Annotated in this window: 62 protein-coding genes and 1 pseudogene (2 of these 63 cut by a window edge); 23 read left to right on the forward strand and 40 right to left on the reverse strand. The window is 61.0% G+C overall.

Annotated elements, in window-relative coordinates; genetic code table 11:
* Positions 1 to 185, reverse strand: partial view of a redox-sensitive transcriptional activator SoxR gene (gene soxR, locus AC0V6T_RS09140; protein ID WP_486126224.1) — the 5' end (the start) only. Its footprint begins 271 nt before the window's first position; 185 of the gene's 456 nt are visible here — the first part of the coding sequence; it begins with the start codon at positions 183 to 185; its stop codon lies off the left edge, out of view.
* Between the two features lie 130 nt (positions 186 to 315).
* Between soxR and AC0V6T_RS09145 the strand changes: the two genes are divergently transcribed.
* On the forward strand, positions 316 to 732 hold the full coding sequence (locus tag AC0V6T_RS09145; RefSeq protein WP_486126226.1) for a VOC family protein: 417 nt from the start codon (positions 316 to 318) through the stop codon (positions 730 to 732).
* Between the two features lie 49 nt (positions 733 to 781).
* On the opposite strand, the gene AC0V6T_RS09150 is transcribed toward AC0V6T_RS09145, so the two are convergent.
* From AC0V6T_RS09150 to AC0V6T_RS09160, 3 genes are read right to left on the reverse strand one after another with little or no spacing between them, the layout of a single operon-like run.
* Positions 782 to 1,411: an SOS response-associated peptidase gene (locus AC0V6T_RS09150; protein ID WP_486126228.1), complete on the reverse strand. Its 630-nt coding sequence runs from the start codon at positions 1,409 to 1,411 to the stop codon at positions 782 to 784.
* Positions 1,411 to 2,322: a 4-hydroxybenzoate octaprenyltransferase gene (ubiA, locus tag AC0V6T_RS09155; RefSeq protein ID WP_486126230.1), complete on the reverse strand. Its 912-nt coding sequence runs from the start codon at positions 2,320 to 2,322 to the stop codon at positions 1,411 to 1,413. Before ubiA ends, AC0V6T_RS09150 begins: the two co-directional genes overlap by 1 nt.
* On the reverse strand, positions 2,319 to 2,765 hold the full coding sequence (locus AC0V6T_RS09160) for a hypothetical protein (RefSeq protein WP_486126232.1): 447 nt from the start codon (positions 2,763 to 2,765) through the stop codon (positions 2,319 to 2,321). The genes ubiA and AC0V6T_RS09160 overlap by 4 nt, the downstream gene beginning before the upstream one ends.
* On the opposite strand from AC0V6T_RS09160, the gene AC0V6T_RS09165 reads away from it, so the two are divergent.
* The 5 genes from AC0V6T_RS09165 to AC0V6T_RS09185 all read left to right on the forward strand — a co-directional run bounded on the left by AC0V6T_RS09165 (position 2,764) and on the right by AC0V6T_RS09185 (position 7,192).
* Positions 2,764 to 3,525, forward strand: a complete 762-nt coding sequence (locus tag AC0V6T_RS09165; protein WP_486126234.1) for a 16S rRNA (uracil(1498)-N(3))-methyltransferase — start codon at positions 2,764 to 2,766, stop codon at positions 3,523 to 3,525. The genes AC0V6T_RS09160 and AC0V6T_RS09165 overlap by 2 nt on opposite strands.
* Positions 3,526 to 3,607: 82 nt before the next feature.
* On the forward strand, positions 3,608 to 4,978 hold the full coding sequence (locus tag AC0V6T_RS09170; protein ID WP_486126236.1) for a glutamate--cysteine ligase: 1,371 nt from the start codon (positions 3,608 to 3,610) through the stop codon (positions 4,976 to 4,978).
* 39 nt (positions 4,979 to 5,017) lie between these two features.
* On the forward strand, positions 5,018 to 5,320 hold the full coding sequence (locus tag AC0V6T_RS09175) for a putative quinol monooxygenase (RefSeq protein WP_486126238.1): 303 nt from the start codon (positions 5,018 to 5,020) through the stop codon (positions 5,318 to 5,320).
* A gap of 172 nt (positions 5,321 to 5,492) precedes the next feature.
* Complete coding sequence (locus AC0V6T_RS09180) at positions 5,493 to 6,803, forward strand: hemopexin repeat-containing protein (protein ID WP_486126240.1); 1,311 nt, start codon at positions 5,493 to 5,495, stop codon at positions 6,801 to 6,803.
* An 89-nt stretch (positions 6,804 to 6,892) separates the two neighbouring features.
* Positions 6,893 to 7,192, forward strand: coding sequence for a putative quinol monooxygenase (locus AC0V6T_RS09185; RefSeq protein ID WP_486126242.1), 300 nt, complete (start codon positions 6,893 to 6,895; stop codon positions 7,190 to 7,192).
* Positions 7,193 to 7,198: 6 nt separating this feature from the next.
* Here AC0V6T_RS09185 and AC0V6T_RS09190 read toward each other — a convergent pair whose 3' ends face one another.
* From AC0V6T_RS09190 to AC0V6T_RS09210, 5 genes are all read right to left on the reverse strand, one after another.
* On the reverse strand, positions 7,199 to 8,605 hold the full coding sequence (locus tag AC0V6T_RS09190) for a methyltransferase family protein (protein ID WP_486126244.1): 1,407 nt from the start codon (positions 8,603 to 8,605) through the stop codon (positions 7,199 to 7,201).
* A 131-nt stretch (positions 8,606 to 8,736) separates the two neighbouring features.
* Positions 8,737 to 10,065 carry an outer membrane protein assembly factor BamB family protein gene (locus AC0V6T_RS09195; protein WP_486126246.1) on the reverse strand — a complete coding sequence of 443 codons (1,329 nt, stop codon included), beginning with the start codon at positions 10,063 to 10,065 and terminating at the stop codon, positions 8,737 to 8,739.
* 60 nt (positions 10,066 to 10,125) lie between these two features.
* Positions 10,126 to 10,896, reverse strand: a complete 771-nt coding sequence (locus tag AC0V6T_RS09200) for a tetratricopeptide repeat protein (protein WP_486126248.1) — start codon at positions 10,894 to 10,896, stop codon at positions 10,126 to 10,128.
* Positions 10,897 to 11,011: 115 nt separating this feature from the next.
* Positions 11,012 to 12,151: a glycosyltransferase family 4 protein gene (locus AC0V6T_RS09205; RefSeq protein ID WP_486126250.1), complete on the reverse strand. Its 1,140-nt coding sequence runs from the start codon at positions 12,149 to 12,151 to the stop codon at positions 11,012 to 11,014.
* Positions 12,152 to 12,158: 7 nt separating this feature from the next.
* Positions 12,159 to 13,022 (reverse strand): alpha/beta fold hydrolase, encoded by an 864-nt coding sequence (locus AC0V6T_RS09210; RefSeq protein ID WP_486126252.1) that lies wholly within the window; start codon positions 13,020 to 13,022, stop codon positions 12,159 to 12,161.
* 80 nt (positions 13,023 to 13,102) lie between these two features.
* Between AC0V6T_RS09210 and AC0V6T_RS09215 the strand changes: the two genes are divergently transcribed.
* Positions 13,103 to 14,500: a protein adenylyltransferase SelO family protein gene (locus tag AC0V6T_RS09215; RefSeq protein WP_486126254.1), complete on the forward strand. Its 1,398-nt coding sequence runs from the start codon at positions 13,103 to 13,105 to the stop codon at positions 14,498 to 14,500.
* Positions 14,501 to 14,509: 9 nt separating this feature from the next.
* Here the strand turns inward: AC0V6T_RS09215 and AC0V6T_RS09220 are convergent, their stop codons facing one another.
* From AC0V6T_RS09220 to AC0V6T_RS09230, 3 genes and pseudogenes are all read right to left on the reverse strand, one after another.
* Positions 14,510 to 15,058 carry a hypothetical protein gene (locus AC0V6T_RS09220; protein WP_486126256.1) on the reverse strand — a complete coding sequence of 183 codons (549 nt, stop codon included), beginning with the start codon at positions 15,056 to 15,058 and terminating at the stop codon, positions 14,510 to 14,512.
* Positions 15,059 to 15,085: 27 nt separating this feature from the next.
* The gene (locus AC0V6T_RS09225; RefSeq protein WP_486128550.1) at positions 15,086 to 18,562 is read right to left on the reverse strand and encodes a beta strand repeat-containing protein; all 3,477 of its coding nucleotides are present in this window, start codon (positions 18,560 to 18,562) and stop codon (positions 15,086 to 15,088) included.
* Positions 18,563 to 18,622: 60 nt separating this feature from the next.
* A pseudogene (locus AC0V6T_RS09230) lies at positions 18,623 to 18,967 on the reverse strand (hypothetical protein); the annotation flags it as partial.
* Between the two features lie 303 nt (positions 18,968 to 19,270).
* On the opposite strand from AC0V6T_RS09230, the gene astD reads away from it, so the two are divergent.
* Positions 19,271 to 20,695 carry a succinylglutamate-semialdehyde dehydrogenase gene (astD, locus tag AC0V6T_RS09235; RefSeq protein WP_486126258.1) on the forward strand — a complete coding sequence of 475 codons (1,425 nt, stop codon included), beginning with the start codon at positions 19,271 to 19,273 and terminating at the stop codon, positions 20,693 to 20,695.
* A gap of 12 nt (positions 20,696 to 20,707) precedes the next feature.
* On the opposite strand, the gene AC0V6T_RS09240 is transcribed toward astD, so the two are convergent.
* Positions 20,708 to 21,430 carry a hypothetical protein gene (locus AC0V6T_RS09240; protein ID WP_486126260.1) on the reverse strand — a complete coding sequence of 241 codons (723 nt, stop codon included), beginning with the start codon at positions 21,428 to 21,430 and terminating at the stop codon, positions 20,708 to 20,710.
* Between the two features lie 366 nt (positions 21,431 to 21,796).
* Between AC0V6T_RS09240 and rarD the strand changes: the two genes are divergently transcribed.
* On the forward strand, positions 21,797 to 22,717 hold the full coding sequence (rarD, locus tag AC0V6T_RS09245) for an EamA family transporter RarD (RefSeq protein ID WP_486126261.1): 921 nt from the start codon (positions 21,797 to 21,799) through the stop codon (positions 22,715 to 22,717).
* Here the strand turns inward: rarD and pyrC are convergent.
* A complete protein-coding gene (pyrC, locus tag AC0V6T_RS09250) occupies positions 22,714 to 23,751 on the reverse strand; it encodes a dihydroorotase (protein ID WP_486126263.1) in 1,038 nt (345 codons plus the stop codon). The two genes, rarD and pyrC, sit on opposite strands and share 4 nt — an antisense overlap.
* Positions 23,752 to 23,833: 82 nt before the next feature.
* Between pyrC and AC0V6T_RS09255 the strand changes: the two genes are divergently transcribed.
* On the forward strand, positions 23,834 to 24,721 hold the full coding sequence (locus tag AC0V6T_RS09255; protein WP_486126265.1) for an ATP-grasp domain-containing protein: 888 nt from the start codon (positions 23,834 to 23,836) through the stop codon (positions 24,719 to 24,721).
* Positions 24,718 to 25,449, forward strand: coding sequence for a CAF17-like 4Fe-4S cluster assembly/insertion protein YgfZ (ygfZ, locus tag AC0V6T_RS09260; protein ID WP_486126267.1), 732 nt, complete (start codon positions 24,718 to 24,720; stop codon positions 25,447 to 25,449). Before AC0V6T_RS09255 ends, ygfZ begins: the two co-directional genes overlap by 4 nt.
* 1 nt (position 25,450) lies before the next feature.
* On the opposite strand, the gene AC0V6T_RS09265 is transcribed toward ygfZ, so the two are convergent.
* The 4 genes from AC0V6T_RS09265 to rplU all read right to left on the reverse strand — a co-directional run bounded on the left by AC0V6T_RS09265 (position 25,451) and on the right by rplU (position 27,647).
* The gene (locus AC0V6T_RS09265; RefSeq protein WP_007163562.1) at positions 25,451 to 26,047 is read right to left on the reverse strand and encodes a TetR/AcrR family transcriptional regulator; all 597 of its coding nucleotides are present in this window, start codon (positions 26,045 to 26,047) and stop codon (positions 25,451 to 25,453) included.
* A gap of 68 nt (positions 26,048 to 26,115) precedes the next feature.
* Positions 26,116 to 26,658: a GNAT family N-acetyltransferase gene (locus AC0V6T_RS09270; protein WP_486126270.1), complete on the reverse strand. Its 543-nt coding sequence runs from the start codon at positions 26,656 to 26,658 to the stop codon at positions 26,116 to 26,118.
* A 198-nt stretch (positions 26,659 to 26,856) separates the two neighbouring features.
* A complete protein-coding gene (gene rpmA / locus AC0V6T_RS09275) occupies positions 26,857 to 27,126 on the reverse strand; it encodes a 50S ribosomal protein L27 (RefSeq protein ID WP_486126272.1) in 270 nt (89 codons plus the stop codon).
* Positions 27,127 to 27,140: 14 nt separating this feature from the next.
* A complete protein-coding gene (rplU, locus tag AC0V6T_RS09280; protein ID WP_486126274.1) occupies positions 27,141 to 27,647 on the reverse strand; it encodes a 50S ribosomal protein L21 in 507 nt (168 codons plus the stop codon).
* Positions 27,648 to 27,869: 222 nt separating this feature from the next.
* Between rplU and AC0V6T_RS09285 the strand changes: the two genes are divergently transcribed.
* Positions 27,870 to 28,373 carry a hypothetical protein gene (locus AC0V6T_RS09285; RefSeq protein WP_486126276.1) on the forward strand — a complete coding sequence of 168 codons (504 nt, stop codon included), beginning with the start codon at positions 27,870 to 27,872 and terminating at the stop codon, positions 28,371 to 28,373.
* Positions 28,373 to 29,062, forward strand: a complete 690-nt coding sequence (locus AC0V6T_RS09290) for a Crp/Fnr family transcriptional regulator (protein WP_486126278.1) — start codon at positions 28,373 to 28,375, stop codon at positions 29,060 to 29,062. Before AC0V6T_RS09285 ends, AC0V6T_RS09290 begins: the two co-directional genes overlap by 1 nt.
* A 51-nt stretch (positions 29,063 to 29,113) precedes the next feature.
* On the opposite strand, the gene AC0V6T_RS09295 is transcribed toward AC0V6T_RS09290, so the two are convergent.
* From AC0V6T_RS09295 to coxB, 16 genes are all read right to left on the reverse strand, one after another.
* Complete coding sequence (locus tag AC0V6T_RS09295; protein ID WP_486126279.1) at positions 29,114 to 29,545, reverse strand: hypothetical protein; 432 nt, start codon at positions 29,543 to 29,545, stop codon at positions 29,114 to 29,116.
* Positions 29,546 to 29,626: 81 nt separating this feature from the next.
* Positions 29,627 to 30,082: a molybdenum cofactor biosynthesis protein MoaE gene (locus tag AC0V6T_RS09300; RefSeq protein WP_486126281.1), complete on the reverse strand. Its 456-nt coding sequence runs from the start codon at positions 30,080 to 30,082 to the stop codon at positions 29,627 to 29,629.
* A 4-nt stretch (positions 30,083 to 30,086) separates the two neighbouring features.
* Entirely contained in the window at positions 30,087 to 30,329 is a 243-nt protein-coding gene (locus AC0V6T_RS09305) for a MoaD/ThiS family protein (protein ID WP_486126283.1), read from the reverse strand.
* 6 nt (positions 30,330 to 30,335) lie between these two features.
* Positions 30,336 to 31,346 carry a GTP 3',8-cyclase MoaA gene (gene moaA / locus AC0V6T_RS09310; protein ID WP_486128552.1) on the reverse strand — a complete coding sequence of 337 codons (1,011 nt, stop codon included), beginning with the start codon at positions 31,344 to 31,346 and terminating at the stop codon, positions 30,336 to 30,338.
* A 34-nt stretch (positions 31,347 to 31,380) separates the two neighbouring features.
* Positions 31,381 to 31,713, reverse strand: a complete 333-nt coding sequence (locus AC0V6T_RS09315) for a Rossmann fold domain-containing protein (protein WP_486126285.1) — start codon at positions 31,711 to 31,713, stop codon at positions 31,381 to 31,383.
* The gene (locus AC0V6T_RS09320) at positions 31,713 to 32,096 is read right to left on the reverse strand and encodes a dihydroneopterin aldolase (RefSeq protein ID WP_007163551.1); all 384 of its coding nucleotides are present in this window, start codon (positions 32,094 to 32,096) and stop codon (positions 31,713 to 31,715) included. The genes AC0V6T_RS09315 and AC0V6T_RS09320 overlap by 1 nt, the downstream gene beginning before the upstream one ends.
* Before the next feature lie 11 nt (positions 32,097 to 32,107).
* Positions 32,108 to 32,995, reverse strand: a complete 888-nt coding sequence (locus AC0V6T_RS09325; protein WP_486126287.1) for a class I SAM-dependent methyltransferase — start codon at positions 32,993 to 32,995, stop codon at positions 32,108 to 32,110.
* Positions 32,995 to 34,401 (reverse strand): threonine synthase, encoded by a 1,407-nt coding sequence (gene thrC, locus AC0V6T_RS09330; RefSeq protein ID WP_486126289.1) that lies wholly within the window; start codon positions 34,399 to 34,401, stop codon positions 32,995 to 32,997. The genes AC0V6T_RS09325 and thrC overlap by 1 nt, the downstream gene beginning before the upstream one ends.
* Positions 34,402 to 34,474: 73 nt before the next feature.
* Positions 34,475 to 35,047 (reverse strand): SURF1 family cytochrome oxidase biogenesis protein, encoded by a 573-nt coding sequence (locus AC0V6T_RS09335; protein WP_486126291.1) that lies wholly within the window; start codon positions 35,045 to 35,047, stop codon positions 34,475 to 34,477.
* Entirely contained in the window at positions 35,044 to 35,424 is a 381-nt protein-coding gene (locus AC0V6T_RS09340) for a DUF983 domain-containing protein (RefSeq protein ID WP_486126293.1), read from the reverse strand. Before AC0V6T_RS09340 ends, AC0V6T_RS09335 begins: the two co-directional genes overlap by 4 nt.
* Positions 35,424 to 36,293: a cytochrome c oxidase subunit 3 gene (locus AC0V6T_RS09345; RefSeq protein ID WP_486126295.1), complete on the reverse strand. Its 870-nt coding sequence runs from the start codon at positions 36,291 to 36,293 to the stop codon at positions 35,424 to 35,426. The genes AC0V6T_RS09340 and AC0V6T_RS09345 overlap by 1 nt, the downstream gene beginning before the upstream one ends.
* A gap of 33 nt (positions 36,294 to 36,326) precedes the next feature.
* Complete coding sequence (locus tag AC0V6T_RS09350; RefSeq protein ID WP_486126297.1) at positions 36,327 to 36,923, reverse strand: cytochrome c oxidase assembly protein; 597 nt, start codon at positions 36,921 to 36,923, stop codon at positions 36,327 to 36,329.
* 3 nt (positions 36,924 to 36,926) lie between these two features.
* A complete protein-coding gene (locus AC0V6T_RS09355) occupies positions 36,927 to 37,052 on the reverse strand; it encodes a hypothetical protein (RefSeq protein WP_007163544.1) in 126 nt (41 codons plus the stop codon).
* Positions 37,049 to 38,017: a heme o synthase gene (locus tag AC0V6T_RS09360; RefSeq protein WP_486126299.1), complete on the reverse strand. Its 969-nt coding sequence runs from the start codon at positions 38,015 to 38,017 to the stop codon at positions 37,049 to 37,051. Before AC0V6T_RS09360 ends, AC0V6T_RS09355 begins: the two co-directional genes overlap by 4 nt.
* A gap of 87 nt (positions 38,018 to 38,104) precedes the next feature.
* Positions 38,105 to 39,832 carry a cytochrome c oxidase subunit I gene (gene ctaD, locus AC0V6T_RS09365; RefSeq protein ID WP_486126301.1) on the reverse strand — a complete coding sequence of 576 codons (1,728 nt, stop codon included), beginning with the start codon at positions 39,830 to 39,832 and terminating at the stop codon, positions 38,105 to 38,107.
* Between the two features lie 60 nt (positions 39,833 to 39,892).
* A complete protein-coding gene (coxB, locus tag AC0V6T_RS09370; protein ID WP_486126303.1) occupies positions 39,893 to 40,996 on the reverse strand; it encodes a cytochrome c oxidase subunit II in 1,104 nt (367 codons plus the stop codon).
* Positions 40,997 to 41,235: 239 nt separating this feature from the next.
* Between coxB and pyrE the strand changes: the two genes are divergently transcribed.
* The 7 genes from pyrE to ruvX all read left to right on the forward strand — a co-directional run bounded on the left by pyrE (position 41,236) and on the right by ruvX (position 45,978).
* Complete coding sequence (pyrE, locus tag AC0V6T_RS09375) at positions 41,236 to 41,841, forward strand: orotate phosphoribosyltransferase (RefSeq protein ID WP_486126305.1); 606 nt, start codon at positions 41,236 to 41,238, stop codon at positions 41,839 to 41,841.
* A 9-nt stretch (positions 41,842 to 41,850) separates the two neighbouring features.
* Positions 41,851 to 42,594 carry a pyridoxine 5'-phosphate synthase gene (locus AC0V6T_RS09380; protein WP_486126307.1) on the forward strand — a complete coding sequence of 248 codons (744 nt, stop codon included), beginning with the start codon at positions 41,851 to 41,853 and terminating at the stop codon, positions 42,592 to 42,594.
* Positions 42,591 to 42,872 carry a pyridoxal phosphate biosynthetic protein gene (locus AC0V6T_RS09385; protein ID WP_486126309.1) on the forward strand — a complete coding sequence of 94 codons (282 nt, stop codon included), beginning with the start codon at positions 42,591 to 42,593 and terminating at the stop codon, positions 42,870 to 42,872. The genes AC0V6T_RS09380 and AC0V6T_RS09385 overlap by 4 nt, the downstream gene beginning before the upstream one ends.
* Positions 42,873 to 42,875: 3 nt before the next feature.
* Positions 42,876 to 43,280 (forward strand): holo-ACP synthase, encoded by a 405-nt coding sequence (acpS, locus tag AC0V6T_RS09390; RefSeq protein WP_007163537.1) that lies wholly within the window; start codon positions 42,876 to 42,878, stop codon positions 43,278 to 43,280.
* Positions 43,281 to 43,352: 72 nt separating this feature from the next.
* Positions 43,353 to 44,282 carry a signal peptidase I gene (lepB, locus tag AC0V6T_RS09395; RefSeq protein WP_486128554.1) on the forward strand — a complete coding sequence of 310 codons (930 nt, stop codon included), beginning with the start codon at positions 43,353 to 43,355 and terminating at the stop codon, positions 44,280 to 44,282.
* Positions 44,283 to 44,302: 20 nt separating this feature from the next.
* Entirely contained in the window at positions 44,303 to 45,511 is a 1,209-nt protein-coding gene (locus tag AC0V6T_RS09400; protein WP_486126311.1) for a DUF3089 domain-containing protein, read from the forward strand.
* On the forward strand, positions 45,508 to 45,978 hold the full coding sequence (gene ruvX / locus AC0V6T_RS09405) for a Holliday junction resolvase RuvX (protein WP_486128556.1): 471 nt from the start codon (positions 45,508 to 45,510) through the stop codon (positions 45,976 to 45,978). The genes AC0V6T_RS09400 and ruvX overlap by 4 nt, the downstream gene beginning before the upstream one ends.
* On the opposite strand, the gene AC0V6T_RS09410 is transcribed toward ruvX, so the two are convergent.
* The 3 genes from AC0V6T_RS09410 to AC0V6T_RS09420 form a co-directional block, all read right to left on the reverse strand.
* Positions 45,975 to 46,862: a transposase gene (locus AC0V6T_RS09410; protein ID WP_486126313.1), complete on the reverse strand. Its 888-nt coding sequence runs from the start codon at positions 46,860 to 46,862 to the stop codon at positions 45,975 to 45,977. The genes ruvX and AC0V6T_RS09410 overlap by 4 nt on opposite strands.
* Positions 46,862 to 47,749: a hypothetical protein gene (locus AC0V6T_RS09415; RefSeq protein WP_486126315.1), complete on the reverse strand. Its 888-nt coding sequence runs from the start codon at positions 47,747 to 47,749 to the stop codon at positions 46,862 to 46,864. Before AC0V6T_RS09415 ends, AC0V6T_RS09410 begins: the two co-directional genes overlap by 1 nt.
* A gap of 90 nt (positions 47,750 to 47,839) precedes the next feature.
* Complete coding sequence (locus tag AC0V6T_RS09420) at positions 47,840 to 48,004, reverse strand: hypothetical protein (protein ID WP_486126317.1); 165 nt, start codon at positions 48,002 to 48,004, stop codon at positions 47,840 to 47,842.
* A gap of 131 nt (positions 48,005 to 48,135) precedes the next feature.
* Here AC0V6T_RS09420 and AC0V6T_RS09425 point away from each other — a divergent pair, with 131 nt between their 5' ends.
* Together AC0V6T_RS09425 and AC0V6T_RS09430 are read left to right on the forward strand one after the other, a co-directional pair.
* On the forward strand, positions 48,136 to 48,648 hold the full coding sequence (locus tag AC0V6T_RS09425) for a PaaI family thioesterase (protein ID WP_486126319.1): 513 nt from the start codon (positions 48,136 to 48,138) through the stop codon (positions 48,646 to 48,648).
* The gene (locus AC0V6T_RS09430; protein ID WP_486126321.1) at positions 48,641 to 49,039 is read left to right on the forward strand and encodes a PaaI family thioesterase; all 399 of its coding nucleotides are present in this window, start codon (positions 48,641 to 48,643) and stop codon (positions 49,037 to 49,039) included. Before AC0V6T_RS09425 ends, AC0V6T_RS09430 begins: the two co-directional genes overlap by 8 nt.
* Before the next feature lie 2 nt (positions 49,040 to 49,041).
* On the opposite strand, the gene AC0V6T_RS09435 is transcribed toward AC0V6T_RS09430, so the two are convergent.
* The 3 genes from AC0V6T_RS09435 to AC0V6T_RS09445 all read right to left on the reverse strand — a co-directional run bounded on the left by AC0V6T_RS09435 (position 49,042) and on the right by AC0V6T_RS09445 (position 52,966).
* Positions 49,042 to 51,177, reverse strand: coding sequence for a transglycosylase domain-containing protein (locus AC0V6T_RS09435; RefSeq protein ID WP_486126323.1), 2,136 nt, complete (start codon positions 51,175 to 51,177; stop codon positions 49,042 to 49,044).
* 45 nt (positions 51,178 to 51,222) lie between these two features.
* Positions 51,223 to 52,212: a cobaltochelatase subunit CobS gene (gene cobS, locus AC0V6T_RS09440; RefSeq protein WP_486126325.1), complete on the reverse strand. Its 990-nt coding sequence runs from the start codon at positions 52,210 to 52,212 to the stop codon at positions 51,223 to 51,225.
* Positions 52,213 to 52,285: 73 nt separating this feature from the next.
* Entirely contained in the window at positions 52,286 to 52,966 is a 681-nt protein-coding gene (locus tag AC0V6T_RS09445) for a cupin domain-containing protein (protein WP_486128558.1), read from the reverse strand.
* A gap of 82 nt (positions 52,967 to 53,048) precedes the next feature.
* Between AC0V6T_RS09445 and AC0V6T_RS09450 the strand changes: the two genes are divergently transcribed.
* A protein-coding gene (locus tag AC0V6T_RS09450; protein ID WP_486126327.1) for an oxygenase MpaB family protein crosses the window boundary here: on the forward strand, positions 53,049 to 53,105 show its beginning. It continues 795 nt past the right edge of the window; the window shows 57 of its 852 coding nt (coding positions 1-57); the start codon lies at positions 53,049 to 53,051; the stop codon falls past the right edge of the window.

Below are 53,105 nucleotides of genomic sequence, written 5' to 3' on the forward strand. Positions count from 1 at the left end.
GCGATGAGGATGAAGCTCAACCGGCGGATATCGGAGCGCAGGAAGCGGCGTTGATTGCCACCGGTGCGCACGGGTTCGACCAACCCCTTGTCCTCATAAAAGCGGATCGCGGAGACCGACAACCCGGTTCGCCGCGCCATCTCGCCGATGGGGATGAGGTCCTTGGAGGAGAGGGTTTTCACCATGACCCGCCTGATAGCGCAGAAATAGCTTGATCTCAAGTTAGGTTGAGGTTGCAGAGTAAATGGCGACGATGATTCGCTGCGTCCTTCCGAGGCGCCCGGATCGACCGAACCGCACGAAAGGAGCCTTGTTATGCCGACAGGAACAATCGAACACGCCAACCTGACCGTCACCAACCCTGCCCGCAGCGCCGAGCTTTTCAAGCAGATGCTTGGCTGGGAGGAACGCTGGAGCGGCCATTCGCAGATGGGCGGCGACACGATCCATGTCGGCCAACCCGGCAACGGCGCGACTTATATGGCGCTCTACACCAATGACGATGTGCGCGCAGGCCCAATTGCCAAGGGTGACCGCCGCTATTCCAAGGGCCAGCCTCTGAACCATGTCGGCCTGCTGGTCGACGACCTCGACGCGGCGGAGAAAGTGCTAATTACCGCCGGCCTCGAACCGTTCGGGCATGACGATTACGACCCGGGCAAAAGGTTCTACTTCTTCGACTGGGACGGCATCGAATTCGAAGTCGTAAGCTATGCAGGAGAAGCGTCATGAACGAACCGATCCTGCGCGAACCGATGTTCAAAGCCCCTTCCAAGCCCGATCAGAGCAAGGACTTCTGGCTGGCCGCTCCCCGCGTCCAGGCCTGGTCCGTCCGATCGATATTGAGATCGCCGGTCCAAGCTGTGCAGAGAGCTTTTGCTTCATCGGGTGATCCCGACACCCAGCCCTCGTAGTTTTCCGGCGAAAGCAGCACCGGCATTCGGCTATGCACCTCTTCGCTGGCCGATCCGGCGCTGTCGGTCATCACCATCGAATAGCACAGCCCAAACTCGTCGCTGTCGCGCCACACGCCTGCAACGGCAAACAGGTCGGCATCGGGCAGCGACATCCATGTACGCGTCTTGGCCCCCTTCGCCCCCTGCGCTTCGGCCCATGCGCTGACCGGGATGAGGCAGCGGCGCTCCTCGAAGGAATAACGCCAGAAGAAACTGTCGAGTTTGTCGGTGCGGGCGTTGTTGACCGGTTTGGGTTTAAGCGGCTGGCCGCTCTTGCCCTTCATCACCAGCGGGAACCCCCAGCTCATTTTGGTAACTTCAACGCCCGCAACCACGAGGCCGGGATAGCCCGGATAAACCTCTTCGCCGAAATTCGCCCCGCCCTGCGCGGCGATGGCGTCAAACCACTTGGCGACCTCGTCCACGTTCTTGGTCATGCGGTAGAGGTTGCACATTAGGTCGCTCCTGCATTGCCGATGATGAAGCAAGCAATCGCCATCAGCGCGCCCGCCCACCGGTTCGAGCGAAAACGCGCTAGCGGGTTGGCAGGGTCGTCAGGATCGAGCGTCGCAACCTGCCACATGAGGTGAAACGCCACCGGCAAAAGTGCGAGCAACGCGAACATGTCCGGGCGGTAAAGCCATACCCCCAGCCCCCACAGCCCGATGGTTGCGGTGTAGAATGCGGCGATGCCTCCTCGAAAGCTCTCGCCCATGCGAAGCGCGCTCGACTTGATGCCGACCAGCGCATCGTCTTCGCGGTCCTGCAGCGCGTAGATCGTGTCGTATCCGATCACCCAGCAGATGCAGCCCGCATAAATTGCGGCAAGCGCGTCCCAATTGTCGAAGCGCATTTGCGTCCACCCGACCAGCAGCCCCCAATTGAACACCATGCCGAGCCAAGCCTGCGGCCACCATGTGATCCGCTTCATGAAGGGATAGGCGGCAACTAGAGCAAGACTGGTGAGAGCAACAATCTGCGCCTCCAGCCGCAATTGCAGCAGCACGACGAGGCCGATGAGACACAGTACAATAAGCCAGCCCCAGGCGACCTTCCTGCTCACCCGCCCGCTTGCCACCGGGCGCGCAGCCGTGCGCGCGACGCTCGCATCGAGCTTTGCATCGACGATATCGTTGTAGACGCACCCTGCTCCGCGCATCGCGATGGCGCCGAGCAGGAACCAGCCGATGAGCGCAAGTTGCGGCCCTGCGCCCGCAAGCCACACTCCGAAGACGCACGGCCATAGCAATAACCACCAACCAATCGGTCGGTCGAAACGCGCAAGCTGCGCCAGATTACGCGGCAATTGCGGCAGACGCTCGATCAGCCCGCGATGCTCTGTGTCTGGAACGATGTCGGCTGTCACAGGCTTCTAATTCCCTGGCTGTCTTGCTCATCGAGCTTCGCTGCGCGCCAGCCGATGACGCAGGCGACGAACATGGTCAAGTTGCCTGCGAAATCGAGCATCCCGATCGAGGTCAAGACTGGCATTTCGTAATGAAAGTACCAGTTGAAGACGAAGAACGGCAGCAGCACCACGGCGAAGGTCGCGAACGCGCGCGAGCCCCATTTCACCACCAGCGCCATAATCCCGAACATCACCGCCTGCGCTCCGAAACAGGCCATCATGAAGCGGGTTACGAAGGTGTTTTCGCGGTAGGGTTCGGTCAGGGCGAGCTCGATCACGCTCGACGGGGCAAGCAGCGCCCAGCCGCCCAATCCCAGAAACACGATGGCAATGAGAAATTGGCAGATCCGCGCGGTCATGGCTTGCACCCTAGCCACGACCGCGCCTAGGGGCAAAGCCATGCCCGCTACTCCCGCCTGGCCCCCGAAATCCGCGCCGCGCCTGTTCGTCGAGGACGAGCTTGGCGCCGGACGCATTCTCGCACTCGAAGGCAATCAGGCGCATTATCTCGGCAAAGTCATGCGCGTGTCGCCGGGCGATACGGTGATCCTTTGCGACAACATCACCGGCGAATGGGCGGCGCGGGTTGGGCAGGTTGAAAAGCGCCGTGTCGGCCTGACCGTCACCGACCATCTACGCCCCCGCGAAGAAGTACCCGACCTGTGGCTGTGCCCTGCCCTGCTCAAAAAGGACCGCTTCGACCTCGTTCTCGAAAAGGCAACCGAGTTGGGCGCAGCGCGCATCCAACCGATGATCACCCGCCGCTGTGTCGCGGACAAGCTCAACATGGAACGCGCGCGCACCATCGCGACCGAAGCCGCCGAGCAATGCGCGCGCACCGCGCTGCCGGACATCGCCGAACCGGTGAAGCTCGACGCTCTCCTTGCCGACTGGCCAAGTGAGCGCGCGATTTTCTTTGCAGACGAGGAAGGCGGCGAACACGCTGCCGATGCGTTCTGCTTTCACGAAGGTCCGGCCGCTATCCTGATCGGCCCGGAAGGCGGCTTCGACGATACAGAGCGCGCCGCGATCCGCGCTCACCCGCTGGCGCGCGCCATTTCGCTTGGCCCGCGTATCTTGCGCGGCGAAACCGCTGCGATTGCTGCGCTTTCTGTATGGATGGCCGAAGCGGGCGACTGGCCCGATGTGGGCGAACCATAGATTGGCTTTGTCCGCTCAAACGCAGATTACACTTCCCACCATCAATTCCGTTTTATAGGGCAACCTTCGAAAGAGAGCCTGAATGAGCACACGCGAAGCATCCTCTGCCGACGAGCCTATCCTCGAAGGGATGGACGACCTTACCGCCCCGATGCGGGCCGGTGAAAAGCCGAAGGCGGACTGGCGCATCGGGACCGAGCACGAGAAGTTCGTCTATCATACAGGTGATAAGCACGCCCCGTCCTATGACGAAGACGCAGGCATCCGCGACATCCTGATGAGCCTTCGCGAATTCGGGTGGGAGCCGATTGAGGAGAACGGGCACGTCATCGCCATGAAAGGCGCGGACGGCACGGTCAGCCTTGAACCTGCGGGCCAGCTCGAACTGTCAGGCGCACCGCTCGAAACCCTGCACGAAACCTGCAACGAAACCGGGCGGCATCTGGCGCAGGTGAAGGAAATCGGTGAGCGTTGCGGCGTGGGCTATCTTGGCCTTGGCATGTGGCCCGACAAGACGCGCGAAGAGCTGCCGGTCATGCCCAAGGGCCGCTACAAAATCATGATGAACCACATGCCCAAGGTGGGCAATCTGGGTCTCGACATGATGCTGCGGACCTGCACGATCCAGGTCAATCTCGACTATTCTTCCGAAGCCGACATGGCGAAGAAGTTCCGCGTCGGCCTCGCGCTGCAACCGCTTGCGACCGCTCTGTTCGCGAACTCGCCCTTCACCGAGGGCAAGCCTAACGGATACCTTTCCTACCGCAGCCACATCTGGTCAGACACCGACCCGCATCGCACCGGCATGCTGCCCTTCGTATTCGAGGATGGCTTCGGCTACGAACGCTGGGCCGAGTATATGCTCGACGTGCCGATGTATTTCGTGTTCCGCAACGGGAAGTATATCGACGCAGCCGGCCTCTCCTTCCGCGACTTCATGGACGGCAAGCTGTCCGTCCTTCCCGGTGAGCGTCCGACGGCGAGCGACTGGTGGGACCACCTTTCGACCGCCTTCCCCGAGGTGCGCCTGAAAAGCTTCCTCGAGATGCGCGGAGCCGATGGCGGGCCGTGGAGCCGGATCTGCGCGCTGCCTGCCTTGTGGGTTGGCCTTCTCTACGATCAGGGCGCGCTCGATGCTGCATGGGACCTGGTCAAGGACTGGACGATGGAAGAGCGCGAGAAGCTGCGCACCGACGCACCGAAACTCGGGCTGCAGGCTCCGATCCCCGGAGGCGGGACGATGCAGGACCTTGGCCGCGAAGCTCTGAAGATCGCGCATAAGGGCCTCGCCGCACGCGGCAAACTCAATGCGAGCGGCGACAACGAGACCGGATATCTCGAGACCCTCGACGAAATCGTATCGACAGGTAAAGTGCCTGCACAACGGCTGCTCGACGCCTATCACGGCGAATGGAACGAGGACGTCTCGCGCGTCTATAAATACTCGTTCTGAGCGGCGGTTCCCCCTTGAGGGCGGAGAGGGAGAGAGAACATGCTGATAGTTCTGGCCGAGGCGAACCTTGGCGAAGGCGCGCTGGATGCAGGCCGCGACGCATTCCGCGCCATGGTCGAGGCGTCGCGCGCTGAGGAAGGGTGCCTTGGATACTCCTATGCAGTCGATATCCTCGATCCTTCGAAATTCGTGATCGTCGAAAAGTGGGTCGATGATGCTGCGCTCGCAATTCACTTCCAGACACCGCACATGGCCAAGTTCCAGCAAGCCCTCCAAGGCCTTGACATCGAGATCACCGAACTCGCCAAGTACCAGGCCGATGACGGTTCGCCCCTGATGTGATTGGTCGCATTTAGTCTCATCAGCCAATATTTCGAAGAAGCCCCCCCTGAAAAGGTAAGTTTCGACTAACTAAAATGACTGACTAATTTATATAATTTTGCCGTTTGAATACAATTATTTAGATTGAGTAGCTGACAATTGTGCACCTCCTTAAAGCAAATGGGGGAATACAATGTCCGATCACAATATTACTTTCATCCGACAAGCCGAAGCGCATATTGATACCAATTCACCGCGCCCTGTGGTGGAAAAAGCCATCAAAATCTGCCGCGATATGGCGAAGGATGCCAGCAACGAATTGAGCAAGATCAGGCTCGCGGGCGGCGGCGTTGGCGAAGGGATGGACCGGGTTAAGCGCGCCTATTACGAAAGCTTCGGGCGCAGTTTTCCAATCTGGTTCGGCTGGGATGACGATAATCCCGAACAGATGCTGCAGCGGCTCGAATTGCGCTTCAACGAGATATTTCAGCGCATCGACAAGGGCCTTAACATCCGCTGCCGTCCCGCAACAGGCCGGCGCGCGCGAGGGTGTGCGGATGGATACACCGCGTTCCAGACATTAGGCGGCGTGCGCCCACGCAGATTTCATCTTTGCCCGAAATGGTTCAACGCCGAACGTGAGAAAAACAGCCCGCTGCAGGTGTCTCAGGATCACTACCGCGCCAGCATTATCGCCCATGAACTTTGCCACGCGATTGGCGGAGTGGGGACGAGGGACCAGAAAGATTCCGCCGGGAATACGATCTACGGCGAAAACCTCGCACTCGCCTTTGCAGGTGCAGAACCCGATCGCGCTTACAAGAGCGCTGAGAACGTCGAACAATTCCTGGTCTATCGTGAGCGGGTGCGGACCAAGACCGCTGCTATGATCCCCCTTCCCAAAGGCAATGCCACGGGTCGTTACAAAGGTGTGCCCGCCTTCCCGGACGCGGCTGTCAATCATCCCAACGGCAAGATCTATTTCTTCAAGGGCGACCGTTATTGGCGCTATGACCCGGCAAAGAATGCAGTCGACCACACCAATGTGCGCAAGATCGGCAAAGATGGTTGGCAGGGGGTGCCCACAAATGTCGATGCCGCCCTGCTCCACCCGAAAAACGGGAAGATCTATTTCTTCAAAGGCAACCGCTACTGGCGCTTTGACCCCAGCGCCGGGATTGACCGTGTCGATCATGGCGACGTTCGCACGATCGGTTCGTCTGGTTGGGGCGGAGTCAGAGGAGATATCGACGCAGCTGTCGTGCACCCCAACGGTACGCATGCCCTGTTTTTCTACGGACCGTACTATCGCACATACCGTTTCGGCGGCAGTGCCGGCGCGCTCATGAACCTGCGCGATCCGCGCGATGGCACCCAGTTTCCGCATCTCTACGGCAACTTCAACGCCGTCGTCATCGACCCGGCCAGCAAGAACGGGCACTTCTTCACGGCCGAGCATTGGCAGGCCGACAATCTGGCCGGACACAACACTCACTTCGGTTAGTCGCGCGTCAAAAGTGATAGCATTTCAGGCGCTTCGCTCTTAAGCTTCCTGCAGCCCGCGTCCTGGCGGGCTGCAGGGGGGAGAGTTTTGTGATCGTCGTTATCGGGAGTTTCCGCATCCCGCCCAGCATGGTCGAGGTCGTGCGTCCGGTGATGGAAGAGATGATCACCGCCAGCCGCCGCGAGGAAGGCTGTATTGAATACGCCTATGCGCTCGACGTGATCGACGAGGGGCTGGTGCGGGTGTGCGAAAAATGGCGCGACCGCGCCGCGCTCGAAGCGCATTTTCGCACGGCCCACATCGCCGAATGGCGCGCACAGGTTTCCGCGCTTGCGGTGTCTGAACGAGACCTTGTTGCACATGAAACCGACGAGGGTTTCTACCTCTGATCCCGACTACTCGGCTGGCTCCTGAAGGCCCGCTTCGGGCTTGCCAGAGGCACGCTTACCGCCGCTGATCCGACCGACCAGCTTGCGCTTCAACCGGGCGAGCGGCGCGGTGACAAGGCCGTTCACTTCCATCCAATCGTAGTATTCGCGGTACTTGGGGTCCTCGGCCAACAAGTGTGCTTCCTCGGTCCGGGCGCGCCAATAATAGATCGCGTTCACCACAGCCAAGAAGAAGGTGTTGCGGATTGCATCGACTGCCGATCCGTTTGTGACAAGGAACGGCATGACCGAGCACCACCAGAAAAGGTTCTTCGACAAGTAAGCCGGGTGACGGGTGAAGCGATACGGCCCGTTGGTGAGCACGCCGCGATAGGTGAGGTTGGAAAAGCGGATGCCGAACACAACCGTCGCCCAGGCATAAATCGCTGTCAGAAATACGAGCCACGCAGCCCATAACCACAGCAAAGCCGGTTGCCCTGCCATCCAGTGTCCCCAGCCTGCAGTCGCGCCCTCATAACTCAGGATCTGACCGCTATTGCCGATGATCCCCCACACGAACGGCGGATAGCAGAGAAGCGCTGCAAGCCAGCCTGCTACGAAGGGATTGCCCGAGCGAATATGAGCATCGAGCGGGCGCAGCGTGAAAAGATAGCCGACCGTCCCGATCTGCACATCGACGACGAATAGCAGCGTGATCAGCAGCATTCCGAAATCGAATGGATTGGCGATAATCGCTGCCGGATCGGCCTCTACGATGAAAGCGAAACCCGGCGGCAGGATCGAGATCATGAACGCACCGAAAAACGCCTTGATGATCCACGCGCGCCAGTGCTTTTTGACTTGATCGAGATCGACTCCTTCACGGCCCAACAAGGCTGCCCCGAAATGCCAGGTGCTGTCGCGCTGGTCGGTCATGAACCGATCGAGCCAGATGATGTAGGGCACCGAGAGCACCACCATTGGCACGATCAGGAAACCGAGCACCTCCATCGCGAAGAGGTAGTTTCCGTCCCAGTACCAGCGGCACAGGCAATACAGCGCAGCGATGATCGCCCAAGTGGCCCAAAGGCCAACGATCTTGACGGTCGAGACAGGCAGCACATCCTCGACACTGCGCCGGATGCTCCAGTCGAGCCCGGTCGACACGCGCAGATGCACCGTGTCGACGAGCAGCGACCAGATCGCCATCGGTCCCGCAGTGAATGCCATCGCTGTTAGCGCCGCGTATGGTCCTGAAAGAACGCCATAGCCGCTTCCCAGGCCCAGTGTTTCGGCAATTACGGGAAAGGTGCGGCAGAACAGGATCCACAGCATCAGGCCCAGCAGACCCGCAAGCCCCACACCCGAAGAGACATCGCTCTTGGGCAGGTTCAGCGGCGTTGACGCCGATGCGGGATGAGATTCTGCGCTCATTGCCCTCAGGCGCTTAACGCCAAAGGGTTAATTCTCCGCCCACCAAGACGCCCGCGTGCCGCAAGGAGACGGCACCGGCACAAAGGTTAACGTCCAGTCTTTGGACTGCGAAAGGCCGAGCGGCAAAGCCGTCAGCGCCAGGCGTGGATGGTACCCGAATCGTCGAGGATATAGAGCATGTTGTCGGCAACGACCGGCGGCAGGCTGATCGCTTCCTTGACGTCGGCAAACAGCTGCGCCGAACCTTCGCCCGCGCTCACCTTCCAAACCTCGCCTTCGGAGCTTGCAACCCACAGATTGCCGCCAGCGAGAACAGGACCGGTCCAGAAGATCGGGTCCTTCTTTTTCTCGACATTGCGGAACGGGGCAAGCTGAGTGATCCAGCGCACGCGGCCCGTCGAACGAGCAATCGCCAAAAGGCGCGCATCGTCGGTCAGAGTGAAGATCCACTCACCCGCAATCGCCGGGGTGGAAATGCCCGCAAGGTTGAGCTCCCAGATACGCTGCCCGGTGACGAGCTCGTAAGCGGCCATACGACCGCCCTGCCCCAGTGCATAGACACGGCCCGAATCGATGATCGGGTCAGCATCGATGTCGGTGAGCGAGCTCACAACGGTCGAGATGTTCGTGCGCGCCAGAGCGTCCGCCCAAAGAGTGCGGCCATTCTCATAGCGATAGGCCGACAGTTCGCCCGAGGAATACCCCGCGATCACCGTGCCCTGTCCCGCTGCCGGAGCAGCGACGCCGAAGACGCCGGACTGTGCCGATGAACCCGACTCGTTCCAGAGCAGCTCGCCATTCTCGGTGTTGAGCGCGATGATTTGGTTGTCCTGCGTCATCACGTAGACCTGCCCAAAGGCGATGGTCGGTGAACCGCGCAGCGGGCCGGAAGGCGTCGTCTTCCAGATCATCGTACCGGACTGGGCATCCAGAGCCTTGGCATCGCCTGCGCCGTTGGTCGCGTAGACCCGGCCACTGTCATAGCTGACGCCGCCGCCAAAGGCGGATGGCCGCATATCATCGTCCATCTCGTCGTCGTCGAATTCCCACATGCGCGAACCCGACTTCTTGTCGAATGCGTGGATGACGCCGTCAGAACCCACCGCAAACAACATATTGCTGCCGATCACCGGAGCGGCCGCAAGGCGCTCCTTGTCGCTCGAACCCGCGATGCGAGCGGTCCAAGCCTTTGTCGGGTTTTCAGGCAGTGCCAGATGGCCGTACGACTTGCTCGCCGAACCTCCGACCTGTGCCCATTCGGAATTCACCTGTTCCGGCGGCAATACCACAGTCACGCTGGCAAGCGCAGGATCGACAGTCGCGCCGGTTTCAATCCGCGACAGGATTGGCATACGCTCACCAATCGTCGGCGTGGTCTTGTTGTCCCCTCCGCAGCCGGTCAGCACCATAGCCAGCGCGCCAGCCACGATAGCGCCGCTTAAACGCTTGTTATACTTCATAATTCGCACCGTCCGTCCAAACTTGTATTCTTATGTTTTGGGCACCTACCGGCTCCTCGCTTATTCAGCGGGCCCTTCAGCCGGAGTAACGCCTTCATCTTCGAGCAATTGCTCGACATCTTCAATTGCATCGACCCCTAATAGCCCAGCCATCTGGCGCGCACGTGAACGAAGCGTCTCTGGCAACGCCTCGTCATTCGCCATCTCGGCAAACAGGGCGCCTGCTTCGTCGCGGTTACCCGCCTCAAGGTGGGCGATCGCGGTAAGTTCGCCTGCGCTGCCGAAATAGGGGTTGCCGGGCACAGCGAGGTCGCTGAGCTTGGCGATTACGTCAGCCGGATCGCGCTCGTCGAAATTGGTCGAAACTTCGCGGATGACTGCCAGGTTGCGCAGTGGCCCCGGGGTTTCGGGGTCAGCCGCAATGCTGGCGTAAAGCTCGACGGCCTTGGCCTGATTGCCCTCTTCCAGGGCGGCTGCCGCCTGGAGGAACTTGGCCGAGGTGCGGGCGCCAATAGACCCCTCATCGACCAGCCCATCGACCTTCTCCGATGCGCCTTCGAAGTCGTTCACGTCGACAGAATCGAGCGCGCTGATGATCTGCTCGGACTGGCGCTCAAGCGCAGCCTCGTTGCGGCCATCCCAGAAGTAGAATCCGAACATGCCAGCCAGCAGCAGCGAGATCGCGAGGCCGAGGGGCACGCCGTATTTCTGGAAGAATTCCTTGGTGTCGTCCTGCCGCACCGCCTCGTCGATCTCGCGCATGAGGATTTCGTCCTCGCGCGATGGGCTGCCTGGCTGGTTTTTGTTCTTGTCAGTCGGAGTGCGCGCCACTTGGCGATGATCCTTGTTAGTCGTTTTCAATCTTTGGGCGGGCTTTTAGGGAGCGCGAGGGGCTTGCGCAATGGCTCAAACCTGCCTCTCACCGGTTGGCAGGTCGCCCCGCTACTTAGGTATCGCGGCCTAAAGCCCCCCAATAGAGCGAGCGATAGGCCTCAATCATCTGCGCTTCGTCATATTGCTCGCGCGCCTTGGCCTTGTTGGCAGCGCCAATATCAGCGCGCAGAGCCTCGTTTGCGACTAGTTCGCTAAGCATCGCGGCCAGCGCATCGGTGCTGCCCGGAGCGGCGATGAATGGGCGATTAGCCTCGGCGACGATGGACTTTACATCGCCCACATCGGGAGCGGCCACCGGCAGCCCTGCCGCCATCGCTTCGACCACTGAGATCGGGAATTGCTCGCTCTTGGAAGACAGGGCGAAGATATCGAACATCCCGATCAGCTTGGCCGGGTCTTCAACAGCGCCGGGCAGGTGAACGCGGTGGCTGATCTCGTGCGCATCGGCAGCGGCGCGGATCGCGTCTTTTTCGGGACCATCCCCGAGGATCACGAGATGCCAGTTTTCCGGCAGATCGGCGCAGGCTTTCACCAGCTTGTCGAGCTGCTTCACCGGACGAAGCCCCGCAAGCGTCCCGATCCAGCGCTCTCCCTCGCGCTTCACTACGCGAAAGCCGCCGGGCTTGGGGCGCTTGCCGAAGGCCTTGGTGTCGATGCCGTTGGGAATACGCTGCACCCGCGCAGGCGGTTGCTTCCACGTCTCGACGGCGATTTTCTCGAGCGTGCGGCTGGGCACAACCATCGCATGTGTGCGCCCCGTGGCAATCCGGCGATACCAGTTGCGGCGCGTTTTGAGCTCGCTTGCTTCGTCCTCGTTGAAGCCATCCTCATGATGGATGAGCGGCGGCAGACCGAGCGCCTCACCAAAGACGGTGTGCGCCATCACCACGTCCATCGCACCGAAATTGTAGGTGAGCACAAGGTCATAGTCGCTGATCGCCTTGGCAATCGCGACCAGCCTTCCCGGCGTCGGCCAGCCCTTGAGCGAGGGGAAGCGTGTCGGAAAATGCGCCGGGACGGTGCGATTGATGAGCGCCCTTGCGCCCTTCTCATCCGGCTCTCCCGATATGATCGTGTGATCGAGCGACTTGCCGAACGCGTTTATCAACTTGACCGCGCGCAACTCCTTGCCGCCGGCAGCAAACGTCGAATGGCAATGCAGGATGCGCGGCGCGCTTTTCTTGTTTGGCATTGTCGAATTAGACCTTCGCCAACAGCGCGTCGATCGCCTCACGCGCCTCGGGTTCGTCGAGCGTGGGTGCATGGCCCACACGCGGCACGGTCACGCTGGTCATGGCCGGATTGCGCGCTGCCATCTGCCTGACCGTTTCGGGGGTCAGCAGATCGGAAAGCTCACCGCGCACCAGTAACATGGGCACTCCGCGCAGGGCCTCGAAGGCGAGCCACAGATTGGGCGGCGTTGCGTTGTCTGCCTTCTTGAAAGGCTCCGCGATCGCCATGTCATAGTCGTAACTGATCCGCCCGTTCTGGCTGACCACCAGAGTGCGCTTGGCCATTTCGAGCCACTGGTCGAGCCCGAAATCGGGGAACGCCTCGCCATGTACTTCACACATTGAGCGCGCGGCGTGGACCCAGGTGGGATAGCTGCGCCCCTGCCCGACATAGCCGTTGATCCGCTCGATACCGGCAGGATTTATCTCAGGGCCGATGTCGTTCATAACCACAGCAGCAAGCCGCCCCGGATTGGCGGCGGCGAAGATCATGGTGATGAGCCCGCCCATCGACGTGCCGACAGAGATGAATTTGTCGATGCCGAGTTCGTCGAGCAATGCCTTCACATCCTGCGCATACTGGCCGCCGTGATAAGTCGAGGAATCGGGAGCATAATCGCTCTGACCGCGCCCGCGCATTTCCGGCACGATGACGCGGCGCGTCGCGCTGATATGCTCAGCCAGTCGGGCAAAATCGCGCGCATTACGAGTGAGGCCGTGGAGGCAAACGACCGGCAGGCCGTCATAGCCATCTGGCCCCGCATAATCGCGATAATGGAGCGACAGGCCGTCCGAACTCGTCCAGCTCTTGTCTTCGTATGGATTGGCCATGATGTGGCGAGAATCTCCGGTGAATCTATGTGAGCGTCAGAGCGCTTGCGCCCTCGCTCGCTTGTCCCCACTATCGCTACATGAGCGATGAACCGCAAGCAGCCATCTACCGCCCTGACCCTGCAATTCAATCCCTGTCCGACTGGCTCGCTTCGCCGGTCAAGGCTGCCGATTTCCCGCAAACGCAGGTTCGGTTTCGCAATGATCGTGCGGCCCAAAGTGTCGGCCTCGCGGGCCTAAGCGACGATCAGTGGGCGCAGCATTTCGGACGCTTCGAGCCGCTGGAAGGCAACCTGCCGCAGCCGCTCGCGCTCAAATATCACGGCCACCAGTTCCGCGTGTACAATCCTGAAATCGGCGATGGACGCGGCTTCCTGTTCGCGCAGATGCGTGATGGCGATGGACGACTGATGGACCTCGGCTCCAAAGGATCGGGAACGACACCCTATTCGCGCGCTGGTGACGGTCGTTTGACCCTGAAAGGCGCGGTGCGCGAGATACTGGCGACAGAGATGCTCGAAGCGCTCGGTGTGAGCACCTCGAAGACCTTCTCGGTCATCGAAACGGGCGAGCAATTGATGCGCGATGACGAACCCTCGCCTACCCGCTCAGCGGTGATGGTGCGGCTCTCGCATTCGCATATCCGCATCGGCACCTTCCAACGCCTTCTCGCGCATGAAGAGAAGGAGCACATGGAAGCGCTGGTCGATTATTGCCTCGAGCATTTCCCCGGCCCGCCTCCGCCAGACGATGCGCCGGGCCGCGATGAACCTGCTGTGCGCCTGATGCACAATGTGGTCGAGCGCATGGCAGACCTCGCAGCCAGCTACATGGTCGCGGGCTTCGTTCACGGCGTGCTCAACACTGACAACATGAACATCACCGGTGAAAGCTTCGATTACGGACCGTGGCGCTGGCTTCCGAAGTGGGAGCCGGGCTTCACCGCTGCCTATTTCGACCACGCGGGGCTCTACGCGTTCGGCCGGCAGCCAGAGGCGCTGCACTGGAATTGTGGCCAGTTCGCGGTGGCTTTGAGGCTGCTTGCCGACACCGAGCCGCTGGTGGCAGCAATGGAGCGATTCGGGCCGCTCTACATGGAAGCGGTCGCTCGGCGCTGGACGTGGCGGCTGGGCGTCAAACCGCGCGGTGCAGAGGCCGATGCGCAGCTCGTCGCCGCTTGCGAGAAGGCTATGCGTGAGAGCGAGGCGCAGCCCGATGCCTTCTTCTTCGCTCATCGTGGCGGGCGCGGCGCGGAGGGCGAATTAGGCGAAGCGTTGCGCGAGTACGAAGCAGTCGAAGACGCGCACCATTACTGGTCGGACGATGCCCCACAAAGCATGGTCATCGACGAGGTCGAGGCAATCTGGTCCGCAATCGACGAGCGCGACGATTGGAGCCCGCTCATGGACAAGGTATCGGCGCTGCGTCGGATGGGAGAGGCCCATGGCCCTGCTCCCACTCCCTCCGGACACGCTTAGCGCGTCAGCCTATCGAACCGGTTGTGCTTCGACCATCTGCTGCGGCTGAAGGTCGATGCCGAACAGCTTCCAGCGGCCCTGTTCCCACTGGTAATAGACATCAAACCCGATCGAAATCGGGCGCAGCTGAAACACGCCGCGCACGCGGAAGACGTCATTGCTGATCATCTGCGGCGCTTCGTAATAGGTCGGCGGGACCAGCAAAGCGTTGGACAGGTCCATGTTGAGATTGCGCAAACCTGAGAAAATCTCGGTCAGGCGGGCCGGATTGAAATTGATCTGGAAGTTCTGCGCCGAGATGTCCCGAAGCACGGAATAATTGCCCGACTGGTTCGCGTGATCGACCGCGGCAACGGTCGACCACAGCAGCTTCGATAGCTCAAGCTGGCTCGGCGTCGGACGAACCGACGGCGGCGGCTGGAAGCTCGGCTGAGCCTGTTGCTGCTGCTGCGCTTGAGCGCTTGCCGGTGTGAACCACAGCCCTGCACATACGGCTGCGAGGGTGGCAAAACGAAATGCCGGGGCACTGGGCCCCGGCATCGTATTTTTCGAGGTCATTACAGTCATGACCTGATGTCTAACGGCTTACCAAGCAACTTGGAAGCCGCCGCGTGCACCGACTTCACCGCTGTCGAAACCGACACCGATACCGGCCGAGATCGAAGCGTTCTCAGACACGCGGGCCGAAAGGGCCATCGAGCCTGCGCCGCGATCTTCGAAGTAGCCGACGCCGCCCGACAGAGCGAAGCTCGTGCCAGCCGGAAGCGCCGGGCTTTCCATGGCGAGCGCCATGGCGACACCTTCGTTCGCGCGGTCGATCGCATCCCGGTTCGCGGCCGTCTGGCCGAACAGGGTGTTGATCTGGGCCTGGTTGTTGGCGGTCAGGCTCTGAAGACCTGCAATCGCCGTACCGTTGGCCGCAATACCCGAAGCGTTGGTGTTGATCGCTGCCGTGTTGGAAGCGATGCCCGCCGAGTTGGTGCTGATGCCGGCCGCGTTAGTGGCGATCGACGTCGTGTTGGTTGCAATCGCGCCCTCGTTGGTGGTGACGCGAGTATCAAGGCCGACCACCAGCGCGTTGTTGTCGACAATCGCCTGAGCGTTGGCAGCGATGCCGCTCTCGTTGGTCGTCACACGAGTGTCGAGACCTGCAATCGCCGTCGCATTGGCACCGATTGAAGTGGTGTTTGCTGCGATGTTGGTTGCGTTGGTCGCGATACCAGTGGTGTTCGTGGCAATCGCTCCCTCGTTTGCGGTTACCCGCGTATCGAGACCGGCAATCGCCGTCGCGTTGGCACCAATGGCAGTCGTGTTCGAAGCGATGTTGGTCGCATTCGTCGCGATGTCAGTGGTGTTGGTTGCGATGTTGGTCGCGTTCGTTGCGATGTCCGCCGTGTTGGTCGCGATGTTGGTCGCATTGGTAGCGATGTCGGTGGTGTTCGTGGCGATGTTCGCCGCGTTCGTACCGATATCGGCCGCATTGACTGCAATCGCTGCCGAGTTGGTGTCGATGTTGCCCTGCAGGGTCGCATCGGCAGCCATACGTGCAGCGGTTTCAACCGCCAGCTCTGCGTCGGTTGCAAGGTCATCAACCGCAATCGCCTGACCCAGCGTACCTGAAGCATCGACGGTAGCCACAAATGGCGTGCCCGTCTGAGCTGCAGTGCTTGCTGCGATGTCACCGACCGTCACAGACGTACCGGCACCGCCAAGCACGACCTGGTTGGCCCGCGTGGTGGCTGCAAGAGCGCCGATGGCGACCGAGTTGTCGAACAGAGCCGACGAACCGTTGCCAAGGGCAACAGCGTCAGTGCCGTCCGCATCGCTCTGGTTACCGATAGCGACCGAACCGTCGCCCGAGGCATCGGCTGCTTCACCCACTGCCAGCGAGCGGATGCCTGATGCGCTTGCAAGGTGACCGATGGCCTGAGCGCGCTCTGCGCTTGCACTCGAACGCCAGCCAAAGGCCGAAGCGCCCGGACCCGAAGCGAACGCTTCGCCACCGATTGCGGTGGTCGAGTTGCCAAGGGCCTGTGCACCGGTGCCGTTGTTGTCGCCACCAAGGGCAACTGCGTCGGTGCCCGTGGCGAACGAGCCGTCACCGATTGCGATGGCCGACTGACCATCGGTTGCGGCGAGTTCACCGATCGCAACCGTGCCGTCACCGTCCGCAACCGCGAGACGACCCAGAGCAACCGAAGCGCGACCGTTCGAAGTGGCATTTGCGCCACCAGCGAACGAGTTCTGGCCGATTGCCGCGGTGTCCGTACCCACAGCGGTCGAATCAATTCCGAAGGCATCTGCCGCAGAACCGATGGCCGTGCTCGAAAGCTCAGTTGCCTGAGCGTTCGGGCCCAATGCAATCGATCCCTGACCGGTCGCACGCGCATTACGTCCAAATGCCGATGCGTTGACTTCAGTTGCTTGCGACGCGAAACCGACGGCTGTCGAGCTTTCGCCCGAAGCCAGCGATGCTGAACCAACAGCAGTCGACTCGATCCCGCTAGCCTCAGACTCCACGCCAAATGCCGAGCCATCTTCAGCGGTTGCTAGCGCACCAGCACCCACTGCCGTCGTATTGAAGTCCGAAGCAAGCGCCAGCAAACCCAAAGCAGAAGAGCCTTCGCCAGAGGCTTCTGCACCGGCACCAACTGCCGTCGCGAAGTCTCCCGAACCGTTAGCAGCGATACCGATCGCAGTACCGGCGAAGCCGGCTGCATCCGCATCGGCACCGACAGCCGTACCGCCGTCACCGTCTGCAGTGGCGCCCGTTCCGTTCGCGTCGTTGTCGCCGCCTATCGCGACGCTCAAAGCACCCGCGGCCGAAGCGAGGTTACCCCCCGCGATTGCTTCTTCTCCCGATGCATTGGCTGCTTCACCAATCGCGAGCGAGCGAACGCCCGTCGCGCTTGCGAGGTGACCAAAGGCGTGAGCGCGCTCTGCATCAGCGACCGAGCGCCAACCGATTGCGGTTGCGCCGGGGCCCTGTGCGAAGGCTTCGCCACCGACCGAGGTTGTCGAGTTGCCCAGTGCAGCAGCACCGGCACCCGCATCGTCACCACCAATAGCAAGAGCATCAATGCCCGAAGCCACGGTTGAGTTACCGATGGCAATCGCGCCATCGCCAGCCGTTTCGGAGAGATCACCAACCGCGATCGATCCGGTGCCGTCGGCGATCGAGAGGTTACCCACTGCGATCGAGCTGTCGCTGTTTGCAAGAGCGGCTTCACCCACTGCGAGCGAACGGATCCCCAGCGCGTTGGCGAGGTGACCGAAGGCCTGAGCGCGCTCAGCGTCAGCGACTGAGCGCCAACCAACTGCGGTTGCGCCCGGGCCCTGTGCGAAGGCTTCACCACCAAGAGCGGTGGTCGAGTTGCCGAGCGCCTGTGCGCCAGTGCCCGCATCGTCACCACCCAGAGCCACGGCGTCGACACCGTCCGCTACTGAGTCATTGCCGATAGCAATCGAAGCCGTGCCAAGAGCACTCGCCTCGTTACCGACCGCAACCGTGTCGCGAACGGCTGCATTAGCCCGAGTACCAAGAGCCGTCGATGCAAAGCCGTCGGCGGTCGCTTCGAAGCCGACTGCGGTCGATGCGACATTGTTGGATTCTGCATCGGCACCTAGAGCGATAGAGCCGGGAGTAGACGCGATTGCGCCTGTGCCATTGCCGTCCTGATCGCCGCCAATTGCAATGCTGTTTTCATCTTGCGCTGTGGCAGTGAAGCCCAATGCAATCGAGCTAAATCCACTCGCACTCGCAGCTTCGCCAATTGCAGTCGCCGCGAATTCGGTTGCGCTTGCGAGGTGACCAAAGGCCTGCGCGCGCTCTGCGTCAGCGACTGAGCGCCAACCAACTGCGGTTGCGCCCGGACCCTGTGCGAAGGCTTCACCACCCAGAGCGGTGGTCGAGTTGCCGAGAGCCTGTGCGCCGGTGCCTGCATCGTCACCCCCCAGAGCAACGGCGTCGATGCCGTCCGCGACCGAATTGTTGCCGATTGCGATTGCACTAGCGTTGCTCGCCGCCGCGCTATTCCCAATCGCGATCGAGAAAACTGACAACGCATCTGAGGCTGCCCCAAGGGCAACAGCGCCCTGAGCGAGCGCTTGTGAATTTGTACCTACCGCCGTTGATGCGATGTCCGTCGCGCGCGCATTTCGGCCGACCGCAGTCGACGAAGTACCTGTGGCCTGGGAATTTTGCCCGACCGCAGTGCTGTTGGTTTCAGTCGCGGACGCATCGTCACCGATCGCTGTCGATTGAGTGCCAGTTGCCTCTGCATCTTCTCCACATGCTAGGGAGTCGACGCCAGTAGCCGTCGCACCACCGGTTACGCCTGGATCAAGCTGACATACGTCCTGTGCAGCGGCCGGCGTGGCCGTTGCCCCCAGCCCAACGACTGCAGCGATCACCGCGCTGGACGCCGAAAGGCCCAGAGCGGATAGGCTCAAATTCGAGTATTTCATTTGAATATTCCCCTTACCAAAGCGCCCGAGAGACGCTTTACGGATTGCAACTCCGCGACCCGGCTAGGGGTATGATCTTGATGTCACGCACTACCATAACGGCAGCTCCCCCCTAACACGTGCCTGACTTACATACGCATAGTTACGTAGAAGGGAAACCCTTTTGGGCTCAGTTGTTAACCTAATGTTGGGGCTATGCATGGGACTTTGTGGTCGCTACCAGACCGCCTGAAGCGCAAGGGGTTAACGCCCACGGATCGGTCGTCTTGCAACGCAAACCTTGAAAACCAAGCGAACGTGACAGTGACAGACCAAACAGCGCACGACACTCTTACATCCTTCTCACCTTCAACCGGCGAGGAAGTATGGCGCGGGCCTGTAGGCGACGTAGACGCCATAGTAAGCCGCGCACGCAAAGCCTGGCCTGCATGGGCGGCACAGGCGTTGAGCCACCGGGTCGAGGTTGCTCGCCGCTTCGCCAACGAAGTGCGATCCGACGCAGACAAACTGGCAGAGCTGATCGCCCGCGAGACAGGCAAGCCGCTTTGGGAAGCGCGCACCGAAGTCGACGCGGTCGTCGCAAAGGTGGACATCTCGGTTCAGGCCTGTGCAGAGCGGACCGGTAAGAAAAAGCGCGACAGCGCCCTTCAGGGAACAGCCGCTCTTCGGCACAAACCGCACGGCGTCATGGCTGTCTTGGGCCCGTATAACTTCCCGGCGCACTTGCCTAACGGCCATATGGTCCCGGCGTTGATCGCCGGGAACACCGTCGTCTTCAAGCCATCTGAAAAAGCGCCAGCGGTTGGGATGGCCCTGCTGGAATGCTGGAGTCGGTCGGGGATCCCCGATGGCGTGGTTCAAGGCCTTGTCGGCGGCCCTGATCAAGGCAAAGAGCTGGTCGCACATCCAGGAATTGACGGTGTTCTGTTTACCGGAAGCGCTCAGGCCGGCATCGCGATCAATCGCAAGCTCGCGGCCAATCCGGGCAAGATCGTCGCGCTCGAAATGGGCGGCAACAATCCCCTGGTAGTGATCGATACGCCGAAGATTTCCGATGCTTGCGCGCTCGTAATCCAAAGCGCGTTCACGTCTGCAGGTCAGCGTTGCACCGCGGCAAGGCGATTGATCGTCAAATCCTCGATGTATGAGCCGCTCATGGCTGAATTGCTGCCGATGGCCAAACGGCTCATCGTCGGCGATCCTTTCGACAACCCGCAGCCCTTCATGGGCCCGGTTATCGACAATGAAACCGCCGATGGGCTCAACGACTCGTTTCTCGCGCTTCTGACTTCTGGCGGTAAGCCGCTGTTGCATATGCGCAGGCCCGATCCCGATCGTCCCTTCCTTACCCCCGGCATCATCGACACGACCGAGATTGAGGATCGCCCGGACATCGAGCTGTTTGGCCCGCTTCTACAAGTGATCTGTGTCCCAGACCTCGATGCGGCCATTGCTGAGGCCAACAACACCCGATTTGGGCTCTCGGCCTCTCTCATCGGAGGATCGCCTGATGATTACGGGCGCTTTTGGGCGAACACGCGCGCTGGGATCATCAATTGGAACCGCCCCACGAATGGAGCGTCTTCGTCAGCCCCGTTTGGCGGAATTGGCCTGTCGGGCAATCATCGTCCGGCAGCGTATTATGCCGCCGACTATTGCGCTTACCCCGTGGCAAGCAACGAGATGGAACAACCGCGCGCAAACATCGAGATTGGAATCGGCGACTAGGGCGTCACGGCCCTACTTGCGCCAATGAACGACATCCACGGCGGTCATCGCGCCCGGTCCTTCGCGAAACTCGAAGATGACCTTCTGGTCACGCCGTTCGCCATGAAGCTGCGCAGCGGGTTGGGCATACCGAGTGATATCAAAGCGTGCCCGCTCAATCTTGGTCCAGTGGTATTCCAGCGCATCTTCGATCGAGACAGGGGTCACATATCGCACGACCCGCACGACACAGGTCCCCTCATCCACCCCTGCAGCCTGTTGGACCATGCCATGCGGCATGATGGAAGAGGTCGAAGGCATGCGGGTGGACCATTCCAGATCGCTATCCATGCGAGCGATGCAATCCGTCCGCGCCCCTGCTGCCTCGACCATCTGGTCTGCTGTTTTCAGATCGGCAAAGGTGGTCTCGCTTCCCTGTGGACTGGCACTGGGAGTTACGGGGATCTGGCCATCTTCGAGAAGTTCGAGGCGGGACTCCTCGCGAGCTCTCGCCGCAGCGTCTTCTCTTGCTTCGATCAAGGGAAGTGGATGGCCATCGCGATAGGCGATCACGGCATTGGCTTCGCTGCGCCATGATAGGTCGGGATCAACCATCAGCGGGTCGTTAAGCGCGCGCGCGAGTTGCGGGTCCTGTGCAAGGACCTGCGCTGGTGCTTCATCGACCTGTTCGCCGCAGCCGGAAACGAACGCGAGCGTGAGCGTGAGAAAGGCAAAATGAGTGGCACGGGTCGTCATTGGCCCCTGATGCCTGACTTTGGTTAATTTTCGCTGAGATGACGCGCGTCTTGCGCGAAAAGTTGAAAGCGCCCCCACGCCCCTTTTTGGGGTCATGGGAGCGCCTTCCGCGACTGGTGGGAGCCGCGCCCGGACCGCTTGGTGGATAGCGACCCAAGGTCAATTGAGAGACCCGCTCACAGGAGAAGGGGTGGAGAGGGGGGAGCGGTGCCTCTCAGTGTGCGTTCATCTATAGAGGGTTGAAACTGAACGAAGCGCGAAAGCGGATGTTGGTTTTCGTTCAGGTTTGCGGGTCGCTTCGGAGCGATTTGGCCGCAATCGGCGTGCTTGCGCATGGGGTCGCCGCCGCCTACTTGCCGGTGCCAGATGTCCCAGCCAAACGACCCTTCCGCTTCGCCCAGCCCTTCTGGCCTTCCAGCCGCGCTCGGCGCCTACATCATCTGGGGCTTCCTGCCGCTGTACCTGTTGCTCGTGACGGCGGTGCCGCCGTTCGAGTTCGTGGGCTGGCGCATCATCTGGACACTGCCGCTGTGCCTGCTGATCGTGGCCTTCCGCAGCCAGTTTGCGGAACTGCGCCGCGCTCTCAGCAACAAGCGAACAATGCTCGCGCTGTTCGCCAGTGCGATCCTGATTGCGATCAACTGGTTCGTCTACATCTGGGCGATCATGCAGAACCAGGTCTACGCGGCCAGTCTTGGCTATTACCTGAACCCGTTGCTCAACGTGCTGCTCGGCACGCTGTTGCTCGGCGAGCGGCTGAGCCGATGGCAGTGGCTGGCAGTCGCCATCGCGGCAAGCGGGGTGGCGCTCTTGGCCGCCGGTGCGCTCACGACCTTGTGGATCAGCCTCACACTTGGCTTCAGCTTTGGCCTTTATGGCATTGTTCGCAAACAAATTGATGTTGGATCGCTACCCGGCCTCACGATTGAAAGCATGATCCTCCTCGTGCCAGCTATTTGCATCGTCGCCTGGTACGCGGCGAGCCCGGCCGGCCCTTCTTTCGGTAACGATTTATTCCTCAGCCTCGCGATCATCTTTTCGGGCGTTGTCACCGCAGTGCCGCTGTTGCTCTTTGCTATTGCGGCGCGGCGGATGGATTATTCGACGCTCGGCTTCATCCAGTATCTGGCGCCGACCATCGTCTTCTTCCTCGGCCTTACCGTGTTCGGTGCGCAGCTTCGGCCAGTACAGCTGGGTAGCTTCGTCCTGATCTGGACCGCCGTTGCGATCTTCGTTGCAGACCTGTGGCTACGCAGTCGCCGGGCAAAAGCGGCCGCCGCCGCTTAGCCCGCGAACCGCCAGCCGATAGTCTGTCCGCCATGCCAAGGGACGATTTCCGAGCCGACCAGCGGCAGGCTAACAGGCACTGACACCTCAGCCCGCTCCAGCGTCACCGTGTCCTCGTTTACCGGCAGCCCATAAAAGGCAGGACCGTGGAGCGAAGCAAAGCCTTCGAACTTGTCGATGGCGTCCTCTTCATCAAACACTGTGAGATAGCTTTCCAGCGCAAAAGGCGCACCAAAGATGCCCGCACACCCGCAGGCGCTTTCCTTGTCGCCGCGCAAATGCGGCGCACTGTCGGTGCCGAGGAAGAACTTTGCATTCCCGCTCACTGCCGCTTTGCGCAGTGCAAGACGATGGCTCTCGCGCTTGGCGACCGGGAGGCAGTAATTGTGCGGCTGGATACCGCCCACAAGCAGCGCGTTGCGATTGATGTGGAGATGCTGCGGGGTGATGGTTGCGGCGACATTGGGGCCGCTCTGCAGCACGAAGTCCACCGCGTCGCTGGTAGTGATATGTTCGAACACGACCTTCAGCTTAGGAAAGCTTGCAACGATGTCACGCAGGTGGCGCTCGATAAACTCTGCCTCACGGTCGAAGACGTCGATGTCTGCGCTGGTGACTTCGCCGTGGACGCAAAGGACGATGCCCTCTGCCTCCATCCGTTCGAACACCGGGTAGATCTTTGCAACATCGCTGACGCCATGCGCGGAATTGGTCGTCGCGTTGGCGGGGTAGAGCTTCGCCGCAGTGAACACCCCGTCCGCCGCTCCGCGCGCGAGGTCATTGGCGTCGGTCGTGTCGGTGAGATAGCAGGTCATTAGCGGCATGAACTCCACGCCCTCAGGCACTGCTGCGAGAATACGCTCGCGATACTCCGCCGCCATCGCCGCCGTCGTGATCGGAGGCGTGAGGTTGGGCATGACGATCGCACGCGCGAACTGGCGAGCGGTGTAAGGCAAGACCCCGCGCATGATATCTCCATCGCGGAAATGCAGGTGCCAGTCATCGGGGCGGCGGATGGTGAGTGTGTCGGTCATCGATCGCGAGCCTTAGGCGGCGGCTTCCGCTCGCGCAACGGGGGTTTCCAGCCCCTATCATCAGCCCTAAGGCCGCAAACCAATGAGCAAGATTGCATTCCTTGCCTGCGAAACCACTCTGCCCGGCGCGGGTCAACGCCGCGGCGACGCTTTCGAGCATGATCTGATGGTTGCATCACTCGAACCGGCGATGCGTTGTGCAGGCGTCGAGTTCGCCGTGATCGATTGGGAAGCACCGCTTGAGACCTTCGACGGCGTCGGTCTCGCGATGCTCGGCACGGCTTGGAATTACCAAGACAACTCAGAGGCTTTCCTCGCGAAACTCGAAGCTCTCGAAGCACGCGGAGTTCGGGTCTGCAATTCAGCACAGGTCGTGCGCTGGAACATTACCAAGACCTATCTGCGCGACCTGTCCGAGCGCGGCGCTGCGACGATCCCTACTTTATGGCTCGACGGTTTGAACGCCGACGATGCCCGTGCCGCGATGGACGAGTTCGACACCGACAGGATCGTGGTCAAACGCCAGGTGGGAGCTGGCGCAGAGGGGCAAGAGCTGCTGAAGCGCGGCAAGGTTGGCGATGACTGGCACTTTGAGCATCCGGCGATGGTGCAGCCGTTTCTCGAAGCAATTACGAAGGAAGGCGAACTCAGCTTCATCTTTATCGACGGCGACCTAAGCCACGCGCTGCGCAAGAAGGCGGCAGACGGCGATTATCGCATCCAGTCGCTTTATGGCGGGACCGAAAGCGTGCACACCCCCTCGCCCGCCGAAGCACAGGCTGCACGGGCCATCATCGATGCCCTGCCCTTCAATGCGCCGCTCTACGCGCGCATCGACATGCTGCGCGCGGACGATGAAACGCTAATGGTCATGGAAGCCGAGCTGATCGAACCCTATCTCTACCCCGAACAAGGACCGCAGCTGGGCGAGCGTCTTGCCAGAGCTGTTGGAAAGAGATTGAAGCTATGAGCGGCAAACTTTTGAACGACAGGGCGATCATCCGCCTTGCAGCCACCGACGATGGCGAAGATGTGCGTGGCTTCCTCCAAGGCCTCGTCACCAACGACGTATCCCGTGAACTGCCTGTTTACGCAGCACTGCTGTCGGCGCAGGGCAAAGCAATGTTCGACTTCTTCATTTGGGAAGGCGAAGATGGCGAGATCCTGCTCGATTGCGAAGCAGAGGCGGCGGACGATCTTGCAAGAAGGCTTTCGCTCTACCGCCTGCGCCGCAAGATCGACATCGCGCGCGAGCAGACGCAGGCCGTTTTCTGGTCGCGGGAAGAATTTGACGGAGCGAAGCCCGATCCTCGCCTGTCCGACCTGGGGTACCGTGCTGTTGCAGAGCGCAGCGAAACTGAATCAGCCGATGCTGAATACCTAGCCCACCGCCTCAGCCAAGGCGTGCCCGAAGGCCGCGCGGAGCTTGCCGATATCCTTTGGCTAGAAACCAACGCGGTCGAGCTTCACGGCGTGAGTTTTGAAAAGGGCTGTTATGTCGGGCAGGAAAACACGGCCCGCATGAACTGGCGTCAGAAGGTCAACCGCAGGCTGGTAGTGGTTCCCCTGGATCAGTCCGAAGAGAAGCGCCGCAAGGCTAGCTATCCCGAGCTTGCGCTCGCCGTCGATCACCTGCGAGTGGCGGACCTTGATCCCTCTACCCTGCCCGGATGGCAGGCAGCGGGCATTTCGGACTGACTTACGCCTCGTAGTGCTCGGCCATCGAGGCTTCGAGGTTGGCCGCAGCCCGTTCGCGAGCGGTGTCGCGCGGCAGGCCCAGCGATTTCGCAAGCGCCGCCCCGATCAAAGCATCGCCGAGCGCCAGCAGCACAAGGCTCAGAGTATCCTTGTGCACATGCAGCGGATCGTTGTGCGTTTCCGCCTCTTCCGGAGCGACCTCGTCGACCAGTTCGTGGATAGTCGTGATGATCGGATTGAGCGCGTCCTCGTTGCCGGTCAGCAGCATCCAGCTGGTGAGCGCGCCTGCCCCCTCGCGATCGAAAGCATCGAAGGCGAGATCTACGACTTCGCGAGCCGAGCCAAGCCCAGCACGGCTTGCGCGCACGGCTTCGATGATTGTCTCGCAGACGGTCTTTGCCAGATGCTCTGCCAGCGCCTTTTGCAGACCGGATGCCGAGCCGAAATGGTGCAGCAAGTTTGCGTGCGTGCGCCCTATGCGCGCAGCCACCGCCTTGAGCGTCACCGATTGCGGGCCTGTTTCGATCAACAGCGCGCGAGCAGCTTCAAGCGCCGATTTGCGCGATTCTTCCGGGCTTAGTCTTTTGCGACTTGTCATATCGATTGCGAGTTTAGGCCAATCGGCAGCGCCTCTCAAGCGCTGCCGGTTGGCCTTACCCGAAGGTCTCACGCGGCCCGCTTCTCGCTGGCCTCGTCCCGCGCCGCGAGATCGAGCACGAATTCAGCCGTCGGAGCCGATTCGCCGCGCCCGCACGAATGCCGCTCGACGATCCGCCCTGTCGGCTGGAACCCCAGCTTCTCGAGCACCCGGCCAGAGGCGGGATTGTCGAGGAAGTGGCCCGCGTGAACTTGCGTGTGCCCAAGCGTACGCGCGATCTTCAACGTCGCCTCACCCGCTTCGGTGGCATAACCCTGCCCCCAATGCTCACGCGCGATCCAGTAACCGAGCTCGATCGTGTTGCTCTCGTCCATCCGGTCGATCCCGACGCAACCGATCACCTGCGCATCGCTGGCACGGGTGATGAGGAAACGCGGGAACAACGGCTCGCATGGCAGCGAGGTAAACTCGCGCGCATCTTTCGCCGAATAGGGCCACGGCGCGCGCGCCAGGTTTCGCACGACGCCTTCATCGGCGATGCCCTTGAGCACGCCTTCCCAGTCTTCCGGCCAGATCGGTCTGAGCAGCAATCTTTGACTGCGATGAAACACGAGAACTCTCCATCTCGCCCCGCGAGTGCACTTAGGCACGATGCGTGACAATTGCGTGGCAGCGAAAGATAATTTCGCCGAGCTGAGAGGGAGAAACGACAAGAGGGAGACGGGTCGGCCCCATCTCCCTCTTCGTTGCCGATTGCTATGATCGGCTAGGACCGTCCCGGTGGACGATCCTTTTCTTGAACCGTCCGGTTATTCGGCTGCTTCCGCAAACATGTCTACCGACACGTATTTGCGGTCTTGCTTGCCCTTGTGGAATCGCACGACGCCCGCTTCGAGTGCGAAGAGGGTGTGGTCCTTGCCCATGCCGACATTGGTGCCCGGGTAGAACTTGGTGCCGCGCTGACGCACGATAATGTTGCCAGCGAGGACCTGCTCGCTGCCGAACTTCTTCACACCAAGACGACGACCGGCTGAGTCGCGACCGTTACGCGATGAACCGCCTGCTTTTTTATGTGCCATTGGTCTCTACGTCCTTACTTGTCTTCAGCCTTGGGCGCTGCCTTCTTGGCAGGAGCCTTCTTGGCCGGTGCTTTCTTTGCAGCGGGCTTCTTGGCCGCTGCGGTCTTCGGTGCTGCCTTCTTGGCCGGAGCCTTCTTGACAGGTGCGGCCTTGGCTTCTGCTTCTTCCTTCTTGGGAGCAGCTGCCTTCTTGGCCGGAGCCTTCTTGGCCGGAGCCTTCTTGCCTTCGCCTACGTCGGTGATGCGCAGGAGCGTCATCTGCTGACGGTGACCGGCCTTGCGGCGGTAGTTGTGACGGCGACGCTTCTTGAAAACGACGACCTTCTCGCTCTTCGCCTGAGCGATAATCTCAGCCGAGACGGTCACCTTCGATGCGTCAGCGATCGAATCGCCTTCGCCGGCGAGCAGAACGTCGCCCAGGGTGACGGTGTCGCCCGCTTCACCAGCGAGCTTTTCAACGGCAATCTTGTCTCCGGCGGCAACCCGATATTGCTTGCCGCCTGTGCGCACTATCGCGAACATGGCTTGTAACTCTCAATCTTGCGTGTGTGTCCGGAGAGCGACTTGGAGGCGCGACAACCGAACGACATTACGGCGCCGCGTGGTTGCAGCGCCGGAAAGAGTGGTGCCGTTAAGGGAAAGGGTGCGACAAGTCAACGCCTCACGACCGACAAATTCGCGGTGAGTTCACACCAATTGGCGTATTTGCGCGCCTACGATCCCGTGATAGTCGGGAAAGGGACGATGAAAAGCTATTTTTGCAAATTTGTACTGACAGGTACCGCCGTGCTGACGTTGGCTGCGTGCGCTGGCGATTCTGATCGCTATCCCTCGCTTGCGATACGCGATGCGGAGCGGGCGACGGGTCAGTTTACGCCTGTTCAGAAGCCGGCTCCGGCCGCGATCACACCTGCCGATCGTGCCAGCATCGGTGCGGCGCTCGAGCAGGCTCGCAGTACCCATGAACAGTTCATGGCGCAGCAGCCCGCCGCTCTCAGCTTGGCCCGCTCCGCCGGCGGCAGGGGGAATGACAGCGACGTGCGATCACGCGCTCTCGTTGCGGTTGCGAGCCTGTCATCTCTAAGAGGACAGACCGCGATTGCGCTTGCCGATCTCGACCGGATGGAAGTCGAAGCAGCAACCAGTTTCGCCGCTATCGAGGACATTCGAACCGCGCAAAGCTACGTCGCGCGGCTTGCGACCGAACAGGATGAAATGCTCGAAACTCTGAGTGAGGTGATGCGCTGATGAACCTTGCCTGCGCAACCTGTCCGGTAAAGGACAGCGCGGCTTGCGCGGTCCTTACGCCTGAAGAACGCGATGCTCTCGCTGCCGCCGGCCGCACGCGGACCTTGAAACGCGGAGAAATGCTGTTTGCTGCGGGCGATGACGAGGCCGCTTGTGCGACCCTCGTCAGCGGCGCGCTGAAAGTGAGCGCATACGATCAGGACGGAAACGAGCAAATCCTCAGCCTCGTCCATCCCTCGGGCTTCATCGGCGAGCTGTTCACGCCCTTTGCCCATCATGACGTTGTCGCCCTTACAGAGAGCCGCCTTTGCACCTTTGCCCGCATCGATATCGAGCGGGCGATTGACGACTACCCCACTCTCGCCCGTGCCCTGCTGCGTCGCAGCCAGGAAGACCTGCTGGCGACCCGCAACCTACTCGAGCTGACAGCCCACGCCAGCGCCGAGGCGCGGCTTGCGGCGCTGCTGCACGATTTTGCGGCTGCTGCGAGCGATTCGTCGTGCCATCTCGCTTCGTCATTTGAATTGCCGCTGACGCGCGGCGAGATCGCCAACATGCTTGGCCTCACGATCGAGACGGTAAGCCGCAAGCTGGGCGAGCTCGAAGAGATGGGAGCAATCGCGCGCAAAGGAAAACGCGGGATCGATGTGCTCGACCCCGCGCTTCTTCAGGATTTATCGGGTCGCTAGGATCCCTTCAGCGCCCCGGCGGGTTTGCACTCCCGTCCCCCGCAAAACCAGTCAGGCTACGAACGCCGCGATGGTTACGATCGCGATGCCCCAGGCGACGATCAATACCGGAAGGATGAGCGTCTGGATCGCTGCATCGCGCGGTGCGAGACGACCGGTAGCGGTCATGATGCCGCCTTGTCCGAACTTGCCAAGCGTCATGGGGCGCGAGCCATTGTCCTTGAGGCGCGTCCAGATCGACGGGACACCGAACCCAGCGACGATGAACAGACCAAAGATCACCATCGGGATGGCCAGTTCGGCATTGCCGAATGCTGCGGTCATCAGGCCGAGAAAACCGAAGTAGCAAGCAACGGTCACGCCGTAGAAGAAGGTCGGAAGTTCGAAGTTGCGGTCGGCTTCGACCTGGTGGCGCGGTGCGACGGGCGCTTCGACAAGACGCGCATTGCCGCGGGCGAGTTGTTCGTGAATTTGCTTGCTCATGGATGTTCTCCTTCGTTGAAAGGAGAATTAGGTCAGGTGCTCAGACACCACCTTGATCCAGATCAAACAAATGCGATTTTGTCAGTTCCAGCGCGCCAGATCGTCGTGGTCCTGCGGGCGCGGCTCAATCCAGTGCCACTGGCCCCCTTCACCATTGGCACGCTTTTCGCGCTTCCAGAACCATGCCGCGCTCTTGAGATGGTCCATGCAGAAATCGACCGCGAGGATGGCATCGCGCCTGTGCCTTGCGGCAGCGCCAACAAGGACGATGGGATCACCGGGGCCCATTGTTCCGATCCGGTGGATCATGGTGAGGCCCATTAGGTCGAACCTCTGCTCTGCCTGCGCGGCGAGCTCTTGCATCCCGGGCAAAGTGAGCGGCTCGTAATGCGACAGCTCCAGCGCTTCCACCCCGCCGCTCGCACGGACCTTTCCCACGAAACTCGCGATCCCTCCAGCATCGGACGTGGCCGCTGTTAGGGCTTCAAGCTCCGCGCTAGGATCCATTGGTGTGTCGAGCAGGCGAATGTCGCGCAAAGGACTACCCGCCGCTCACCGGCGGAAGCAGCGCGACCTCGTCGCCATCGTTTGCCTTCAATGCAGTCTTGTCAGCGAGTACGCGACCCGCGCATGCGACGTTGACGCGTTCCTGCTGAAGCTGATCGGCAACCTCTTCGCCCACAGAGCCAAGAAGCCCCGACCAGTCGAGAGGCGCTTCAACTTCGAGCATCTCTGCGCCAGCCAAGTCGCGCAGGGGGCCAAGGAACAGGATCGTCACGGCCATGTCCGATTACCCTCCCGTCATCGACATATGGCGGACGAGCGCGGGGGCGGCGCCTCGCTCATCCATGCGGAAATGGTGACGCTCTGGCTTGATCAGCATCGCTTGATCGAAAGCGCGTGCAAGTTGCCCTTGCGGATCGTCCGAACGCAGCACCGCGCGCAAGTCGACCCGCTCGCCGCCTCCAAGGCACGGATAGAGCTGCCCGGTCGCGGTCACGCGGATGCGATTGCACCCGTCGCAGAAATTGTGGGTATGCGGCGTGATAAAGCCGAGCCTGCCGCCGGTTTCTTCCACATCGACATAACGCGCGGGGCCTCCGGTCGACGCGGCGTTGTCGGTGAGCGTCCAGCGCTCTTCCAGCCGCGTGCGCACCGTATCGAGTGGAAGGTACTGGTCGAGGCGCTCTTCCTCGACATCACCCAGCGGCATCACTTCGATCAGCGTCACCTCGTGGCCCTGCCCGTGCGCCCATTCGATCAAGTCGGGCAGTTCCTCTTCGTTGGCACCCTTCAAAGCGACAGCGTTGAGTTTGACCTTGAGCCCCGCCTCTTTTGCCGCAGCAATCCCGTCCAGAACCCGCGGCAGAGCATCGCGCCGTGTAAGCTTCGCGAACAGTTCCCGGTCGAGCGTATCGAGCGACACGTTGACCCGCCGCAACCCCGCCTTGACCAAGGCATCGGCATGATCGGCAAGCTTGGTCGCATTGGTGGTCAGGGTCAGTTCCTCGAGCCCGTCACCCAGCTTGCGGCCAAGCGCGCGGATGAGATCGACGATATCGCGGCGCACCAGCGGCTCTCCGCCGGTGATGCGGATCTTTGTTACGCCGCGGTCGATGAAGCCGCTTGCAAGGTCGTAGAGCTCTTCGAGCGTCAGCACTTCGCGCTTGGGCAGGAAGGTCATGCGCTCTGGCATGCAATAGGTGCAACGCAGGTCGCAGCGGTCGGTCACCGACAGTCGCAAATAGGAGATGCGCCGACGATAGCTGTCGACCAAAGGCGCGCGCGGCTCCCCGCTCATATCCAGCGTGTCGCGTGTTCGTGAGGCGCCAAGCTCAGTCATGGGCCTGAACATAGTGCCCCGTGACGCCGGGCGCATCTTTCAAATAATCAAGGACGCGATCGAGCGCGCTGCCGGGCTCCCCACCTGCAATGTTCACCCGCTTGGGCGCGTAAGTGCGCGCCAGATCGCCTGCGAGAGCCCTGCGCCAGCCATCGTGGTCCGATCCTGCGGGCGGAAGGGCAATGGTGAGCGACTGGCAGGCAGCATCCTCGATCGCCTCGCGCACGATCGGGAGCATTTGCGAGACGAAGAATGTGTGCGCATTGAGCGCGCCTTGCGGCAGGTCGCGCTGGCATTCCCAATTGACGTGCCGCGCTTCGCCCATCAATCGGCAGGGCGTTCGCGGTGAAGGGTGATGCCGATTTTCTCGTTCGCCTCGGCAATCGCAAGCTTCACGATCTTCACCGTGACCGCTTGCACGCGCCTGTCTTGTACGAAAAGGGTCTCGCATATGTGGTCGGCCACCGCTTCGATCAGCTTGAAGTGAACCCCTTTCGGGAGGCCCTCTCCAGCTGCGAATTTCAGATCCATGTAGTTCTTGCTCGCATCCAGCGGCGTATCCGGCTCGTAGCGATCGGCAACATCGTACCGTGCCTGGATCGTGATACGCAGCGGCTGCGGCTTGCCGGTTTCCTCTGAGTAGATGCCGGTCAGGACATCGACTTCGAGATCGGCGACTTCGAGAATAAGCGAATCGGTGTTGTTCATCATTTCGCCCCTTAGCCCGGATTGCTCCAGCGCGCGAAGATTGCGGTAGGGAGCAAGCGGCCACCCTCACCCTCTTCGCGCACGGCAAGGTCACCGTGCTCGATCTGGCCGGGGAGGTCGCGCAAAGCTTCTTCAAGCAGGCCGGCGATCGCGAGACTGCTCATCCGCACGGCATAGACGGTGAGAAAGAGGAAGGCGCTCTTGTCGGCGAGCAGCTTTGCACAATCGCCGACGAGGGCGGGCAGTCCCTCTTCCAATCGCCACGTTTCGTTCTTCGGACCGCGCCCGAACTTGGGCGGGTCAAGGATGATGCCGTCATAGCGGCGCTCCCGCCGGACCTCGCGCGCGGTGAATTTGGCCGCGTCGTCGACCAGCCAGCGGATCGGCCGATCCTCCATCCCTGAAAGTGCAGCGTTTTCACGAGCCTGCGCGACCGACTTCTTGGAGGCATCGACGTGGGTGACCCGGCCATGGTCGCTCAGCGCGAGCGTCCCTACCCCTGTGTAGCCAAACATGTTTAGCGTCTCGGCATCTGTGCGCCCGGCGAGTTGCGTGCGCATCCAGTCCCAGACGGGCGCCATATCGGGGAAGAATTGAAGGTGGCGGAAAGGGGTCGGCTGCGCTGTGAAGCGTACGTCGTTCCACCCCAGCTCCCAGCCATCAGGGACGTCCGGCGTAAGGTTCCAGCGGCCGCCTCCGTCTTCGTCAGAGCCAGGCACGAATTCACCCGCTGCGGGCCAGTCGGCAAGGCGCGGCTGCCACATCGCCTGCGGCTCGGGACGGATGAACGCATGCGGGCCGAAGGATTCGTATTTGCGCCCCGCCCCACTGTCGAGCAGGCGGTAGGCGTCCCAGCCCTCGCACTCCATGACGACCGGTTGTTGAACAAGTTTGGCCATCAGATCGCCGACGGGGTCGCCGTCTGAAGCACGAAATCGCGCGAAGCCTCGTAGTCGCCGCCAAGCTCGGTGAACATCTCTTCGCGACCAAACAGATCGCCGACCCGCGCAGGCAAGGAAGGACGCACGCCCACGGCGCGCTCGACCGCATCGCGGAATTTCGCCGGGTGCGCAGTTGCCAACGTCACGATAGGCGTACCGGGCGCGATACCCTCGGCAACCTGCGCCGCGTGAAGTCCGACGCCGGTATGCGGGTCGATCACCTGTCCGGCATTGCGATACGCCCATTGCAGGGCGCGGGCGGTTTCGTCCTGATCGGCGCGTGCGCTCGAAAACAAAGCGGAAGCGCCCTCGCGCTGCGCATTGGTGAGTTGCATGGCTTTCGATGCATCGAAGCCAGAAATCTGCTGAGCCATCGCCGCACCGTCTCGCCCGCCAACATCGAACAGTAGCCGCTCGAAATTGGAGCTGACCTGGATGTCCATCGAAGGCGTAATTGTAGCGGTGGTTTCACCCGCCGAATAATCGCCATTGGTCAGCGCGCGGTGGAGGATGTCGTTCACGTTGGTTGCCACGATCAGCCGCTCGATCGGCAGCCCCATCTGCGCGGCGACATAGCCTGCGAACACGTCGCCAAAATTGCCTGTTGGTACGCTGTAGGCAATCTTGCGATCAGGCCCGCCAAGCTGGAGTGCGGAGTAAAAATAGTAGACCACTTGCGCCATCAACCGCGCCCAATTGATCGAGTTGACTGCGCCGAGGTTGAGCGTGCCGGTCACGCTCTCATCGGCGAACATCCGCTTCACGTGGCGCTGGGCGTCGTCGAAGCTGCCTTCGATCGCGAGATTATGGACGTTGGGCGCGCGCACCGTGGTCATCTGGCGCCGCTGGACTTCCGATACTCGGCCCGAGGGGTGGAGCATGAAGATCTCGACCCGTTCGCGCCCCGCCACCGCATTGATCGCAGCCGAACCGGTATCACCGCTAGTCGCGCCAACGATGGTCAGACGCTCGTCACTGCGGGCAAGGAATATCTCGAACAGGTGCCCGAGCATCTGCAGCGCGACGTCCTTGAATGCGAGCGTCGGGCCGTGGAACAGCTCAAGCAGCCAATGCGTCTCATTCATCTGCACCAACGGGGTCACGGACGCGTGACCGAAATCGCCGTATACCGTCTCGCACAGCTCTTCGAGTTTGTCCTCGGTCAGCGCGCCCTCGACAAAGGGTAGCATGATGTGTGCGGCAAGCTGCGCGTAGGACAGTCCGCGCAGCTCACGGATCTCTTCGTGGCTCATGCGCGGCCATTCGCGCGGCAGGTACAGTCCGCCATCCGAAGCGAGCCCGGCAAGAGTGGCTCCCTTAAAGTCGAGTGTCGGCGCGGAGCCTCTGGTGGAGATGTATTCCATTGTGCGCCTGCGAATAGCTGCGAGCCCGTTCCGGGGCAAGAAACGCAATGTTGCAAGTCCCCCAAAGAGGCTTTCAGTCCCGCTTTGCCTTTCGCGATTTGAGAGCAAGGAAGTAGATCACGAGCGCTGTCAGCGCGAAGAAGAACCACTGCCCAGCGTAAGCCAGATGGTTGTTGGGGAGGTTGCCCGGATCGGGCTTGGCCAAGGATGCCAGATCGGCAACAGGCGGATCGGCCACCAGTCGCGGACCCGGTGCAATGATACCGCTGACCTCGCCGCCGCTCCATGCCGGCATTTCCAGATCGCGCGTGAAGCCGAGGTCGATGGTGATCGGGCTGTCAGGGCTCCCGCCCGCGCACGTCACGCGCATCGCCCAACCCTTCGCGCCATTGAATGCCGTGCCTGCAACAGGGTCACTGCCTAGCACCCGCGTGCAATCTACCGTGCTCCGGCGAAAGAGCACAGATTCAGCATCGCCTTCCACAGGGAAATTCACCTCGTCCTGCACCCCAGTGGCGGCGGCGTAGTTGGCGATGAGCGCGGCCTTCTCATCGGCCCGGCCCAACTGCCAGATACCGAGTGCGACCATGGTCGCCGCCGCTGCGACGACTAGGATTGTCGGGATAATCGGAATTCGCGAAGTCATTCGCCTTGGTCCTCGCGGTTTTCGTATGAAGCATGAAGCAGCGTCGTCTTGAACAGGCGCAGCGCGAAGATCACGATGCCGATCGTCAGCGGCGCCCAGACAACCGCCTGAAGCCAGAGTGGCGGTCGCACTGTCGCTTCGATACCATATGCGATCATGATGAGGATAATCGCAACCAGCGCCGTAAGCACGCCTGCAAATCGTCCTCCGCGTTCAAGCTCGCCCAGATCGAGACCGCAATGCGTGCATTTGAGCGCCACGCGCGCGGGTGCTTCGAACAGAGTTCGTTCTCCGCACCGGGGGCATAAACCCAAAAGGGCAGCCCGGACTATCCCGGACTGCCCTTTGGTTTGGTCAGGGCCATTGGCCCCGCTCATCAGTGGTATTCAGCGCCCCAGCCGCCCCAGATGTAGACGACGATGAAGAGGAACAACCACACCACGTCAACGAAGTGCCAGTACCACGCAGCCGCTTCGAAACCGAAGTGTTGGCGCGGGGTGAAGTGGCCCTTGTATGCCCGGAACAGGCAAACGGCGAGGAAGATGGTTCCGATCAGAACGTGGAAGCCGTGGAAGCCGGTCGCCATATAGAACGCCGAGGAGTAGGTGTTGCCGCCAAAGCCGAACGGGGCAACGCTGTACTCGTAAGCCTGGATGAAGCTGAACAGAACGCCAAGGGCAACGGTCGCCCACAGGCCCTGCTTCAGACCTTCGCGATCACCATGGATCAGCGCGTGGTGCGCCCAGGTAACGGTGGTGCCCGAGCAAAGCAGGATCAACGTGTTGAGCAGCGGAAGGCTGAACGGGTCGAGCACTTCCATGTTGGCCGGGATGAACTGCGCAATCGCGCCTTCTTCGCCGAAGAGGCTCGTCGTGGTGTCGGCGGATGGATCGTATTCGAGCGCGGTCGGGAAAAGCGCGAAGTCGAAGAAGCTCCAGAACCAGCCCACGAAGAACATCACTTCCGATGCGATGAACAGGATCATGCCATAGCGCATGTGCAGCTGCACAACCGGGGTGTGATCGCCGCGCTCGGCTTCGACCACGATGTTCTTGAACCACATGAAGAAGGTCGCGATCAGACCGGCAAGGCCGAGATACATCACGATCGATCCGGTCGAACCGAACAGGTCCGGATAGAAGTTGAGCACCATGCCGCTGGTGAAGCTGAGGGCCGAGATCGAGCCGACGAGCGGCCAGATATCGGGCTCAAGAATGTGATAGTCGTGGTTTACATTGCCAGCCATGATGGTCGTTCCCGTCCCTAGGATGCGTGTGACTTATTGCGAGCGGTCAAGAGCACTCAATACGGGCTCTTTCGCGCGGTGAAAAGTGTAACTCAATGTAATCTGTTCGACATCGGCGATCACGTCGTCTTCAAGGATCGCCGGATCGACGTAATAGAGCACCGGCATGGTGACTTCCTGCCCCGGTGCGAGCGTCTGCTCGGTGAAGCAAAAGCACTGGATCTTGTTGAAGTAGGCGCCCGCCTGTGCCGGTTCGACATTGAAAGTCGCGGTGCCGGTGATCGGCTCATCAGAAAGGTTCCGCGCGGTGTAGGTCGCCATATCGCGCTGACCAATGCGAACGGTGTCGGTCGACTGAGTCGGTGCGAACTCCCACGGCACATCGCGCGCCATCGAGGCATCGAAGCGGATCGAAATTTCGCGGCCAAGGCCAATAGAGGCTGCACGATTGGCGTCCGCCTCGCTTGCAACCTGAGTGGTCCCGCCAAATCCAGTCACGCGGCAGAAGAGGTCATACAGCGGTACAGCCGCATAGCCCATGCCAAGCATGGCCAAAGCGCCGAGCATCGCGAGGATGCCGGTGCGCAGGTTCTTGCGCGCGGTATCGTCGTGAATGGGAGCGCTCGCCATCGATCAGTCTCCGATCCGGACCATGGTGATGGCGTAGAACAGCACGGCGAAGAACAACAGGGTTCCGCCGACCACGTAGTTGCGTGCCTTCTGGCGGCGCTTGAATTCGGTTTCTTCGTCAGGCGTCATGCGAGCACCCCTGCACCGATGATCCCGTTGTTCTCAAGCACGCGGTCAGCAACCAGCGCTGCGAACAGGATGAAGAGGTAATAGATCGAGAACTTGAACAGCCGGATCTCCGGCTTCATGTCCTCACCTTCCTGGCGATTGCGCAGGCCCACCGGCCATGCGAGCGCGAAGAACAGAATCGAGAGCGCGACGGCGAAAGAGCCGTAAACCCAGCTCGTCCCGCCAATCAGCCAAGGTGCGACTGCCACAGGTGCAAGCAGCACCGTGTAAGCCAAGATCTGGTGACGGGTGTGACGTTCGCCCTTCACCACCGGCATCATCGGAATGCCGACATTGGCGTAGTCGGTCTTCACGAAGAGAGCGAGCGCCCAGAAGTGCGGCGGCGTCCACATGAAGATGATCGCGAACAGCAGGATCGGCATTGCGGTGAGCTCGCCAGTGACTGCGACCCATCCGATCAGCGGAGGAAACGCGCCCGAGCCGCCACCAATGACGATATTTTGCGGCGTGCGCGGCTTGAGCCACATCGTGTAGATGACCGCGTAATAGATGATCGCCGCGAACAGCAGCCCAGCGGCGAGCCATCCGATCGCGACACCCATCACAAACACTGAGACTGCCGAAAGGAAGACACCGAAGTCGCGCGCATCCTCGCGGCGCATGCGGCCACCGGGCAGCGGGCGATTAGCGGTGCGCTTCATGCCAGCATCGAGATCGGCTTCCCACCAGTGGTTGAGAGCAGCCGATCCGCCCGCACCCATCGCAATCGCGAGCACAGCCGTGAAGCCAAGCACCGGATGGATCGAACCGGGCGCTGCGAGAAGGCCGCAGATCGCGGTGAAGATCACCAGCGTCATGACACGCGGCTTGGTCAGCGTGAAGAAGTCACGCCACTCGGTCGGCAGCTTTGCAGCAACCGCGCGCGTCGCGTTTTCGCCAGGGATGATGTCAGCGGTCTGGTTCATTGTCGTATCTGTGAGAGAGAGCGCGCCTCGCGGCGCGCCCTCTCATTGTCTGGTCTGTTCGCCCACCTGAGCAGGCAACCCTCAACCTCAGGCAGTTGCCGGACGGTGGTCGTGGTAATCGTGGTGGTCCTCGATCACCGGAAGGGTTTCGAACTGGTGGTACGGCGGCGGGCTCGGCAGGGTCCACTCGAGAGTGGTTGCGCCTTCGCCCCACGGGTTACCTTCGGCCTTCTTACCGGCCAGCAGCGCGTAAGCGATGTTGACGAAGAAGAAGATCATCGAGCCGGCCATGATGTAATAGCCGTAGGTGCTGATCTCGTGCCAGAACGTGTAGGCTTCTGCGTAGTCGGGATAGCGACGCGGCATACCCTGCATTCCGAGGAAGTGCTGCGGGAAGAAGATCACGTTCACGCCGACGAAGAAGGTCCAGAAGTGGATGTGGCTGAGCAGTTCGGAGTGCATCCGGCCGCTCATCTTCGGGAACCAGTAATAGAAGCCGGCGAACATCGAGAACACGGCGCCCATCGACAGCACGTAGTGGAAGTGAGCAACCACGTAGTAGGTGTCGTGAAGGTTGTCGTCGATGCCGCCATTGGCGAGCACAACACCGGTCACACCGCCAACGGTGAACAGGAAGATGAAGCCCAGCGACCAGACCATCGGCGACTTGAACTCGAGGCTGCCGCCCCACATCGTCGCGATCCAGCTGAAAATCTTCACTCCGGTCGGGACGGCGATCACCATCGTCGCAGCGGTGAAGTACATCTTCGTGTTTACGTCGAGGCCGACCGTATACATGTGGTGCGCCCACACGATGAAGCCGACGACGCCGATAGCGACCATGGCATAGGCCATGCCGAGGTAGCCGAAGACCGGCTTGCGGCTGAAAGTCGCAACGATCTGCGAGATCATGCCGAAACCAGGCAGGATCATGATGTAAACCTCGGGGTGACCGAAGAACCAGAACAGGTGCTGGTAAAGAACAGGGTCACCGCCACCGGCAGGATCGAAGAAAGTCGTGCCGAAGTTACGGTCGGTCAGTAGCATGGTGATCGCGGCTGCAAGCACCGGAAGTGCGAGCAGCAGCAAGAATGCAGTGACCAGCACCGACCACACGAACAGCGGCATCTTGTGCAGGGTCATACCCGGCGCGCGCATGTTAAAGATGGTGGTGATGAAGTTGGTCGCACCGAGGATCGAGCCGGCGCCCGCAAGGTGCAACGAAAAGATCGCGAAGTCGACCGCAGGACCCGGCGAACCGGTGGTCGAAAGCGGTGCGTAAACGGTCCAGCCAACACCCGCACCCGGACCCGAACCGCCGGGAACAAAGAGCGAGAAGAGAAGGCTGAAGAAACCGGCAACGGTCAGCCAAAACGACACGTTGTTCATGCGCGGGAACGCCATGTCAGGCGCACCGATCATGAGCGGGACAAACCAGTTACCGAAACCACCGATCATGGCTGGCATGACCATGAAGAAGACCATGATCAGGCCGTGGGCCGTAATGAACACGTTCCACATGTGCAGCGCGGTGTTGATGTCGTTCGCGCCGCCCATGAACTGGGCCCACCACTGCAGGTATTGAATGCCGGGCTCAGCGAGCTCGACGCGCATGATGCCCGAGATCGCACCACCGATGATACCCGCGATAATCGCGAAGATCAGGTAGAGCGAACCAATATCCTTGTGGTTGGTCGACATGAACCAGCGGGCAAAGAAGCCCGGCTTGTGGTCCGCATGATCGTGATCATGGTCTCCACCGTGACCTGCGTGAGCGCCGGCGCCTGGTGCGAAATCGTCTGCGGTTGTGGCCATCTGTTTGGTCTCTCGCGTTCGTACTTTAATCGTCGTTTCTATTCGGCTGTCTGGCGCGGATTACGCGTCGGCAGCTTCTTCCGGATCCGCTGCGGCCGGCGATTCGTCGCCGGTGTCGATCGGATCATTGTTGTCTTCGAGTTCAGCCGAACCCGGAATGCTGCCACCTTGTTCTACAACCCAAGCCTCGAATTGCTCCATCGGAAGCGCTTCGACGGTGATCGGCATGTAGCCATGGCGCGAGCCGCAAAGCTCAGAGCACTGGCCATAATAGACGCCCGGCTCTTCAATCACGAGCATGCGCTCGTTGAGGCGACCGGGAACAGCGTCCTGTTTGAACCAGAGCGAAGGCACTGCGAATGCATGAATTACGTCTGCAGCAGTGGTCTGGATGCGAAGCGGAACGCCAGCTGGAACAACCATACGGTTGTCGACTGCGAGCTGGTAAGGCTCGCCGCGGCTGAGCGCTTCGTCGGCTTCGAGCATATTCGAAATCACTTCGACGTCGTGGTCGGGATATTCGTAACCCCAATACCACTGGTAGCCGACAGCCTTCACGGTGATCGCTTCTTCCGGCGGGGTCTCATACTGGCGCGCCAGCAGAGTGATCGACGGAACGGCAATAACCACGAGGATGATCACGGGAACGATCGTCCAGACAACTTCGATCATGGTGTTGTGAGTCGTCTTCGAGGCAACCGGGTTGGCTCCGCGGCGGAACTTCACCACCACGTAGAGGAGCAGGAAGAGCACGAACAGGCTGATCACGGTGATCACCGGCATCAGGATGTAGTCGTGCATGCCAAGCGCATAGGCACCATCAGCCGTGTACTGGTCCTGGAAGGTCATGCTTTTGAGCGCGTCGTCCTGATAGGAGGTCGGCATGCCCTTGCCTTCGGTCGGAGCCATCGGCGCATAACCACCAGCCGTAGCGGCGTTCACTTCGCCCGCCGGTGCATCGACGCCGCCCTCGAAAGCGTCTGCCGCAGCAGCAGCTGCGTCAGCATCGGCAGCCGCGCCAGCAGCGCCGCCACCAACATCGGTGCCAGATGCGTCCTGCGCCATCGCCTGCGGAGCAGCAAAAGCGAGGCCGAATGCCATCACCGCTGCCATCAGAGCGACAATTCCAAACTTCATGCGGTCGAGTGCCTGACCCATAATCATGCCTAATCGGTTTAAAATTTTATCCCATTTGCGGGCTGCCTCGTGTCTTTGTTAAAGCACCGAGCGCACCGCGCGTCGATGGCATTCCAGCCATCTTCGGGTTCCCCTTAGCCGCGCTTGCCCAGTGCCTCAAGCGCTTCTAGGGAGAAAATTATGCACTCCCACATGTTGTTGGCGCAATCGGCCTCCGCAACATCTCTTCGATCCCCGTTAACAAGAGCTTCGAAACCGCACCTGCCATGACTTCAAACGAGACCATTCCTTCGACCCTGGACGATGTTCTTGCCGAGTTTCGCAACTCGGGCGCGCTTCTCGAAGGGCACTTCAAACTTTCGTCAGGCCGTCATAGCGGTCACTATCTTCAGTGCGCACGCGTGCTGATGAACCCGAACCGCGCCGGACGTCTGGCTCAGGCTGTAGTCAACGCCATACCGGATGACGTCATCGCACAAGTCGACGTCGTGGTTTCACCGGCAATGGGCGGGATCATCATCGGCCATGAAGTCGCGCGGGTGCTCGGCAAGGACGCTCTTTTTCTTGAGCGGCCGGACGGTGTCTTTCATCTTCGCCGAGGATTCGCACTGGAACCGGGCGCCAAGGTCTTGATGGTCGAAGACGTCGTGACCACTGGGCTTTCCAGCCGGGAGGCTGTCGCGGCGGTAGGCAAGGAAGGCGGCGAAGTGATTGCGGAATGCTCGCTTATCGACCGCTCGATGGGATCGGTCGATCTGGGCGTGCCCTTCTACCCACTCGCGGCATTCGACTTTCCCACTTACGCAGAAGACGAAATCCCAGAGGAACTCGCCCGCGTAGCTGTCACCAAACCGGGAAGCCGCAAGGAATAAACAGCACCAATGACCAACTCCCTCCGCCTCGGCGTCAACATCGACCACGTCGCGACCATCCGCAACGCGCGCGGCGGCGATCATCCTGATCCCGTACGCGCCGCGGAAATCGTGGCCGCTGTCGGAGGCGACGGGATCACCGCCCACCTGCGCGAAGATCGCCGTCATATTCGCGACGAAGACCTTGCGCGGATCCAAGACGCGACCGACCTTCCGCTCAATCTCGAAATGGCTGCGACCGAGGAGATGCTCGAAATCGCCCTTCGCCACAAACCGCACGCAGCCTGCATTGTGCCGGAGAAGCGCGAGGAGCGAACGACCGAGGGCGGGCTTGACGCAGCGGGGCTCCACAACACGCTGACACCAATTGTGTATCGGCTGAAGGATCACGGCATCCGGGTATCGCTCTTTATCGAGGCGGATGAGCGCCAGCTTGATGCCGCGCTGAAACTGGGCGTGCCGGTCGTCGAATTTCACACCGGAGAATATGCTCACGCGATTCTCGACGGAGATAGCGAACGCACCGCAAAGGAATTGCGCCGCATCACCGACATGGCCGCACTCGCCGCAAAGAACGGGATCGAGCCGCATGCGGGCCATGGTCTGACATTTGACAATGTCCAGCCGATCGCCGCCATCCCGCAGATCGCCGAGCTCAATATTGGCCACTACCTGATTGGCGAGGCGATCTTCGCGGGGCTTGAACCTGCAATCCGCCGGATGCGCGACTTGATGGATGAGGCGCGCGGGTGAGCGAGCCTGAACTCCCCGCCCTTGCACCGGCTCAGAAACTCTGGGCCGGTCTTGCAGCGCTCCTGTTCCTGATCGCGATTGGTTTCCTCGGCTTTGCGCTGAATACCGGCGTCTTGCGCCCATTCGCTGTTGGCTGGGTCGCCTTGCAGATCTTCGGCTTTGTCGGAGCACTCAAATTCGCAAACGGCGATTTCGCCCATCCGCTCTTCAAGGCGCAGGTGATGATCCACATCATCGGCCTCGCCCTGCTCGTTCTCAGCTTTTCAAGGGCGCTCTAGACCATGATTATCGGCCTCGGCTCCGACCTTTGCAACATCGAGCGCATCGGCAATTCGCTCGCCCGTTATGGCGAGCGCTTCGAGAACCGCGTATTTACGGAAGTAGAGCGCGCCAAGGCTCGCAAACGCCCTTACACAATCGCCGGAACCTATGCGAAACGCTTTGCCGCCAAAGAAGCTTTTAGCAAGGCGGTCGGCACAGGTTTCCGCCGCGGCGTCTTCATGAAGGACATTGGCGTCGTGAACGCTCCGTCCGGCGCGCCCACGCTTGCGCTCACCGGAGGCGCTGCGAAGCGGCTTGAAGAATTGACGCCAGCGGGCCATGAGGCGCACATTCATCTCACCCTCACGGACGATCATCCATGGGCGCAGTGCTTTGTCATCATCGAAGCCTTGCCCAAGAGCTGACCCGAACAGAAACGAAAACCTATTTTGAGCCAGACCAATACGCCCGCTTCCGACACGGACCAGAAGGCAGACGTGCATCCTCATGTCGAGCTGAAGCAACAGCTCGCGCAGAAGAAAGAGGAAGAGAACGACAAGGTCGACTGGTTCGCCGAATTGCGCGGACTTGCGCTGATGTTGTTCGCAGTGCTCGCGTTCCACAGCCTCGTCGCCAAGCCCTTCTACATTCCGTCGACCTCGATGATGCCGAGCCTGCATGTCGGTGACCGCCTGGTGGTAAGCAAGTACCCCTATGGCTGGTCCTGGGCATCGGCCAGCTTCCACCTGCTCCCTCGCGGAGATTGGCGCATCTTCGGATCGACGCCCGAATATGGCGATATCGTTATCCCGGTGCATCCGACGCGTGATGAGGATTACATCAAGCGCGTCATCGCGCTGCCGGGCGATACGATCGAAGTGCGCGACGGACGCGTTATCCTTAATGGTACGCCGGTAAAGCGTGAGGTCGTTCCCCCGGTGCGCATCCCTTTCGAGCCGGAACTGATGTGCGAAAATGGCCCGTGCCTTACCGCGTTCGAGAACTACCGCGTTCGCGATGAAAGCGGCGCAGAGTATTTCGAACCGCCAACCTATCGCGAGACGTTGCCCAACGGTGCGACCTATCTCATCATCGACCACGTCGACCAGAGCCGCACTCGCTCGGGCGCCAACGATCTTGATAACTTCGGACCCTACACGGTGCCCGAAGGCCATGTCTTCGTCATGGGCGATAACCGCGATGAAAGCGCGGATAGCCGCGCTCCGGCACAGGCACGCGGCCTTGGCGGCGGCATTCCGCTTGAGAACATCGGCGGCCGCGCTGAATTCATCACCTTCTCGCTCGACGGTTCGGCGACGTGGAACCCGCTGACCTGGTTCCCCGCCATGCGCGGCGACCGTGCATGGACGACCTTGCGTCCCGCGATTGCCGAAAGCGGCGAGCGGGCCAGCGAGACAGCCGAGTAAACCAAAGGGCAAGCGCGCCAATGGCAAGGAAATTTCTCTACTTCGTGGCGATCGTGATCGTCCTCTTTCTCGTCCTTCGCATCGGGTACGAGATGTTTCAGGACGAACTGGCGGAGTTCGCCCTAGTCCCTAGCGCCGAGTTCACCCCGACCGAGCCACTGGAAGCCAACGCCTATCAGGACCCTGCCCTATGGTACTCGCGTCCCGGAATTGGAGTGAATGACCCGGCCCGCTGGCAGCCAGCGCTGGCCGAGGCCACATCGCGGCCCGAAGAACTCACAGCGCGCCAGGCCGCCGGATCGCGGCCCGTCGATCCGGAAGCAGCCGAGCTTGGCACCAGCGGCGACGTGCCCGAATTCGCCGTCTTTTTCATCCATCCCACAAGCTATCTCAGCCGCGACAACTGGAACGCGCCGATCGGTGACGAAGAAGCCGAACGTGTGGCACGCATCTACGTTCGCGGAATGGCGAGCCCCTTCAACGCAGCCGATGAAATCTGGGCACCGCGCTATCGCCAGGCCACCATGGGCGCATTCTTGACTGACGCGCCCGAGGGCGAACAGGCGATTGAAGCGGCCTACGCCGACGTGCTGGAAGCCTACCGCTATTTCCTCTCCTCCATCGACGACGACACACCAGTCGTATTGGCAGGACACAGTCAGGGCGCGCTCCACCTACTGCGCCTGCTGCGGGAAGAGGTGAACGGTTCTGATGTCGCGCGACGGCTCGTGGCGGCTTACGCAATCGGTTGGCCGATCTCAGTCGAGCGCGACGTGCCTTCGCTTGGTTTTGCTGCGTGCGCCACGCCTGCGCAGACGGGTTGCATCCTGTCATGGTCGAGCTTTGCCGAGCCCGCTGACCCGTCCGCCGTCATGGAGACATACTCCAATTCGACTGGCTTCGACGGTCAGCCGCGCGGTGACAGCCAGATCCTTTGCACCAACCCGATCACGGGCACTTTCGGAGGCAGCGCGCAGGCGAGCGCCAATCTTGGCACGCTCGTTCCCGATGATTCGATCTCGACCGGAGAACTTGTGGCCGGAGCCGTCCCCGCGCGCTGTGACGATCGCGGACTTCTTTTGATCGGCGATCCGCCCAAGATGGGTTCCTACGTGCTGCCGGGTAACAACTATCACGTCTACGACATCCCGCTGTTCTGGGCGAACACCAAGGCTGATGTCGCGCGGCGCGTCAGCGCTTTTGCGGCCGCGTCGGGTGACGGAAACTGATTACCGAGAACGCAGCTGAGTTCGGCGAGGCGCTGCCCGATGGCGGCGTGCTGCTCGGCGTTGATCTCGGCACCAAGACGATAGGCACTGCCTTTTGCGATGCTGGATGGCGATTTGCCACCAACGGCAAGACACTTGGCCGCGGCAAATGGGGCAAGGATCGCGAACGCATCGCCGCCCTGATCGCGGAGCGCGGCGTAAAGGGCCTCGTGCTTGGCCTTCCGCGCAACATGGATGGAAGCGAGGGTCCCCGCGCTCAGGCCAGCCGCGCCTTTGCCCGCAATGCAGAAGAGGCCTTTGCGCTGCCGCTTCTGCTTTGGGACGAGCGCTGGTCTACCCAAAGCGCCGAGGCGGCGATGATCGGGCAGGATATGAGCCGCAGGAAACGTGCAGAATCAATCGACAGCCATGCGGCCGCTGTGATCCTGCAGGGAGCGATTGATCGCCTCGCCGGGGGCGTTCTCTAGGCTTCGAGGGCTTCGCGTCGCTCCTTTGCGATAGTCGAAACCATCAAGCTGCCGGAACGTTCACCCTCTCGCCAAAGCGCATCGCGATCACAAGAAACACCGCTGCGCGCTTCAAAGCTTGCGAGCCGCATCCTGTCGCTTGCGTGCGTGCGCCCCACCCACTCGGCAAAGGCCAGCGCGTCATCCGACCCGCTCGCCACGGCTGCGCGCAGAAAGACTTCTGTTGCATTGGGACTTAGAATGCGGGTGATGGTCCCGCCTTCGAGATCGAACCCATACTGATCATACCAGCACTGCGCCGGATCGACATGCATCACGTTGAGGGAGACCGAGAGGCTTTCTGGCGGCAACTGCGAATGCAAATCGCGGTGCGCGCGGTATAGCATCGTCTTGCCTTCATACAGCGCGCTGCGCTCGATAAAACGAAGCCCCGCTTCCTCGCCGGGTAAACCACAGACCTCGCCATAATCGTATTCGAAATAGTCGCTGCGATAGCCGGGCCCGAGATAGCCGGTCGTCAGGAATGCGAAGTTGTGATCGTGCGGTACGCCATAAACAAACGTCTTGGCGCCCGAATTGCGAAAGCTCAGGTCGTGTTCGGCGGGCCAGATGTTAGCGCGCAGGAACATGCTGCCGCGCAATGGCGAAAGGACTATGGCCTGCGGGCCGTAGCCGCTTTCAATTTCGCCCGCCGTGCGCCCGGCAAGCCGGTCGAGAAGGATATCGGCGAGGAATTCGCGATTATGGCCCAAGCGTTTGAGCCAGCGAGCAGCTTCGAGCGTCGTCCCCTCATCGCGCGGGTCGAAATCAAGCGCGGCGAGCGCCTCAATCGCTTCGGGAAGGGAGCATGAGGCATCTTCTGCAAGATCGAACAGTTGTGGCATCACTGGTTCTCCAGGATCCGGTGCTGATCGCGCAATTGAGCGATCAACGACTTCGCTGGCTGCGCGATGGGGTCCCCAGCCCGGCTGGCAATTTCATTGAGAAGCGACCAACCCGCTTCGCCATCGAGCGCCAGCAATTGACGCACTGCCTCCCAGCGCGCGTTTTCATCCTGATCGGTGTCGCGTGAGAATGAACTGATCGTAGGAATTGTCCGAGCCTGACAGAGCGCTCCCAAGACGCCAAGGGCCATGACTTTCTCGCTTGCGCGCCGATCCGCACTCACCTCTCGCACCAGCGCGCCGTCGCTCAAACGAATTTCGAGCGTAGGCTGCGGATTAGAACGAATGCGGGTCAGCTGAAGCACGAGCAGTGACTTACGCACGTTTTCAAATTGGCGCGCTTCGAACCGAGCCATGGGAGACAGCATGCTGCCCTCGCCTAGCATCAGATCGATTGAACGCACTTGGCGTTGCCCTGACGTGTTTTGTTCGAGGCGATGCATCCGACCAATGGCCGAACCGGCGAGCACCAGTTCGTGAAGCTCACTGTCCGCAAACTGAGCCCAGATGGCCTTGCGGCTCACTTTAGCAGGCTCATAAACGCACAACGACAAAACCACCCCGCCCTCTTGCATCAATTGGAGCCGCGCAAAGCCAGGTGTCGACGTATGACGCAGAGGCACTTCTCCCAACGATTGCTTGCGCAATGACGAAGTGAACTCGCCGATCAATCCATGCGCGAACGCCTTTCCCTTGGCGATGTCGCCGAGTACTCCGCCCAGCACCGGCAATTCAGCCAAAGGACGCCCTTCGGCATATTTGTGGATGTCGCGAGCAACGCCGCGCACATCCTCGCGCTGAAGCCAGGCATCATGCGCAGACTTCATCTCGGCACGGGCGCAAAGCTGCAAAGCGTGATCGCTCCGCAGCCTTGCTATGGCAGGATGAACAATCATCTGTCCGCCAACCCGATTTGATCAAAAGAGGCCGGGCGGTGGCGGCGGTGGTGGTGCTGTGTCGTAGACGTACACCATCAGCGAGACGATCGAATCATCGTAGGTCGCGACCTTTTCGCTCACTGCTCCGAACAGCGCTTGTGCTGTCTCGAGGCCAGGAATACTGGCGAGCTCGATCTTTGGCATTTTACTTCTCCTTGCTACTGATCCCGCACCGGGCAAGAAGCGCCGATGCACGGACATGGCTGCAAGAATTCTCCCCGTCTGTGAAATTAAAGGATTGTAATGGTTAGAGAAAAACTGCGAAACTTGCGGAAATGAGCACGGATAGAACAAGCACGGCGACGGGCTTCGATGTCGAGGCTGCGGGAAAGATGTTCTTTCGGCATGGCCATTCGGGATGGCTGGGTCTCGAATACAGCGCCCATGGCGACAATTGGGTCGAGCTAAAGCTGCCTTGGCGAGAAGACCTCATCGGCGAACCTGATCGCGCCGTGCTTGCATCTGGTCCCGTTATCAGCCTGATGGATATGGCAAGCGGGATGGCGATCTGGACCACCAAGGGCGCTTTCATGCCCATCGCTACACTTGATCTCAGGGCCGATTATCAGCGCGCTTCGCGAGAACGCAGCGCGATCTGGGGCCGGGTCGAATGCCATCGCATTACCCGCTCTGCCGCTTTCGTTCGCGGATTTGCGCATGATGGCGATGCGGATGATCAGCTTGCGACTATGGCCGGGGTTTTTATGACGCTGAGCAAAGACCCGCGTTCACGCAAGATGGTGACGGGACAGGGCGAGGCGAGCGAAGCGGGGACCGGTGATGAGTGACATTCAACTGCCCGCTTACGCCAACGCGCTCGGGATCAGGCTTCACGAGATGGAGGATGGCGTGCCCGTGCTCACAGTAGACTTTGGACCGTCTGTCGAAGGGCGCCCTGCCCACTATCACGGCGGCGCGACGGCGGGTCTGCTTGAGAATGCCGGCTATGCCGCTCTTCGCGCGCGCCTCGAAGCCGATGGCCGTGACGCTCAGCTGAAGCCGGTCAATATCACCGTTCAATATCTGTCTGCCGGAAAATCGCAGGCGAGCTTTGCTAAAGGACGCATCACCCGGATTGGACGGCGAAACGCCAACCTGACAGTCGAAGCATGGCAGGACGACCGCAGCCGCCCAATTGCAAGCGCGGTGATGAATATACTGATGGCGGAAGTGGCCTAGCGCTAATCGATCGGGTCGATGTTAAACCCGTCTTCATCAATGCGGATTTCGACCGGCACGCCTTCCTGAGACAGGATGACACCGTCTTGCTCAAAGCGAAGGACTGTCCCGTCTTCGCCTAGCGGAATTTCCTCGCCTTCCTCGATATCGAAGGGTTGAACCGGTCCTTCTGGATCGGGCGAAGCGCTCGGGCGCGGGGCCGGCAGGTCGAGCGCGCCTCGCATGAAGTCTTTCCAGATGCGCGCTGGCAGGCCGCCGCCGGTGACCTGATTGAGCGGAGAGTTGTCATCGTTGCCGACCCACACGCCGACAACAAGATCGCCTGCATATCCCACGAACAGGGCATCGCGATAGTTCTGGGTCGTGCCGGTCTTGCCGAAGTTTGCGATCGGCAGCTCAGCCGCCTGACCTGTGCCGCGGTTGATCGCGGCGCGCAGCATTCGCTCCATGTCTGCATGGGTCCGGTCCGAAGCGCTGTCGATGGGAGTGGTCAGCCACTCCCACCAACCCTGCTCCTCTTCTTCGAACGCATTAGCCTTCACCGGGAAGCGGTTGGCTGCGACCCCGGCATAGGCGGTAGTCAACTCCAGCAGCGACATGGTCGAGGTGCCCAGCGCCAGGCTTGGATCGCCTTCCGGCAAGTCCGAGGTAACCCCAAGCGAGCGCGCAGTGCGGATTACGCGTTCGCTGCCGACCTCGTTAAACAGGCGGACTGCAGCGACGTTGCTGGATGAGGCGAAAGCGTCCTCCAGCGTGATCGTGTCCGAATATTGCTCGCGCGCATTCTTGGGGCGATAGGATCCGGCCTCGATCGCCGTGTTGGCGATGCGATCGTCGGGCGACCAGCCCGCCTCGAGCGCGGCGAGATAGACGAACAGTTTGAAGGTCGAGCCTGGCTGCCGCCGAGCCTGCGTCGCGCGGTTGAACGGGCTTTGGGCGTAGTCCTTGCCCCCAACCATAGCGACCACCTCTCCAGATGGGCGCATGGCGACGAGCGCCACCTGCGCATCGCCGAGCCCTGCACGGCTGACTACCCTGCCGGCGAGGGCCTGTAACTGCGCATCAAGCGTGGTTTCGATGACCTGCCGCTCGTACCCTGCCTCCATCCCCTCTCGCGCCAGCGGCAAGGCCCAGTCCGCAAAGTAGGTGCCGGTTGGAAGATCATTCACTGTGCGCACGTCGAGCTTGGGGTCTGGCAGCGAGGCGGCCTCGGCCTCGGTCAGGTAACCCTCCTCAACCATCGCGCCCACCACCAGATCCATGCGCGCCTTCGCTCGGTTGTAGTGGTGCGAGGGTGCATAGCGTGACGGTGCTTGAAGCAGACCAGCGAGCATCGCGGCTTGCTGCGGGAGCAGGTTTTCGGGCTGACGATAGAAGTAATGGAGGGAAGCTGCGCGCAGACCGTACTGGTTGTCTCCAAAATAAGCGTTCGAGAGATAGCGCGAAAGGATCTCGTCCTTGGTCAGCCATCCTTCCAGCCACAGCGCAATCAGCGCCTCACGCGCCTTTCGCGAAAGGCTCTGTTCGGGCGTAAGGAAGGTGAACTTTGCGAGCTGCTGCGTGATCGTGCTCCCGCCGCCTCGCCCGGTCCACGCAGCGCGGGCGATCCCGCGCGGGTCGATGCCCCAGTGCGAATAGAACCGCCTGTCCTCAATCGCGAGGAAGGCCTGAACGACATGCGGAGGTAGGTCTGCCACCTCAACCGGTTCTGCCACCATCGCGCCGCTGCGCGCGATCGGAGTGCCGTCGCTAGCGAGCAGCGTTACCTGAGGCGCAGCAATGGGTTCGAGGCTTTTCGACAGAGGTGCGGTGATCGCAAGCCAGGCGAACAGAACGATGAGCACGGCGAACATCGCCGCAACGATGCGAACGCCCCACCAGCGCTTGCGGCGCCCGCGCCAAAAGTCTTTCTTCCAAAATGGCAGGCGCTTGCGCTCTTCGCGAGCAACATGGCCATCTAAGCTCGAAAGACGGTTGTCCCAAGCTGCGAAGTCGGGAGAACCTGCCGCGCGAAATCGTGGCGCTTCGTCTTCAATGTCGAGAGGGCGCTGGGACTCATAAAGCGCGTAGTAGCCCGCATCCCCGCGCTGCGGATCTCGATTGCCTGAGCGTTTCCAGAATCGTTCAAACAGCGCCATGGAACACTGTGTTAGCAGCCTAATACAGCCTTGCGCAAGTGGGCCTTAGTTGCCCTTTGCTGCCCCTTCCGGCAAATCTTCGTTGAAGACCCGCTGGTAGTACTCACTCACCAGCGTGCGCTCGGCCTCGTCGCACTTGTTCAGGAACGAAAGCCGGAAAGCAAAGCCGACCGAGTTGAAGATCGCGGCGTTCTGCGCCCAGGTAATGACGGTACGCGGGCTCATCACAGTGGAGATGTCGCCGCTCATGAAACCCTGACGGGTCAGTTCGGCAACCTTGACCATGTCTGCGATCATCGCGTCGTCAGCCTCTGGAGTCTTGGATTTTACGATCTTCTGCTCGGTTTCAGCGGGCAGGTAGTTGAGCGCCACGACAATGTTCCAGCGGTCCATCTGCGCCTGATTGATCGCCTGCGTCCCGTGGTAGAGGCCGCTTGTGTCGCCAAGGCCGACCGTGTTGGTGGTCGCGAACAGGCGGAAATAGGGATTTGGCGTAATCACGCGGTTCTGGTCGAGCAGGGTCAGGCGACCGTCAAACTCGAGCACGCGCTGGATCACGAACATGACGTCAGGGCGGCCTGCGTCATATTCGTCGAAGGTCAGTGCAACCGGGTGCTGAAGCGCCCAGGGAAGGATGCCTTCCTTGAACTCGGTGACCTGCAGACCGTCCTTCAAAACAATCGCATCGCGCCCAACAAGGTCGATACGGCTGATATGTGCATCGAGGTTTACCCGGATGCTCGGCCAGTTGAGGCGCGCCGCGACCTGTTCGATGTGGGTCGACTTACCCGTGCCGTGATAGCCCTGAACCATCACGCGGCGGTTGTGAGCAAAACCAGCGAGGATAGCGAGCGTGGTGTCCGGATCGAAGACGTAGTCTCTGTCGAGCTCGGGCACATGCTCGTCATTCGCGCTGAAGGCCGGGACCTGCCAATCGACGTCGATGCCGAACGTATCGCGCACGTCGACCATTGCATCGGGCTCGGAGGGAATGGCGCTCTTGCCGGCGAATTCTTCGGAGGAGTGTGAGTTCATTTCGACCGGACCGTTAAAGGCCTAGCGCCGCGCGGGCAAGTATCGGTTTCAAATCTAGACCTGACATTTTTGCCTAGGCTTGCTCGGGCACGCGAATCTCGCTCAGGTGACCCCGCTTGATCCAGATGCGTGCGCCGTCGGGCCCGGCAGTGATGCTGGCGCTTTTTCCGGCAGGCCAGCGGATCCAGTCGTGCACGCCGTAGTTCTCGCCTCTGAGTGAGACCGCTCCGTCAAGAACGAGAACTTCGAAACCGCCATCATCGACCAGTCTCGCTTCGGTGGACGGTGCCCACTGTTCGAGCGATACATGCTCATAATCGCGCGTCGCCAGCACGCTCATCTCAACTCGGGGCCGCGCAGGATCGGGAGATAACGGTGCACTGCCAAGATCGACAGAGATCTGTTCCTGATCGTCGGCGTCGAACTGCCAGAGCTTAACGAAGATCGTGCAGCCCGTTTCGGAGCGAGGGATGTGATGCGTGCCGACCGGATTGCGAACGTATGTGCCAGCGGGATAATCGCCGTGCTCATCTTGAAAGACGCCTTCGAGCACGATGAATTCCTCACCGCCTGAATGGGTGTGTTCGGCAAACGAGCTGCCCTCGGCATAGCGTACGATCGAAGTCGCGCGCGCTACCTCGCCGCCGATGCGATCGAGCATGCGGCGATCGACTCCGGCCATCGGAGAGGGAATCCAATCAAGCGACGCGGTGTGCACTGTCGCCGGCTCTTCGAAGTTGGCGTTGACTTCCATATGGGCGAAGATGGGCGCGAAATGTGGCACGAACAGGTGCGTGCTTCTCGAAATATCCGATCAGTGTGATTAGATTACCTTTATGCCCTCGCCGCTCGACACACCGATTGAACGCTTTCGCCTCAAATTGGTCGAACAG

The organism is Erythrobacter sp. S158 (genome assembly GCF_057364915.1).

Bases quoted from the DNA above. Each gene is read 5' to 3' on its own strand.
- rplU (WP_486126274.1), bottom strand. From the start codon at position 27,647: ATGTTCGCGATAGTGCGCACAGGCGGCAAGCAATATCGGGTTGCCGCC.
- acpS (WP_007163537.1), top strand. From the start codon at position 42,876: ATGATTATCGGCCTCGGCTCCGACCTTTGCAACATCGAGCGCATCGGC.
- AC0V6T_RS09420 (WP_486126317.1), bottom strand. From the start codon at position 48,004: ATGCCAAAGATCGAGCTCGCCAGTATTCCTGGCCTCGAGACAGCACAA.
- AC0V6T_RS09210 (WP_486126252.1), bottom strand. From the start codon at position 13,022: ATGGCCAATCCATACGAAGACAAGAGCTGGACGAGTTCGGACGGCCTG.
- coxB (WP_486126303.1), bottom strand. From the start codon at position 40,996: ATGATTATGGGTCAGGCACTCGACCGCATGAAGTTTGGAATTGTCGCT.
- AC0V6T_RS09325 (WP_486126287.1), bottom strand. From the start codon at position 32,995: ATGGCCAAACTTGTTCAACAACCGGTCGTCATGGAGTGCGAGGGCTGG.
- AC0V6T_RS09215 (WP_486126254.1), top strand. From the start codon at position 13,103: ATGAGCGATGAACCGCAAGCAGCCATCTACCGCCCTGACCCTGCAATT.
- AC0V6T_RS09285 (WP_486126276.1), top strand. From the start codon at position 27,870: ATGAAAAGCTATTTTTGCAAATTTGTACTGACAGGTACCGCCGTGCTG.
- rarD (WP_486126261.1), top strand. From the start codon at position 21,797: ATGTCCCAGCCAAACGACCCTTCCGCTTCGCCCAGCCCTTCTGGCCTT.
- cobS (WP_486126325.1), bottom strand. From the start codon at position 52,212: ATGAACTCACACTCCTCCGAAGAATTCGCCGGCAAGAGCGCCATTCCC.
- AC0V6T_RS09145 (WP_486126226.1), top strand. From the start codon at position 316: ATGCCGACAGGAACAATCGAACACGCCAACCTGACCGTCACCAACCCT.
- AC0V6T_RS09255 (WP_486126265.1), top strand. From the start codon at position 23,834: ATGAGCAAGATTGCATTCCTTGCCTGCGAAACCACTCTGCCCGGCGCG.
- ygfZ (WP_486126267.1), top strand. From the start codon at position 24,718: ATGAGCGGCAAACTTTTGAACGACAGGGCGATCATCCGCCTTGCAGCC.
- pyrC (WP_486126263.1), bottom strand. From the start codon at position 23,751: ATGACCGACACACTCACCATCCGCCGCCCCGATGACTGGCACCTGCAT.
- AC0V6T_RS09355 (WP_007163544.1), bottom strand. From the start codon at position 37,052: ATGACGCCTGACGAAGAAACCGAATTCAAGCGCCGCCAGAAGGCACGC.
- thrC (WP_486126289.1), bottom strand. From the start codon at position 34,401: ATGGAATACATCTCCACCAGAGGCTCCGCGCCGACACTCGACTTTAAG.
- AC0V6T_RS09240 (WP_486126260.1), bottom strand. From the start codon at position 21,430: ATGACGACCCGTGCCACTCATTTTGCCTTTCTCACGCTCACGCTCGCG.
- AC0V6T_RS09305 (WP_486126283.1), bottom strand. From the start codon at position 30,329: ATGGCCGTGACGATCCTGTTCCTTGGCCCCCTGCGCGACTTGGCTGGC.
- AC0V6T_RS09320 (WP_007163551.1), bottom strand. From the start codon at position 32,096: ATGAACAACACCGATTCGCTTATTCTCGAAGTCGCCGATCTCGAAGTC.
- AC0V6T_RS09380 (WP_486126307.1), top strand. From the start codon at position 41,851: ATGACCAACTCCCTCCGCCTCGGCGTCAACATCGACCACGTCGCGACC.
- AC0V6T_RS09430 (WP_486126321.1), top strand. From the start codon at position 48,641: ATGAGTGACATTCAACTGCCCGCTTACGCCAACGCGCTCGGGATCAGG.
- AC0V6T_RS09205 (WP_486126250.1), bottom strand. From the start codon at position 12,151: ATGCCAAACAAGAAAAGCGCGCCGCGCATCCTGCATTGCCATTCGACG.
- pyrE (WP_486126305.1), top strand. From the start codon at position 41,236: ATGACTTCAAACGAGACCATTCCTTCGACCCTGGACGATGTTCTTGCC.
- AC0V6T_RS09425 (WP_486126319.1), top strand. From the start codon at position 48,136: ATGAGCACGGATAGAACAAGCACGGCGACGGGCTTCGATGTCGAGGCT.
- AC0V6T_RS09340 (WP_486126293.1), bottom strand. From the start codon at position 35,424: ATGAGCGGGGCCAATGGCCCTGACCAAACCAAAGGGCAGTCCGGGATA.
- AC0V6T_RS09150 (WP_486126228.1), bottom strand. From the start codon at position 1,411: ATGTGCAACCTCTACCGCATGACCAAGAACGTGGACGAGGTCGCCAAG.
- AC0V6T_RS09160 (WP_486126232.1), bottom strand. From the start codon at position 2,765: ATGGCTTTGCCCCTAGGCGCGGTCGTGGCTAGGGTGCAAGCCATGACC.
- AC0V6T_RS09315 (WP_486126285.1), bottom strand. From the start codon at position 31,713: ATGGGCGAAGCGCGGCACGTCAATTGGGAATGCCAGCGCGACCTGCCG.
- AC0V6T_RS09220 (WP_486126256.1), bottom strand. From the start codon at position 15,058: ATGACCTCGAAAAATACGATGCCGGGGCCCAGTGCCCCGGCATTTCGT.
- AC0V6T_RS09195 (WP_486126246.1), bottom strand. From the start codon at position 10,065: ATGAAGTATAACAAGCGTTTAAGCGGCGCTATCGTGGCTGGCGCGCTG.
- rpmA (WP_486126272.1), bottom strand. From the start codon at position 27,126: ATGGCACATAAAAAAGCAGGCGGTTCATCGCGTAACGGTCGCGACTCA.
- AC0V6T_RS09400 (WP_486126311.1), top strand. From the start codon at position 44,303: ATGGCAAGGAAATTTCTCTACTTCGTGGCGATCGTGATCGTCCTCTTT.
- AC0V6T_RS09360 (WP_486126299.1), bottom strand. From the start codon at position 38,017: ATGAACCAGACCGCTGACATCATCCCTGGCGAAAACGCGACGCGCGCG.
- ctaD (WP_486126301.1), bottom strand. From the start codon at position 39,832: ATGGCCACAACCGCAGACGATTTCGCACCAGGCGCCGGCGCTCACGCA.
- AC0V6T_RS09170 (WP_486126236.1), top strand. From the start codon at position 3,608: ATGAGCACACGCGAAGCATCCTCTGCCGACGAGCCTATCCTCGAAGGG.
- AC0V6T_RS09165 (WP_486126234.1), top strand. From the start codon at position 2,764: ATGCCCGCTACTCCCGCCTGGCCCCCGAAATCCGCGCCGCGCCTGTTC.
- AC0V6T_RS09445 (WP_486128558.1), bottom strand. From the start codon at position 52,966: ATGGAAGTCAACGCCAACTTCGAAGAGCCGGCGACAGTGCACACCGCG.
- AC0V6T_RS09180 (WP_486126240.1), top strand. From the start codon at position 5,493: ATGTCCGATCACAATATTACTTTCATCCGACAAGCCGAAGCGCATATT.
- AC0V6T_RS09190 (WP_486126244.1), bottom strand. From the start codon at position 8,605: ATGAGCGCAGAATCTCATCCCGCATCGGCGTCAACGCCGCTGAACCTG.
- moaA (WP_486128552.1), bottom strand. From the start codon at position 31,346: ATGAGCGGGGAGCCGCGCGCGCCTTTGGTCGACAGCTATCGTCGGCGC.
- AC0V6T_RS09265 (WP_007163562.1), bottom strand. From the start codon at position 26,047: ATGACAAGTCGCAAAAGACTAAGCCCGGAAGAATCGCGCAAATCGGCG.
- AC0V6T_RS09175 (WP_486126238.1), top strand. From the start codon at position 5,018: ATGCTGATAGTTCTGGCCGAGGCGAACCTTGGCGAAGGCGCGCTGGAT.
- AC0V6T_RS09290 (WP_486126278.1), top strand. From the start codon at position 28,373: ATGAACCTTGCCTGCGCAACCTGTCCGGTAAAGGACAGCGCGGCTTGC.
- AC0V6T_RS09435 (WP_486126323.1), bottom strand. From the start codon at position 51,177: ATGGCGCTGTTTGAACGATTCTGGAAACGCTCAGGCAATCGAGATCCG.
- AC0V6T_RS09335 (WP_486126291.1), bottom strand. From the start codon at position 35,047: ATGACTTCGCGAATTCCGATTATCCCGACAATCCTAGTCGTCGCAGCG.
- AC0V6T_RS09295 (WP_486126279.1), bottom strand. From the start codon at position 29,545: ATGAGCAAGCAAATTCACGAACAACTCGCCCGCGGCAATGCGCGTCTT.
- AC0V6T_RS09345 (WP_486126295.1), bottom strand. From the start codon at position 36,293: ATGGCTGGCAATGTAAACCACGACTATCACATTCTTGAGCCCGATATC.
- AC0V6T_RS09415 (WP_486126315.1), bottom strand. From the start codon at position 47,749: ATGAAGTCTGCGCATGATGCCTGGCTTCAGCGCGAGGATGTGCGCGGC.
- AC0V6T_RS09350 (WP_486126297.1), bottom strand. From the start codon at position 36,923: ATGGCGAGCGCTCCCATTCACGACGATACCGCGCGCAAGAACCTGCGC.
- AC0V6T_RS09410 (WP_486126313.1), bottom strand. From the start codon at position 46,862: ATGCCACAACTGTTCGATCTTGCAGAAGATGCCTCATGCTCCCTTCCC.